Below are 57,671 nucleotides of genomic sequence, written 5' to 3' on the forward strand. Positions count from 1 at the left end.
AAGGCTGAATCCAAGCCGGAGCCAAAGAAGGAAGAGCCAAAGGCAGAGTCCAAGCCGGAGCCAAAGAAGGAAGAGCCGAAGAAGGAGACTCCGAAGGCTGAGGCTCCGAAGGCTGAATCCAAGCCTTCCGCTAACAAGGACGTTCCTTACGTCACCCCGCTGGTCCGCAAGCTGGCTGACAAGCACGGCGTTGACCTGACTAAGGTCGAGGGCTCTGGAATCGGCGGCCGCATTCGTAAGCAGGATGTTCTGCGCGCTGCCGAGGGCGGCCAGGAGACTACTGCTGAGTCCGGCTCCAACTGGTCCACCAAGGGCGTTCGCCCTGAGCTCGCTGAGCTGCGCGGCACCACCCAGCGTGTCAACCGCATCCGCGAGATCACCGCTGCCAAGACCCTCGAGTCTCTGCAGACTTCCGCACAGCTGACCCAGGTCCACGAGGCCGATATGACTGCCATCTGGGATTTGCGCGCTACTAAGAAGGCTGAGTTCGGGAAGAAGCACGGCGCAAAGCTGACCTTCCTGCCATTCTTTGCAAAGGCAATCGTTGAGGCTCTGGTCAGCCACCCGAACGTCAACGCTTCCTGGAACGAAGAGACCAAGGAGATTACCTACCACGAGCAGGTCAACCTGGGTATCGCTGTCGATACCGAGCGGGGTTTGCTCTCCCCGGTCATCCACAACGCTCAGGATATGTCCCTGCCGGAGCTGGCTGCTGCTATTGCGGACATCGCAGACCGCGCTCGCAACAACAAGCTGACCCCGAACGACCTGTCCGGCGGCACCTTCACCATTACCAACATCGGCTCCGAGGGCGCTCTGACCGACACTCCGATTCTGGTTCCGCCGCAGGCCGCAATGGTCGGCACCGGCGCGATTAAGAAGCGCGCAGTAGTCGTCACCGAGAATGAGGCAGATGCCATTGGTATTCGCGCCATGGTCTTCCTGCCAATTACCTACGATCACCGCCTGATCGACGGCGCTGATGCAGGTCGCTTTATGACGACCGTTGTTGACCGCCTCGAGGTTGCTAACTTCGAATCGGATCTGCAGCTCTAAGCAGCTTGCTCCCTTCCTGGGGTAGTAGCGCCGCGGGAATCTAGCTGGCTTGCTAGCAGGAGGTTCTGCCTCTTCCCTGCCCGCGTTAGTCGCACTTTGCGGCTGACGCGGGTATTTCTTTTGCCGCATTCGTCCCGCAGTTGAACCTAATCAGCGATTCCTTCAAATGCGCAGGCCCCCTATTCTTGGCTAGTGCTCAGATTTCACGTAGCCACACATAGCTAGCAAAGGCTCCATCGGCACAAAGAATTAACGTGCTGTTATTGCGCCGTTAAGCCATTAGCAGACAGCGGGAGGGTCGAACCGAAAGCAAAGCTGCAAGTAGCAAATGCGCATACTTTTTGTCCTGCCGAAATGCGAGAACACCACACACCCCCGCACACAGTTCCGGCTATCGCTTTCAGCTACACCGACGAGAGCTGAAGATAGCGATAATTAAATTCATTATTTGTTAACCTCGCCGTCACCTAGTTAGCAATTAGCCTTTACCAATCTAAGAAATCATTAGACAGCAGGCTTCTTTGGCGTGCCTATTTTTGCTCTCTGTACGTAACTTAGAAAGGTGGAGCATGTCCTCGGCTCCAGCGAATACTAGTTCGTCGACCGGGACCACATCATCTGAGCAATCGAGCTCCTCAGATAAGTGGTGGCACCTCTTCTTCGGCGGGCTTCTCGCAATCAACATCGTAATTTTTGTCTTCTGGGCTTATGACTTTGTGGGCCCGCAGGCAAATACGGCAATCCTTCTGATTACCATCGCGTTCGCCGTCTTCATGGCGTTCAACATCGGCGGTAACGACGTTGCTAACTCCTTCGGTACTTCAGTCGGTGCCGGCACCCTGAGCATGAAGCAGGCGCTTGTTGTCGCTTCAGTCTTTGAGGTTTCGGGCGCCGTCCTCGCTGGTGGCGAGGTTACTGACACCGTCCGTTCCGGCATTGTGGACCTGAACGCAATCCACGGTTTGGACCCGATGGAGTTCGCCTTCATCATGATGTCCGCGCTTCTCGGCGCGGCAGTGTGGCTCCTCGTTGCCACCCGCATGGGTTGGCCAGTTTCCACTACCCACTCCATCGTCGGCGGTATCGTCGGTGCCGCACTGACGGTCGGTTTTATCACCGGCAAGGGTGGCTGGAGCATGGTCCAGTGGGATCAGATCGGTCAGATCGCCGTTTCTTGGGTCCTCTCTCCGCTCCTCGGCGGTTTGGTCGCGTTCCTCCTGTTCGGCGGCATTAAGAACTCGATTCTCGTCTACAACGACAAGGCTTCCAAGCAGCTGCAGGCCATCCACCAGGAAAAGGCGGACCTCAAGGCGCAGCACCGCGACGACTTCGAAAAGCTCCCTGAGCACGATCAGATCTCGTACACCAACGCGATGCTTCGCGACGCGACGACGATGCGTGACAACGACTGGACTCCGGATGACCTGGAGTCTGAGTACTTCCGCAAGCTCGTCCACATCGAATCCAAGGTTGATGATGTCCGCGCTCACCGTGCGCTGGAAGCTTGGGTTCCGGGTCTAGCAGCCCTGGGCTCTATTGTCATCTCCGCGATGATGCTGTTCAAGGGTCTGAAGAACCTTCACCTAGGGCTTTCCAGCCTGGACAACTTCCTGATTATGGGCATGATCGCCACCGCAGTGTGGCTTGCCGTTTACATCTTCGCGCGTACTTTGAAGCGTCAGGATTTGGATCGTTCCACCTTCCTGCTGTTCAGCTGGATGCAGGTCTTCACCGCTGCTGCGTTCGCTTTCTCCCACGGCTCGAACGACATCGCTAACGCGCTTGGCCCGTTCGTGGCAATTCTGGATGTTCTCCGTACCAACGAGATCTCTTCCGAGTCCGGCGTCCCGCTGGCAGTCATGACCACCATGGGTGTCGCTCTCATCTCCGGTCTGTGGTTTATCGGCCGCTTCGTTATCAAGACCGTCGGATCCGGCCTGACTGAGATCCACCCAGCATCGGGTTTTGCCGCAGAGCTTTCCGCTGCTGTGGTCGTTATGATTGCTTCCCTGCTGGGTCTGCCGGTTTCCTCCACCCACATTCTGATTGGTGCCGTTCTCGGTGTCGGTATCGTTAACCGTGCCGCTAACTGGAACCTGATGAAGCCGATTGGTTTGGCCTGGGTTATTACCCTTCCGGCCGCTGCAGGTATCTCGGCAATCACCGTTTCCATCCTCCGCGTCGTCTTCGGCTAAGCCCACAAAAGCACGCCACTTTTACCCCGGTGGTCACTTTCTAGTGACCACCGGGGTATTTTTACGTCTGGCGCTATCCAAGTAAGTTTGGCGCTATCCAAGTAACAAGTAATCTGAGGCCTACAGAATTTCGGCGTATCCTATAGGCCACCATGACTGCCCCAAGAAAACCTTTTACTCGCGCAGATAAATCCATTCGGGAATCAAGCTCCGACATCGAGATTCAACATCTCGGCCTTGTCGACTACGAAGAGACCTGGCACCTACAGGCAGACCTTGCTGCCAAGCGTGCGAAAGACCTAATTCCAGATCAGGTTCTCGTGCTTGAGCACCCGAGTCTTTACACAGCAGGAAAGCGCACCCAGCCGGAGGACCGTCCTACCAATGGGTTGCCGGTCGTCGATGTCGACCGCGGTGGCCGCATCACCTGGCACGGCCCGGGCCAGCTTGTGATGTATCCCATCATCAAGCTCGCTCAGCCGGTCGATGTGGTGGACTACGTCCGCAGACTGGAAGAAGCCCTCATTCAAACCGTTCGCCGAGCCGGCATCGCGGCTGCTGGCCGCATCGATGGCCGCTCGGGGGTATGGGTTCCCGCATCAAACGGACTGAGCGACCGAAAGATTGCGGCACTGGGAATCCGCGTGACCCATGGTGTAACCATGCACGGACTCAGTCTGAACTGCGACAACTCTATGGAGTTCTACAACTACATCATCCCGTGTGGCATCTCCGATGCTGGAGTGACCACCCTATCCCGGGAGCTTGACCGAAATGTTAGCGTGTCAGAGATGACAGAGCCGCTTCTGGCAGATTTGCAAGATGCTTTGGAAGGCCGTTTGACCGTTGCCGACCATTCCTTCGGCTCCGCGCCCGACCCCACGAAGGACCTGCCACACCGGGTGAAGCACAACTCCACCACCGGCATATTCGAGTACTCATCAACAAAAGAGTAGGATGAAACTGTGACTGTTAAGCCAGAAGGACGTAAGTTACTGCGCGTCGAGGCACGAAATGCCGAGACCCCTATCGAGAACAAGCCCCGGTGGATTCGCAACCAGGTTCGTCCGGGCCCCAGCTACAAGGACATGAAAAACCGTGTCTCGGGTGCCTCTTTGCACACGGTCTGTCAGGAGGCTGGCTGCCCGAACATTCACGAATGTTGGGAAGACCGCGAGGCCACCTTCCTCATCGGCGGCGATAAGTGCACCCGCCGCTGCGACTTCTGCCAGATTAACTCAGCCAAGCCCGACCCATTGGATAAGGATGAGCCGCGTCGTGTTGCGGAATCCGTCCGCGAGATGGGTCTTCGTTACGCCACTATCACCGGTGTCGCCCGCGACGATCTGCCCGACGGTGCATCCTGGCTCTACGCTGAGACCTGCCGCCAGATCCACGAACTCAACCCGAATACCGGAGTCGAGCTCCTTGTCGATGACTTCCGTGGCGACGAATCTGCAGCACAGCAGGTATTCGACGCCAAGCCCGAGGTTTTCGCCCACAACGTGGAAACGGTGCCGCGTATCTTCAAGCGCATCCGCCCCGCATTCCGCTACGAGCGTTCCTTGGAACTCATCACTCGCGCTCGCGAAGCTGGGCTAGTTACCAAGTCCAACCTCATCCTGGGCATGGGCGAATCCTACGACGAGATCATCTCCGCTATGCAAGATTTGCACGATGCCGGCTGCGATATTCTGACAATCACTCAGTACCTCCGCCCCACTCCACTGCACCATCCAATTGAACGTTGGGTTAAGCCGGAGGAGTTCGTCAAGCTCTCCAAGACCGCTGAAGAGATGGGCTTTGCCGGCGTCATGTCCGGCCCGCTGGTCCGCTCTTCCTACCGCGCTGGACGGCTCTACGCCCGCGCACTGGCGCACCGCGGTCAGGAGCTGCCTGCGCATCTGTCCGCGCTTGCCGACGACAACGACAACAACCTCGCGCTTCAGGAAGCCTCGACTCTGCTTGACCGCTATGGCGCATCGGAGGATACGCCAGTCACTTCGGCTATTCCGGCTTCCTAGAGGCTGACGGCCACAGCGCCGTCGTAAAGCGAAACGGCGCTACGGCGCGGTCTATTGCCTAAAACTACATCGCATGCCCTAAAGTTGGTGATTATGGCGACCAATGATGCGAAAGAAATGAAGAAGGCGAACCGCGCCGCCAAGCGCGCTCAGCGTAAGCAGACTCGTAGCCAGATGTGGCAGGCGTTTAAGCTGCAGCGCTCGCGGGACAACAAGCTCGTGCCTTACATGGCACTGGGCTTCTTCGGTCCGATCATCCTGCTGTTACTGATTGGTCTGCTCATTGGTGGAGTCTGGCCCTGGATTCTGACGATTATTGGTATTTCGATCGGCTTTATGGTCGCGATGTACATCTTCTCTAAGCGTCTTGAGGCCTCCTTCTACACAGAGGCGGAAGGCCAGGCCGGCGCTGCAGCGTGGACGCTGGACAATATGCGTCAGGGCGTTGGCTATGTCTGGCACGTCAAGACCGGTGTTGTCGCTAATCAGCACATGGATGCTGTTCACCGTGTTATTGGTAACGCCGGTGTTGTGCTGGTCGGTGAAGGTGATCCGAACCGCGTCAAGCAGATGATTGCTCGTGAGAAGAAGTCGCTGGCACGCATTGCGGGCGAAGCGCCGATTTACGACATGATTGCTGGTAGCGACGAGGGCCAGGTCCCGCCGAAGAAGCTGCAGCGCGAACTCATGCGTTTGCCGCGCAACCTGAATAAGGATCAGGCCAACGCTCTGAATGAGCGCATCCAGTCGATGGACCGTATTCGCGATGCGCGCGCGAACATGCCCAAGGGTCCAATGCCGAAGGGCGCTAACCCACAGGCCGGCATGAACCGTCGTGCGCGCCGTGCCGCCAATCGCGGCAAGAAGCACTAGAGGTTTTAGCTAGGTTTCACCAGGGTCGGTTGCTCGGGCAACCCGCCGAGGGGCAATCTAGGTTGAAGCAGAAAAAAGGGGCTTTCGGGCCCCCTTTTTTTGTGCTTTAAAGCTTTAAAACGATGCCTAAAGCCATGTCTTCACACACAGTTATTGATGTCTTGTTGAAGTGATTGCTCTCACTTATCACGCTGTCAGCAAAGGTCGTATCCTTGCTGGAAACAATGCTTAATGAAGATTACTGCTAGTTGTGCCACCATGGGATATGTGCAACTCTTGGCTGAAAATGAACTCTTAGCGCTTCTAGTGATTTTGTTTCTTGGCCTGGCAATTGGCCAGATCAAGATCTTCGGCTTCAAGCTTGGCGTGGCTGCCGTCCTCTTCGTCGGCCTTATCCTCGCGACTATTGAGCCGGAAATTCAAATCTCCCCGTTGATTTACATCGTGGGCCTGGCATTATTCGTCTACACCATCGGGTTGGAGGCGGGCCCCGAGTTCTTCAGCTCGTTACGCTCGCGCGGTATCAAGCACAACCTGTTCGGCATTGGTGTGCTCGCAGTTGTCACTATCGAGTCTTTCTTGCTGATCAAGTTTTTGCCTATCGACCCGGTGGAGGGCGCAGGCGCCTTCACAGGCGCCCTGACCAACACCCCGGCTATGGCCGCAATCGTCGATGCTCTTCCTAGCCTCATTTCGGATAAGGGCGAGCTGGCCGCTGCCCACGATATGCCGGTGATTGGTTACTCCCTGGCCTACCCAATCGGCGTGCTGGCAGTGATTGCCTCTATCGGTATTATGTCGAAGGTCTTCCGCGTCGATCACGACCAGGAAGCTATTGACGCAGGTGTCGCCGCGCTTCCGCTACATACTCGGGACATCAAGATTCTCAAGGACGACCTGCCTTCCATCACTGACCTTCCGTCGAAGTTCGGTTTGGACATTACGGTTTCGCGCATTGAGTACAAGGGCCACCTCTACATTCCGTCTCCGGGTGACACTGTCTCCGTCGGCGATATTATTTCCGTCGTCGGTACAGAGGAAGAAATTGCTCGTGCCGCCGAGTACATTGGCGAGCTTATGCCGGGTGATCCGACACACGACGGTCGCCTGGACTTCCGTCGCATCTTCGTCTCTGCATCTGACGTGGTCGGTGTACCCATTGCGGAACTTCAGACTCGCATGGACGGCATAATCATTACGCGTATTCGCCGCGGCGACCACGACATCGTCGCAGAGCCAAACATGCGCCTAGAGCTTGGTGATCGCGTCCGCGTAGTTGCACCGCCAGAGAAAATCAAGGACGCAACAAAGTTCTTCGGCGACTCCTACAAGAAGCTTTCCGACGTCAACCTCTTGCCCCTCACCCTTGGGCTTACGCTGGGTGTCTTGGTGGGTCTCATCAAGATTCCGCTTCCGGGCGGCAGCTCGCTCGCCCTGGGATCCGCTGGTGGTCCACTGGTTGTGGCGCTGATTCTGGGTGCTGTCGGTCGCACTGGCCCGTTGGTCTGGCCTATCCCCTACTCGGCCAACCTGGCGTTCCGCACCATGGGTCTAGCACTGTTCCTGGCAGGTATCGGCACCACTGCCGGTAAGGGATTCCAGGCTGCGTTGTCTGACCCGGCATCACTGACAGTTCTGGGTCTTGCCGCCATCATCGCGTTTAGCTCCGCACTGTTGACCCTCATTGTCGGTCACCGTGTGCTGAAGATTCCATTCGGCCAAACTGCGGGTATCCTCTCGGGCTTGCAGACTCACCCGGCAGTGCTCTCATACGTCAACGACCAGGCCAAGAACGAGTTGCCGGCAATGGGATACACAACGGTGTATCCAATGGCCATGATCATGAAGATTATTCTCGCCCAGGTCCTGGTCGTGTTGGTGCTATAGCGCTAACCCAAAATGACGGCCGTGCCAGTGGCACGGTCGTGCATGCCGCGCATATCCGAGTCGGTGATTGCTGGCGGCAGCAAGAAAAGAGTAAGCAAGCTGCGGAAGAAGGCACGAACAAAGCCAACTCGCTCGCCGGGCTTGTCCACGCGAGCGACACCCATCTTCATCATCCACTGGCCCGGAGTGCGGGCGAACAGCCAAACCGACACCGTGCCAATAATGAGGAAGACAACTGGCGAATAGGTCGCAAGGAATGACTGCCAGGCGATAAACGAATCCCCGAACTGGTCAATCTGCGCCTCGCTCGGGCCGAAGAACATCGAAAAAGCGCCGGCAATCATCAAGGAAATAATCCAGTCAATGAGAATGCCGCCGACGCGACGCATCAACGTCGCTTGCGATCCTGGGCCATCGGGGGCAAGACCCAATGCCTGGCCGGGATAGTCCGAGAGCTTGTCCGGATTATCGAACTCTCCCGGAATCTGAGGGCCATCTAGCCAACTGTGCTTTTCTTCCATGTGTTCATAGTCTAATGCAGCAATCCGGCTATCAAATCACGGGCTGGGACAGCCATTCAGCGCGTGCGGGGGTAATCCGGGGGCGATGTTGCGTCGCCTTTTCCATTTTCTTATCAGCACGGGAGCTAAAGGCGCGTCGTAAAGCGTGTGTGACATGAATGCGCAGGGTATTGCCTTGTTTCCACAAATAGATAACCTGCTCCCTATTTGCGTAACCTGTTCCGTATTGGCGAATTTCTCACGCACCATGCCAGAAATTCGTGGTTCTAATTCCAGAATGAATGCGTGGTTCGTTAAGCTTGAAGGCGTCAACCGGCCAGTCCTTGACAGCGCGGCAGGTGCACGAAACATCGTGCAAGAATTCCCTACTGCGTACTAAACAAGGCCAACTAAGGAGACCGCACATGTCCTTCAAAACTCCCGAGGAAGTAGTCGCGTATATCAAGGAAGAGGGCGTCGAGTTCGTCGACGTCCGCTTCACGGATGTTCCCGGCATCGAGCAGCACTTCACCATCCCGGCATCCGCATTTGACGAGGACGCGATGGCCGAAGGCCTGGCATTCGACGGTTCCTCGATTCGTGGTTTCACTTCCATCGACGAGTCCGACATGGCACTGCTGCCCGACCTGAGCACCGCGCGCATTGACCCGTTCCGCAAGGCAAAGACCCTGAACGTCAAGTTCTTCGTCCACGATCCGTTTACCCTCGAGCCGTTCTCCCGCGACCCGCGTAACGTCGCGAAGAAGGCGGAGGAATACCTCATCTCTACCGGCATCGCCGACACCTGCTTCTTCGGCGCTGAGGCGGAGTTTTACATCTTCGACAACGTCAAGTTCGAGACCGACACCAACCGCGGCTTCTACGAAGTTGATTCCATCGAAGGCTGGTGGAACCGCGGCAAGGACCAGAACCCGGACGGCTCTGCAAACCTGGGTTACAAGACCCGTCTAAAGGGCGGCTACTTCCCTACCGCTCCGTACGACCACTACCAGGACCTGCGCGACAAGATGTGCCTGAAGCTCGCTGACGCCGGCTTCGACCTGGAGCGCGCCCACCACGAGGTCGGCACTGGTGGCCAGCAGGAGATCAACTACAAGTTCAACACGATGTTGCACGCTGCAGACGACCTGCAAACCTTCAAGTACATCATCAAGAACACCGCCTGGGAAGAGGGCAAGTCCGTCACCTTTATGCCGAAGCCGCTGGCTGGCGACAACGGCTCGGGCATGCACGCTCACCAGTCGCTGTGGAAGGACGGCAAGCCACTGTTCCACGATGAGGCCGGTTATGCAGGCCTGTCGGACATCGCTCGCTGGTACATCGGCGGCATCCTGCACCACGCAGGTGCGGTACTGGCCTTCACCAACCCGACCCTGAACTCCTACCACCGCCTGGTCAAGGGCTTCGAGGCTCCGATCAACCTGGTCTACTCGCAGCGCAATCGCTCTGCCGCTGTTCGCATTCCGATCACCGGCTCCAACCCGAAGGCAAAGCGCATCGAGTTCCGCGCCCCGGACCCGTCGGGCAACCCGTACCTTGGCTTCGCTGCCATGATGATGGCCGGACTGGACGGCGTGAAGAACCGCATCGAGCCGCACGCTCCGGTCGACAAGGATCTCTACGAGCTCCCGCCGGAGGAAGCTGCCGACATCCCGCAGGCTCCGACCTCTCTCGAGGCCGCACTCGAGGCCCTGCGCAATGACCACGAGTTCCTGCTCGAGGGCGATGTCTTCACCGAGGACCTCATCCAGACCTACATCGACTACAAGTACGAAAACGAGATCGAACCGGTTCGCCTGCGCCCGACTCCGCAGGAATACGAAATGTACTACGACTGCTAAAGTTTTCGCTTCACGACGGCCACAGCGAGCAGCCTCCATTGCTCCTCATGGCCGCCCAACGAGCTTGTTAGATGCCGCCTGACCACAGTTAATGTGGCCAGGCGGTTTTTCGTTGCGGTCATGCTGGCTGCGGGCGCCTGGGCCCGCATACGCGCGTATGTGAGCACGAATTTGTGCGCAGTTCCGGGCCCCTCCCCTGAACAGGGCCATACACCACCACAAAAGGGCCGCGACTCCTGCACGAGTAGAGTTGCACGCTCTCGGCCCCAGTCTTATCGATGCAATATTCACTTGTCGATGCGCTATAGCGTGGCCATAAGTGAACAGCGCATCGACAAGTGACAGGGTGGGGAGGATACCGTGCGCATAAGTGCCGGACAGCCGTCGATAAGTGACGAAAAATCGTCGATAAGTGAAGGAAAATCATCGATAGTGCCAGAAAACTGGCCATAAGTGCGAGGGGCGCTAGGGACAACACGAGGGACGGATGCGAGGGACACCGCAAGGGGGCGGACACCAAGAGCGGATGGGGCATGCTGCGAAGGTAGGACGCCAGGCAATCACGCCCGTTGAACCAGAAATGTGTCGCAACTTAATGACATGTGACAAAGTTCATAAACATTGATGCGTGGGAGGATAATTCACTCATCTGTAATCGTTCTCAAAAAGTATCAATTGTGCATGTCGAAGTAGTTATTACGGGCAACTTATTGACGGAAATTGGGCTCTGTCGCTGTGACCGTCGTAAAGCGGGAATGTCGTGCTGAAAACTGCGTAAACGCCCCTACGCTGTGGTTTTTCCGTATGGTGGTACGCCATACCCCTCGGAAATGGCGACTCGAGAGCCCACGCCGAGGCGATTTGATTGATTCTGGAGAGCATGCATCTGGAATTTCTTAAGCAGAGCCGCCGCATAGGGTGGCCGATGAACATTAAGAAGGATTTGAGCATTCTTGACTAACGAAAACGCTGCCAACCCAGAAAACTCAACTCGCATTGATTTTCTCTACCTCAGCGAACCGGACATGGTTGAAGCTGGTGTCACGGATTTCGCCAAGTGTGTTGAGACCATGGAAGAAACCCTGATTCTGCTGGCTGACGGCGACTACCGCATGGCCGGTGCTTCCGCTAACTCCCACGGTGCCCAGATCAACTTCCCGGATAACCCAATCCATGAGGGTATGCCGGCAAATGGCCCTGACCGTCGTTTCATGGCAATGCCCGCTTACCTCGGTGGTCGCTTCAACGGCGCAGGTGTGAAGTGGTACGGCTCCAATGCCGATAACCGCCAGAACGACCTGCCACGTTCGATCCACCTGTTCATTCTCAACGATGCAATTACGGGTGCCCCGAAGGCTGTCATGTCGGCAAACCTCCTGTCGGCATACCGCACTGGCGCTGTTCCGGGTGTCGGCGTCAAGCACCTTGCCGTCGAAGACGCCGAGGTCGTTGGCATCATTGGCCCGGGTGTTATGAGCCGCACCATTCTCGGCTCTGCCATGTCGCAGCGTCCGGGCATTAAGAAGGTCAAGGTCAAGGGCCGCTCCCAGGCCTCGACTCAGAAGGCTGTCGATTGGATTAAGAACGAGTTCCCGCAGCTGGAAGAGGTCCGTATCGTCGAGACCGAAGAAGAGGCCATCCGCGACTCCGACATCCTCATCGCCGGCACCTCGACTTCCTCCGATGGTCCGGCCGGTTTCCCGTACTTCAAGAAGGAGTATCTGAAGCCCGGCGCGCTGCTGCTCATGCCGGCCGCTGCACGCCTCGACGACGACTTCGTGCGTTCCGACGACTGCAACCTCGTCGTTGACTACACCGGCCTGTACGAAGAGTGGTTCAACGAGAACGGCCCAGACGTGACCTATGAGCGCTTGCTCGGTATTCCGGGTAACCGCTGGTGGGACATGAAGGAAGAGGGCACCCTTCCCGCCGAGAAGCTTGTCAACATTGGTGATATCGCTTCCGGTAAGGCTCCGGGTCGCCAGAACGACGAAGAAATCTTCTGCTACTCCATCGGAGGCATGCCAGTCGAGGACGTCGCCTGGGCCACCGATGTCTACGACAACGCCCTGGCAAAGGGCATCGGCACCAAGCTGAACCTGTGGGATGTTCCGCTGCTGAAGTAGTAGTGACCAGTAATTTCAACACCACGATTAGTAAGCTCAACAAGCTAGACGCGAAGTAGGCGAGTTTTACCAATGGGTAAGTTCAAACCCAGCAGTGACCAGACAACTCCGGAAGGAATCCAACGATACATCCGGGACAATGACATTCGCTGGGTAGACGTCCAGTTCACCGACGTTCCCGGCATCGAACAGCACCTAACCGTTCCGGTATCCGAGTTTGATGAGGACTCAGCCTACGAAGGCCTCGCCTTCGACGGTTCATCCATTGCGGGTTACACCTCGGTGGATAATTCCGACATGATGCTGCTGCCAGACCTGGACACGGCTTTCATCGACCCGTTCCGTAAGTCGAAGACGCTGAACATGAAGTTCTTCGTCCATGACCCGCACACCCGCGAGCCGTTTAGTCGCGACCCGCGCAATATTGCCCGTAAGGCCGAGAACTACCTGAACGAACTGGGCTTCGCCGATACCTGTAATTTTGGCGCTGAGGCAGAGTTCTACATCTTCGACTCCGTCCGCTACGACTCCAGTTCAAACAAGTCATTCCACGAGGTGGATTCGGTTGAGGGCTGGTGGAACTCCGGGGTGAAGGTAAACCCGGACGGATCGCGCAACCTCGGCCACAAGGTGCGCACCAAAGGCGGCTACTTCCCTACTGCTCCGTATGACCACATGCAGGATCTTCGTGACGAAATCGGCGAGCACCTGCAGGATGTTGGCTTCCATGTTGAGCGCTCCCACCACGAGATGGGTTCGGGCGGTCAGCAGGAGATTAACTATCGTTTCAATACTCTGCTGCACGCCGCCGATGACATGCAGACTTTCAAGTACGTGGTGAAGAACACCGCCAAGTTCAACCAGAAGTCCGCTACCTTCATGCCGAAGCCGTTGGCCGGCGATGGCGGCTCTGGTATGCACATCCACCAGTCACTGTGGAAGGATGGCAAGCCACTATTCCACGATGAGAACGGCTACGGTGGCCTGTCCGACATGGCGCGCTACTACATTGGCGGCATCCTGAAGCACGCCGGTGCAGTCCTGGCTTTCACCAACCCGACGATGAACAGCTACCACCGCCTGGTTCCGGGATTCGAGGCTCCCGTCAACTTGGTCTACAGCCAGGAGAACCGCTCGGCCGCCATCCGAATCCCGATTACCGGCGCAAACCCGAAGGCCAAGCGCATCGAGTTCCGCGCTCCGGACCCGTCGGGCAACCCGTACTTGGCTTTCACCGCCGCAATGATGGCTGGTCTCGACGGCATCAAGAACCGTATCGAGCCTGGCAAGCCGATTGACAAGGATCTCTACGAGCTGCCACCAGAGGAACTCAAGGACGTCCCTACCGTCCCGCATTCGCTGGAGGGTGCGCTGAAGGCGCTGGAGGAGGACCACGAGTTCCTGCTCGCCGGCGATGTCTTCACACAGGATCTCATCGACGCGCATATCCGCTACAAGTTCGATCAGGAGATTATGCCGGCACGTCTGCGCCCGACGACGCAGGAGTTCGAGCTCTACTACGACTGCTAGCATTCGCCCCGTAAAGCTCGCTTAACGACGCCCACACCGCTACCCCACCTAACCGTATTGGGGTAGCGGTGTTTTTAGCTGGGACACGCTGTTTTTAGTCGGCACATTTAGTAGAGCTAGCACCACTGCGAACTAAACGGATTGGGGCTACCCTTGATTGTTATGAACAACAAGTCACTGACCCGTTCCACCAATAACAAAATGGTTGCCGGTGTGCTCGGTGGGTTCGCTGAGTATTTCAACTGGGATGCGACTTTGCTGCGCGTTATATTTGTCGCGTCTTTCCTGATGCCTGGTCCGCAGTTTCTTCTCTACCTCGCAGCATGGATTATCATGCCGAAGGAAACTTACGTATAAGCGCGGTCGACCGAAAAATGCCTAAATAGCCATACCTTGGAGTTTTTATCTGATGAGCGACGCCGCTCCCGAAAAGTCCACCAAGAAAACTTACCGCTCGCGTAATGACCGCCTCCTCGGTGGCGTCCTCGCAGGAATCGCGGAAAGCCAAGGCTGGGATATCACTTTCACACGAATGGTCTACATCATCCTTCCCTGCGTTGGATCGATGATTGGCTGGAAGATTGGCGCTGGATTCCTAGCTCTTTACCTCTTAGCCTGGTTCGTCCTGCCAGATGGCGAGTACACGCTTGACGACGATGCCCGCGGCTCCAACCACGCAGAGAAAGAAAATAAGCAATAAACGTCAAGCTTAATAAGATTGATACCTTTCCGTTACTCGCAACGCCCTCACCAGCACTATTCCAATTTCGCAATCACGCAAATTCGGTAACAAATAGAGCATAGAGTGCACAGACTCGCGCCATTTGACTTGCACAGGCCCCAGAATTACCTAGTGTTCTTTCTGTACGGCTTTGAAGCCACACCATCTTCGAATGTCCGATATTCAAAAGAATTGTCAATTTCTCTTTGAATTTAATTCGGACAAATAGTGGAAGATGCCAATAATTGAATAGGTAACTTAGTTAGCTCTCAAGAAAGTGGTTTTGAAATGCAGAACAAGAAGATGACCCGTATCGCTACCGCAATCGTTGGCTCCGCCGCCCTACTCGGCGGCCTGGCTGCATGTTCTTCCGATGATGCAAAGGATGCTGCTAACAACGCCAAGGATCAGGCTGGCCAGGTAGCAACCGACGCCACTGATAAGGCTGGCGACGCTATGGACGGCGCTAAGGACAAGGCCGGCGACGCAGCTGATGGCGCTAAGGACAAGGCTGGCGAGGCTGCTGATGGCGCTAAGGACAAGGCCGGCGAGGCTATGAACGGTCTGGGTCTGGGCGACGCTGCTGGCGAGGATGTGGCAGAGGCTGACCTGCCTGAGTCCATCACCGAGGCAGCTTCTTCCTTCACCTCCCCGTACGATGCTGAGGCTGGCGAGTTCAAGTCCGCTAAGAAGGTCGGCGACGCAGTTGCCGCTGAATACGAGAACGTCACCTTCGTTGAGTCCCCGGAGACCAACGGTGCACAGCCGCTGATCGGTAAGATTCGCGAGACCTGGGTTGCCAACGGTGCACTGGAAAACGAGATTGGTCTGCCGACCGCACCGGAGTCGGAGATTGAAAACGGCTGGGAGCAGCCGTTCACTAAGGACACCATGAAGTGGACCTCTGAGGACGGCCAGAACTACTCCGACTCCTACGAGAACAAGTAGTTCTACACGAACCGAAAGATTTTGAGCGTGCCGGGTGGCACGCTCTTTTTCTTTCCCCCTAGCTAGTTAAATCCCCCTTTCCCCTAGCCAAAAACGCCAGAGGCACCGCGCCGATGTGCGCCAACAATGTTGATATCGACAATCCCCACGGCAGCCATTGATGCAAAGACCGTGGTGGGGCCTACGAACTTAAAACCAGCTTTCTTCAATGCCTTGGCAAGCGCCTTGGACTCCTCGGAGTAGCTGGGCACCTCTTCGATTGAACGTGGCTCGGGAGACTTCTCCGGTTTAAACGACCACATCAACTCGGCTAAGCCGCCGTTTTCACGCAGAGCAATCGTCGCCGCGGCGTTATTGATTACCGCGGTAATCTTCCTGTGATTCCGAATGATTCGTTCATCATTCATCAATCTTTCGACATCTTCGTCATCGAAATCAGCAACCGCATCGGGGTCGAAGTTCGCGAAGGCTTCCTGAAACGCGGGCCGCTTCTTCAGCACTGTCTCCCACGACAACCCCGCCTGAAATACCTCCAGGCTGAGCCGTTCGAATAGTCCTTGCTCATCGCGCACCGGCATCCCCCACTCGGTGTCGTAGTACTCTCTCAGCAGCTCACTGTGAGCAGCCCATGCCGGTCGAGCCAATCCATCCTCACCGATGATGAGCCCATTGTTTTCCGTGTAGTCCGATCCAATTTTCATCAGTCTTTCCAATCCCCCAATTCCGGTTTGACTTAGCTGAGCACCGCAGCTCTTAATTCTTATGCTTGTGTTGACGCCCAACCAGAGCGCCATACACCAGATCCAGCGTCGGCGTTTCCACTTTCGCCTTCTGCCCCATCCGGCGGATTGCGCCAATCTGGGCATCGAGCTCATTGGTAAGTCCCGCGGTGTAGTCGCGCTGCATCGACGAGGTGTTGTCGTACCCTTGAGCATCAGTAAAGGCCAAGGTCCGCGACACGATGTCCTCTGGCAGCGCAACGCCGCAGGCTCGACCGACTGCCTCGGTTTCTTCAAACATCCGCGTCAAGCTGTCGCGCATTTCCGAACGCAAGTAACCAATCGGACTATCAGCCAGGGCACCTAGGGCACCGAGGTTAGCCACGAACATCGCTTTTGCCCAGATATCGACCCAGATATCCGGGAGCTGTTCGCCACCGAGCCCAGCCATGTGCAATGCCTCGATAACTGCCCCGACCAGGTCATTAGTGGAGTCATCGAATGTGCCGATGTTCAGGCTCATCGGTCCTGGTCGGAAGGTGACTTCTGCCGGGCCAGTGTGGATAAAGAAACCGCGGATAACACCCGGGAACACCTTGTCCTCACCGAACCGCCCCGCTGCCAAATAAGGGATTTCCACCGAGTTATGGGTGGTCACCACTGCTGCACCAGCCGGAACTTGCGGGAAAGGATCGTTGCCCGGCAGCGCCTTGGTTGCCGCAATCACAACATCGACGTCGACGCCATCGGCAGTGAGTTCACCCCAATTGTCGGCTGCTTTGACGGGGATAATGCTGCGTTCCCCGTGCTCGTCGATAAGCGTGAGCCCCACCTCACGAAGACGTGTCAGGGTCTCGCCGCGGGCGAGAAAGACGACATCATAACCCGCTTGCACGAGGCGACCGCCAAACCAGCCGCCGACAGCTCCTACACCTAAAACTCCAATCCTCATAGCTGCCACCTTACGACTTCCGCACTGAGCGCGAAATAGGTTGCATGCGGTTGTCCACAGGCAATCCAGGCTATCCCCAAATGTGAAATTTGAGCTTGAATTACTACCTTGTCAAAACTATGTAAAGCGGAGTAGGGTCGAAGTTAATAGATATCAACCCAGGGTTGTTACTCTTTTGAGGCAAGACCTGAGGCCCACAGTTTGTGGTGCCTCGGGTCTTTTTGCGTTTAACGGCCCTGCTTACTGTGAAGGAAGGTCACGATGGGGTCGTCAAAAGATTCCAGCGCGAGGGCAATAGTTGAAAACCTCGGTGGACCCGGAAACATCACAAGCATGACGCACTGTGCGACGCGTCTGCGTTTTGAACTCGGTGATGTCTCCAAGATCAACGAGGACAAGATTGACAAGGTGCCGGGCGTACTCGGTGTCGTTCACCAGGGCGATAACCGCTACCAGGTCATCTGTGGCGGTGGCGTCGAATCGATGTACACGGCAATTAAGCATCTACCGGAAATGAAGGGCGCCGGCGCAGTCGCCACTAAGTCCGACGCAGACGTTAAGGCAGAAGCTCGCTCGAAGGCACGCGGCAAGTACTCCTGGTTGGACAACTTCTTCGAGTACCTCTCCGATTCGTTCCGCCCAATCCTGGGCGTGCTGTTGGGCGCATCGCTGATTATCGCTATTGCCGCGGTTCTCGACGGTCTGAACATCGTCGACTTCCGCGCTGAGGATAAGTCCGCTACTTGGATCTTTGTTGACGCCATGTGGCGCAGCGTCTTCTACTTCCTGCCAATCATGGTCGCCTACAACGCAGCGAAGAAGCTGCGGGTAGATCCATGGCTGGGCGCAGCCATCATGGCTGCCCTAATGACGCCGGAGTTTATGAGTCTGCAGGATACCGATCGCTTCTCGGACACCATCAAGACAGTCAACGAGGAACTCGGTACCGAAACTTTCACCGCCAACATCTTCGGCCTGCCAATGCAGCTCAATGACTACGGCGGACAGGTCTTTGTACCGCTGATCATGGTCGCCATCCTGGCAGTGGTCTACCACGGTTTGAAGAAGATCTTCCCGGAGAATGTGCAGATGGTCTTCGTGCCGTTTATCTCCATGTTGATTATGATTCCGCTGACCGCTTTCCTCATCGGCCCACTGGGAATCTGGCTGGGTAACGGCATCGGCTCCGGCCTGGCATGGATGAACTCGAACGCACCGTTTGTGTTCGCAATTCTCATCCCGATGCTCTACCCGTTCCTGGTGCCACTGGGTCTGCACTGGCCACTGAATGCGCTGATGCTGGTCAATATCCAGACTCTCGGCTACGACTTCATCCAAGGCCCGATGGGTGCCTGGAACTTCGCCTGCTTCGGAGCAACTGCCGGTGTGCTGGTTCTTTCCATGCGCGACCACGACACTCAGATGCGCCAAACTGCAACGGGTGCACTCGCTGCCGGTCTCTTCGGTGGTATCTCCGAGCCGTCCCTCTACGGTATTCACCTGCGCTTCAAGCGGATTTACCCGCGCATGCTGCTCGGCTGTTTCGCCGGCGGTCTGACTATCGCCATCCTGTCGGCTCCGTTCGGTGGTGTGACAACCAACGCCTTCGTCTTCACCTCCCTCATCACCACTGTCGTGTTCAAACCGATGTGGGTCTACCTGATTTCCGTCGCCGTGGCATTCTTCGTCGCCATGTTCGCCATCATTCTCACCGACTACCGCACGCCGGAAGAGAAGGCTGAGGCCGAGGCCGCACGCGCCGCAGAGCTTGACGACGAACCCAGCGACGCCACCCCACACGCTGCCACCAGTGGCTCCGATTCGGCTCCAGCTGAGGCTTCCGGTGACGCTGGTACCAACGCCGAGGCTGCCGCACCGGCTGCTGCGGCAGCTGGCGCCGGTGGTGTCGCAACTGCCGTTGATACCAAGCCTGTACAGGTGCAGGCCCCGGTTGCCGGTGAGGTTGTCAGCCTTGCTGAGGCCGGCGACGCGGTCTTTGCCTCCGGTGCTCTCGGTGACGGTGTCGGTATCAAGCCGACCAGTTCTACCGTGGTCGCACCCGTATCGGGCACGTTGATGACTGTGGCAAAGACCGGTCACGCCTTCGGTATTAAGACCGATGACGGTGTAGAGGTACTCGTCCACGTCGGTATCGACACGGTCAAGATGGCCGGTGAAGGCTTCGATGTCCAGGTTTCCAAGAAGCAGCACGTCGAGGCCGGCGATGTTCTTGCCGAGGTCGATTTCGACAAGGTCAAGGAAGCTGGCTACCCAACCACGACACTGATGACCATCACCAATACCAAGAAGCTGACCAAGGTTTCCCCGGTCACCGGCATCTCCGTCCAAGCCGGCGACACGGTCATCGAAGTTCAGCCATAATTGATTTCTAGAAGGCATACCGGCCTGAAATCCCTCAACTTATGGAGGAGTTCACGGTTACCGACATGGAAATCCTGAGAGTATTCAATAACAACGTGGTTCTGGCCAAGGACGCGACCGGCGAGAAAATCATCACCGGCCGCGGCATTGGCTTCAAGGCCCTCCCGGGGCAGCCGGTTGATTCGAGCAAAGTTGTTCGCATCTTTGTCCCAGCGGAAGGCCGTGATCCGGACCATATTGCCACGATGCTCACAGAAATTCCGCTGGCTCACATGACTCTTGTGACCGATGCGGTAACCGCAGCCGGCCTGCCGGAATCAATGACGAAGAACGCTTCCCTCCTTGTGGCGTTAGCCGATCACATTGGTTTCGCCATCATGAGGGCAGCTAACGGGCAGCGAGCAGATTACCCGCTGCTCGCGGAAGTCAGCCAACTTTATAGTGAAGAATACGCGCAGGCGCAGGCGATTTTGTCGCATATCAATCGCGCTCTCAATGACCGTCGTATAGCACCATTGCCCCGTTCCGAAGCAGTGGCTATTACGTTGCACCTGGTCAACGCCGGGTTTGCCACGGGTGATTTGAGCTTCACCTACACCATGACGGGCGTCCTGCAGCAGCTGCTCACAATCATTGAAAGTGATTTTGGCATCACGCTGGAGCCAGAGACTGTCAATGTGGGGCGCTTCATCACACACCTGCGCTACCTGTTCGTCCGGATTGCCAAGCATGAGCAGTTGAAAGATCACTCCTCCGCTATTGGCCAGGCCATCCGTGACTCCGCCCCAGAGGCGTTTCGCTGCGCACAGCGTATCTCCGCAGTCATTGAACTGCGTCTGGGGTCGGGGTTGACGGAAGACGAAGTTTCCTACCTCACCCTGCACATTGCACGCATTGTGCAGGCAGCGGCTGTATCTCCCACCGCCTCCAGGGTTTCCCGGAGCGTTCGCGACGTTGATGCTAAGCAAGCACCAGCGGGCGGCGCACCCGCGGTGGGATGTACAGGCACTGTGCCTGAGTCAGAAAATTTCACATATTCGACCCGAAAGGATTCAACCATGATTACTCGTACCGCTACCATCGGTTCCTCCGTAGGCCTGCACGCTCGCCCGGCTTCCCTGTTCACTCAGGCTGCTGCTGAGTACGACTACGACATTGTCATTTCCCTTGACGACGAAGAGGCCGATGCCGCCTCGATCCTGGAGGTCATGACCCTCGGCGCTAAGCACGGCGACGAAGTCACGCTGAGCTGCGAGGACGACTCCGCAGCTGCAGCTCTGGACGAGCTTGCAGCCATGCTCGAGCGCGACCTTGATGCCGAGTAAGCCCAGCTAGAACGCTCCTGGATAACACCACGGCACACCACGACCGACGAGTATCCCCGCAGAGGTCCCGAAAAGGAGATCGGAAGCAATGAACGAGCAGCACACTGTCATCTATGGCATCGGTGTCTCGACCGGTACGGCCAGCGCTGAAGTAGTAAAGGTACTCCCCGCCCCGGGAGTTGATACTCAAGAGCCGTCGTCGACCGATCCCGTCGCCGATGGTGAGCGCGTCCGCGCGGCGATGGCCAACGTCGCAGAGTCGCTGAAGAAGCAGGCTGAGCACTCCAGCCCGCAGGCACGCCCGATTCTGGAGGCCACTGCGCAACTGGCTTCCGACAGGGCGCTCGCCAAGGCCGTGGTGAAGAAACTCAAGGCGGGCTCCGGCATCACCCAGGCCGTTCACGATGCCGTTGAAGACTACGCGCAGCTCCTAACCAGTCTCGGTGGCTACATGGCTGAACGTGTCACCGACCTCTACGATGTTCGCGACCGCACAATTTGCGAGCTGCGTGGCCTGCCAAAACCGGGCGTCCCGGATGTCTCCACCCCAACTATTCTGCTTGCCGACGATCTCGCGCCCGCCGAAACCGTGGGTCTTGACCCCGGGTTGGTCGTAGGCATTGCCACCGCCGGTGGCGGGCCGACCAGTCACACGGCTATCCTCGCAGCACAGCTGGGCATTCCAGCCGTCGTTAAGGCGAAGGGCGTCATGGAACTCGAGGCCGGTACCTTCGTCGCCATTGACGGCGGCGCCGGTGAGGTAATTGCGAATCCGACCGCCGATGAGGTCGCCGCGTTGGAAGAGCGCGCTCGACGCCGGGAAGCAGCCCTGGCGCAGTCTGTGGGCGCAGGCAAGACCGCTGATGGGTACCCCGTGAATCTGCTGGCCAACATTGGTACGGCGGAGGATGGTGAGTCTGCAGCAGCGCAGGACAATGAGGGCACCGGCCTGTTCCGTACTGAGTTCCTTTTCCTCGACCGCGACAAGGCTCCGAGTTTGGAGGAACAAACGGAAACCTACACTCGTGTGCTGAAGGCATTCGGTGAGCGACGCGTGGTTGTGCGCACGCTGGATGCGGGTGCGGATAAGCCGCTGAGCTTTGCCGACCTAGGCGAGGAAGAAAACCCGGCGCTGGGTCGCCGCGGACTGCGCCTGTCGCAGGCTCGGGAAGATTTGCTGGATACGCAGCTGGATGCACTCGCCGCTGCGTTTGACGCCACCGGCCGTAAGGCTGACCTGCGGGTTATGGCTCCGATGATCGCAACGGTCGAAGAAACAAAGTGGTTTGCAGACAAGGCACGGGAGCGTGGCCTGCCGAAGGTCGGCATCATGATTGAGGTCCCCGCAGCAGCAATTCGCGCGAAGCAGCTGCTGTCCATTGTGGACTTTGCCTCCATTGGTACTAACGACTTGTCGCAGTACACTATGGCGGCCGACCGTATGCAGGGGGCTCTGGCGGATCTCCTATCGCCATGGCAGCCGGCTGTGCTGCAAATGATTAAGTCCGCATGCAAGGGCGGCAATGCTACCGGCAAGCCCATTAGTGTCTGCGGTGAAGCCGGCGGTGACCCGCTGCTGGCACTGGTCCTGGTGGGACTCGGCGTGAGCTCGCTGTCCATGGCTTCCAAGAAGGTGCCGGCCGTCCGCGCCGCTCTCCGCCTCCACGACCGCGCTACCTGCCAGCAGATGGCAGCATACGCTGTCGATGCCGAAACTGCAGCCGATGCGAAGGCCGCAGTGACCGCGCTGGTGGATCCGAAAGTGAAGGATCTGCTGTAGAGCAGACGGAATTAGTACTAAGCCTGGCGTACACACGCTGTCAGCGTAAACGTGTGCGCCAGGCTCTTTCTCTTTTGTTCGCTGCCCCATCACAGGCAGCAAACTTTCTGGGAAATTTCTTGATTTTCCCTCTCTCGAACGCCCCATTAGGATAAATAGAGTGCCTTCGTCGGCACCACCAACGCCGTCGAAGCCCCTTAATAATTCAAATAAAGACGGCTCATACAAGCCGCAACTTAATTCACGCATCAGGCTCCACCCAGCCCGTGAAAATTCACAATTTCACATTAAGAGTGTCAGTTTTCGACATCGTGGCCTTTCATCTACATGGGCACACGAACTGCAATTGCGCTGCTGTAACGGGCGTTTGCGCCACCGCAGCACAGGCAACAACGGCGTCGCCACAGCAGCTTGCAGCATCGCCCTTGACCTTACGGGCGACACTAATTTAGAAAGAACACAATTCTCATGACCAAGTCGAGCGGAGTGGAGTCCCTGAAGTCTTTCGCTTCCATTATCGTTGTTACAGCTCTCATGCTGTTTTCGATGTTCTTCGGCGCGGGCAACCTCATCTTCCCGCCGAAGCTCGGAGTGGATTCCGGTACCAATTTTGGCCCCTCAATCACCGGCTTCCTGCTCACCGGTGTGGCGTTGCCAGTTCTGGCCATCATCGCCATCGCCATTTCAGGCAACAACCTGCGTGACCTAGCGTTTCGCGCAGGCCGCATCTTTTCCTTGGGCTTCCCGGTAATCGCATACCTTTCCATCGGTGCTTTCTACGCTCTGCCGCGTACCGGTGCCGTGTCGTACGAAACCGGTGTCCAGCCGATTTTCGGCAGTGATTCACTGGCCGTCGCTGCGGCCTTCTACTTTGTTTTCTTCGGTATCGCCTTAGCATTGGCGTGGAATCCGAATGAGATTGTGTCCAAACTGGGCAAGATTCTCACTCCGGCTCTGCTGATTCTCTTGGTTGTATTGGTTGGAATGTCGGCATTCAAATTCGATGCCGCTCCAGCTGCGCCAATTGAGAAGTACTCCTCTACCCCATTTGCCTCCGGCCTAGTCGAGGGCTACCTCACCATGGACTCCATCGCCGGCCTGGCATTCGGCATTATTGTCATTTCTGCCCTCCGCGTCAGCGGTGTCCCAGAGGGCAAGCGTATGGTTCGCGGCACAATGATCTCAGGCCTGTTCGCCGGCATTTTGCTGGCCATCATCTACTTGGGTCTGGGCTATGTCGGCCAGGTGCTGCCGAATGCCGCCTCCTTCGATAACGGCTCGGGCATTCTCGCAGAGGCTTCCAAGCTGGCCATGGGCCAGGTCGGACAGATTGTCTTCGGCCTCATCGTTCTGCTCGCATGTATGACCACCGCTGTCGGCCTGATTGCCGCCACCAGCGAGTTCTTCAACCTGCTACTTCCGGGCATCAGTTACAAGGCCTGGGCGATTATCTTCACGGTCATGTCCTTCGTAATGGCAACACAGGGGCTGTCTCAGGTACTGGCGATTGCCGCGCCAATCATCACCTTTATTTACCCGCCGGCTATCACGCTGATTGCACTGACTCTTCTCGACCCGGTCATTTCCTACTCCTTCAAGCTGCATTACACCTACCGCCTGGGCGTCTGGGTTGCCACCATCTGGTCGGGTATCTCGGTGCTCTCCGGTTTGGGTGTCGGTGGTTCTGCTTTGGCGGACTTCCTCAGTCTCGTACCTGGTCAGACCATCGAGTTCGGATGGTTCCTGCCAACTCTGGCAGCGACGGTAATTGGTTACGCAATTGACGTCGTCACGCGAAAGCAGCGCGCAAATCGCCCGGCGAGTGTGCTTGCCGACGAGACCGTTGCAGAAGAGGTAGCCGAAAAGGCGTAAAACCACACCCGGTTATTTGCGTTGCATAACGTAAATACCGCACGCTAGAGAAGTAAATTCCATCCGAACAAGGATTGACTATGAGTACCCGAATGCGTTTTACGCAAACGCTCCTATTCCGCGTTATTGTCGCGATTATTCTGGGCATTGTCTGCAGCTTTTTCTTCCCGGAATGGCTGGCTCGAATTTTTGTCACTTTCAATGGCCTCTTTGGTAACTTCCTGGGCTTCTTTATCCCGGTGCTGATTTTTGCCCTCATCACGCCGGCGATTGCCAGCCTGGGCCGCGGCGCCGGAAAGTGGCTGGGTATTACCACTGCTATCGCCTACGGCTCGACGGTGTTTTCAGGCTTGCTGGCCTACGCCGCCACCCAGGGGCTCTACCCTTGGCTGCTCGGCGCTGACCAAGCCGGCGCATCGGTGGATATTGATGAGGGCGCGCTGGAGAGCTTCTTCAATGTGGAGATGCCACCGCCGTTTGACGTCATGACCGCCCTGTTGCTGGCTTTCACGGTCGGTGTGGCGATGACCACCGTGAAGTCGGACTCGCTCTACCGCGGTGCGACGCAGCTGCGCGACGTGATTATGAAGATCATCTCGGCGTTTATCATCCCGCTGCTGCCGATTTACATCTTTGGCATGTTCCTGTCTATGGGCATGAACGGCAACCTGACCACGACGCTGTCGATGTTCTTCAAGGTGCTGCTTCTGGCAGTCATCGGCACCGTGCTCCTGTTGGCAATCCAGTTCTCCATCGCTGGCGCCATCGCTGGCCGTAGCCCGTGGACGTCCCTGAAGAACATGCTGCCGGCTTACGTCACCGCACTCGGCACCTCCTCCTCGGCCGCTACCATTCCGGTGACGTACAAGGCCGCGCTGAAGAATGGTGTCTCGGAGAAGGTCGCTGGCTTTACCGTGCCGCTGTGCGCAACCATCCACCTGGCCGGTTCGATGATGAAGATCACGCTGTTCGCGTTTGCGGTGATGTTCATGGCGGACAAGCCGCTTTCGCCGGGCATGGCCATCGGCTTCATTCTCACTTTGGGTATCACCATGATTGCGGCTCCGGGCGTTCCGGGTGGCGCAATTATGGCCGCGGTCGGTGTGCTGCAGTCCATGCTGGGCTTCGATCAGGAGCAGGTCGCTTTGATGATTGCCGCCTACATCGCCATCGACTCCTTCGGTACCGCATGTAATGTCACTGGTGACGGTGCAATTGCCATGATTGTTAACCGCTTTGCCAAGGATGATGTCATCGACCGTTCCGAAGAGCTCAGCTTCGACGCTGAAGAGGCCAATTCCGCATCTTCCACAACCGAGGCCTAACTGGCTTCGGTGCATATGTAAAAATTAAAGAAAACATCCACCGGTCAACCCCGTCGCAATCTTTCAAAAGGCCTTCTTATGGGCCGATGCGGCGGGTGTTGGCATACATGTAAGGGGCCCGCCTTGGACTTCATTTCGACTCGCGACCCAGAGCGCACGCCGCACAAGTTCTCAGACATTCTCCTGGGAGGTCTCGCTAACGACGGTGGCCTCTACCTGCCGGTCGAGTACCCACAGGTTGACGATGCCACTTTGACGCGTTGGCGCTCCGTGCTTGTCGACGACGGTTACGCAGCCTTGGCTGCAGAGGTCGTCAGCCTTTTTGTGGACGACATTCCACTGGAGGATTTGCGCGGTATCTGTGCACGGGCGTACACCTACCCGAAGTTCTCCGATCCGGATATTGTGCCGGTGACGAAGCTGGAAGATCAGCTCTACATCGGTCACTTGTCCATGGGCCCCACAGCGGCATTCAAGGATATGGCGATGCAGCTGCTCGGTGAGTTCTTCGAGTATGAACTGGCTCGTCGTGGCGAGACCCTGAACATCCTCGGCGCCACCTCTGGTGACACGGGTTCCTCGGCCGAGTATGCAATGCGCGGCCGTGAGGGAATCAGCGTGTTCATGCTAACTCCGGCTGGTCGAATGACCGCGTTCCAGCAGGCTCAGATGTTTGGTCTGCAGGATGCCAACATTCACAACGTCGCCCTCGACGGTGTCTTCGACGATTGCCAGGACATCGTTAAGGCGGTCTCCGGTGACTTGGAGTACAAGGCCAGCCGCCACATTGGCGCAGTCAACTCCATCAACTGGGCTCGCCTGATGGCTCAGATCGTGTACTACGTCTCCTCGTGGATTCGTGTCACTGGCGGCAACGGTGCTGAGGCGAACAACGCGCAGAAGGTCAGCTTCAGTGTGCCGACCGGCAACTTCGGTGATATTTGCGCCGGCCATATTGCGCGCCAGATGGGTGTGCCAATTGACCGCCTGATTGTGGCTACCAATGAAAACGATGTCTTGGATGAGTTCTTCCGCACGGGTGCCTACCGCGTGCGCAGCGCTGCGGAGACTCAGGCTACCTCTTCCCCATCGATGGATATCTCCCGCGCGTCTAACTTCGAGCGTTTCATCTTCGATCTGCTGGGGCGCGATGCTGAGCGCACTGCAGACCTCTTTGGTGTCAAGGTCAAGGAGGGCGGCTTCTCTCTTACTGCTGATCCGATCTTCCCGGAGGCTTCTGCCCAGTACGGTTTCCTCTCCGGTCGCTCGACTCACGCTGACCGCGTCGAGACCATCAAGGACTGCTGGGAGCGCCTAGAGGTCATGGTCGATCCGCACACCGCTGACGGCATCCACGTCGCCCGCGGCCTGGTAGACCAGGTATCCACCCCAATTGTCTGCCTGGAGACCGCTCTGCCGGTAAAGTTCTCCGAGACCATCCTGGAGGCCACCGGACGCGAGCCGGACTGCCCGGAGCGTTTCGCGGACATCATGAATGCCCCGCGCCGCGTTACCGAGCTGCCGAATGATGTCGATGTGGTGAAGAAGTTCATCGACGACAACGTGGCTTAAAACCGGGCATAGCCCAACCTCCCCCCCCCATCCGCGCAGCAGCGATGTGGAATAGTGCCCTCTTTTTTAAGGGCAAACGGCATTATCTTGGGCTATAGGGCTGTTATTACCCCCGTGATTACCTCACAATTGTTCACATGAGTTTCACTCGAGTTAATAGCCGTCCTATGCCCCACGCGCCCGCATCTTCCCCGCAGGAAGGTTCCCAAAAGACAACCACGGTCTCGCGGGCGCTGGCCGACACACTGGCCCAGCACTGCGACCACTGCTTCGGTCTCATCGGCAACGCGAACTCCCACTTCACGTCAGCCCTTACTGAATCGGGATTCGGCTACTCCTCCGTCCGACACGAATCGGCTGCTGTCGGGGCCGCCGATGCATTCCACCGTGCAGGTGGAGGGCTTGCCATCGCGACCGCCACTTGCGGCGCAGGATTTACCAATGCGCTAACCACTCTGGCCGAGGCTCGAGTAGCCCGTATTCCGCTAATTTTTGTCGTCGGCACGCACCCGGAACGCCCACGTCCCTTTGACCTTAATCAGGCGGCGCTCCTCGACGCCCTCGACGTCTGTCATCGCACCGTTACTCCCGAGTCCGCGCTTGACGACGCAAACTTTGCGGTCCAGCACGCACTGAGTTCTCGGCAGCCTGTCGTGCTGCTGCTCCCCTATGACATCCAAGAAGCACCGATTACGGCATCTGCGTCTGAAACACAGTCGACTAATCAGGAGCATCTGCACACCGGCCGACCAGAATGGTTGGAGTCAACTGTCGCGTCGCTGGCCGAGGAACTGCAAACTGCCCGTCGCCCACTCATTATTGCTGGTAGAGGTGTGTTGCTCTCTGGTACCGCAGATCTAGTTCGCCGCATCGGGGACGGTGCGGGGGCACTGTTTATGCACTCAGCGATGGCTCGTCATGTGCTTTCCAGTCCGTGGCAGATTGGCACCGTGGGCGGTTTTGCGCACGCGTGGCAGGTGGAGCTAGCTCGACAGGCCGATGTGGTGCTGTTCCTGGGAGCAAGCTTCAACGCTTTCCAAAACCGTGGCGGCAGCATGTTTGCACCGGACGCGAAGATTATCCAGGTTGTCGACGAGCCCCATCCCGCTGCTCAGCCGTCGGTGACACCGCTATTGGCTAAGTTGGAGGAACTTCTGCCCGTACTGGCAGAGCAGCTGGAGAAGTCCCGGGGGTCGTCGTCAAGCACATGGCGTGCGGAGTTGAAGACACTGCCGACGACAGCGGAGGTCGAGTCGCTGACGTGCGCGGATGGCCGGTTGGATCCGCGGGCGTGCCTGCAGTATCTGAATCGTATCCTGCCCAATCAGCGCGCTGTGTGTACTGACGGTGGCCATTTCCTGGGGTGGGTTCCGAAATATCTTGATGTGCCTGGTCCGCAGCAGCAAGTGATTGTGGGCACGGCGATTCAGTCAATTGGTTTGGGCATGGGGTCACTTGTCGGCCTCGCGGCGGCACGCCCCAAGGACTATTGCGTGCTAGTCGCCGGTGACGGTGGCGGCACGATGGGTATTGCGGATTTACCTGCGGCGATTGAGCAGCTGCGGCGTGGTCGTGGCGGTTGCGTGGTGTTCATTAACGATGCTGCCTATGGCGCGGAGCTGCACCAGTTTGGCGATGTCGGGTTGGACACCTCGTCCATGGAGATTGCCGACTACGACTTCGCCGCAGTCGGACGTGCCTATGGCGCTCACGGTTTCAGTGTCGGCGAACCTGAGGACTTTGCCCAACTCGACGCCTACTTCCATGACGTTTCCAACTCCGATGAGGCTTCCGTTGCCGTAATTGATTTCAAGGTCTCACGGCTGGTGGTCGCGGACTTCGTGAAGGAAGTTCTGGCTAAGGCACAAAGGTAGTTTGCCGCAGGCATGATCGGGGCCATCTAGGCCCCGGTGCGACCCCTCTTCAGGCCGGTTGGTTGATGGGGTCTACAATGTGGCGAGTGGTAAAGCAGCGTAACGGTAAAGATCAGATTTCATCAACAGATCAGCCCGCCACCGCAGTGGCAAAGGACCCGCGCGAGCATGTCACTGGTCGCGCGATTGCCGTCTGGCTGGCGGCGCTGATTACCTACATCGTTGCCATCGTCGGCCGCACCTCCATGGGTGTCGCTGGCGTCGAGGCGCTCGATCGCTTCCATATCAACGCCTCCCAACTCGCGCTGTTCACCGCCGTGCAGGTTGGCGTCTACGCCCTGGCGCAGATTCCGACGGGCATCATCATTGACCGCGTCGGCGCCAAGAAAACGATGGTCGTGGGCGCACTGATCATGGCACTGGGCCAGGTCATCATTGCGTTCACGACATCGTATCCGCTGGCTGTCATTGCTCGTGTGTTCATCGGCGCCGGCGATGCCACCGCATTCCTCGGTGCTATGCGGCTGCTTCCCGCGTGGTTCCCACTGCGCGTCACTCCGCTGTTCACGCAGCTCACGGCTGGTCTTGGCCAGCTCGGCCAGTTCATCTCTGCGGTCCCGTTCCTCGCGATTCTGCACGCCGCGGGGTGGGTGCCCGCGTTCTTGTCGCTGAGCACCGCGGGTCTTCTCATCGCTATCGTAGGCATGATCGCGCTTGCCGACGTCCCGGAGAACTCCTCCACAGCCAAGATGTCACTTCGTAAACGCCGCGCCGCCGAGAAGGCCGCGAAAACGGCTGCCGATGGCGGAGCCTCTGCCGCAGCCGATGAGAAACTAACTATCGGCCAGACTCTGAAGATTGTGACCACTCACCCGGTGTGCTGGCAGGGTTTCTTCACTCACTGGACTGGTTTGATGCATCAGTGCATCTTCACATTGCTGTGGGGCATGCCTCTGATGATGCTAGGTATGGGTCTTAAGCCCTCCGAGGCCAGTGTGGTGCTGGTCGTTAACACGCTGTCAGTAATTATCGCCGGGCCGTTGATGGGCATGGTCTCGGCACGCACCGGCCGCGACCGTATCAAGGTTGTTGTCGCAATCGCGTTTATCAACATGGCCGTCTGGCTTGTGTTCCTGGCACCGAGCAACCCACCAGCGTACTGGGCAATTATCGTAGTCAACATCCTAATGGCCGGTCTTGGTGCAATGTCCAACTTCGGCTTTGACTCAGTGCGCGAAGAGGTCGATCGCAAGGTACTCGCCACCGGCACTGGGTTGGCGAATATGGGCGGTTTTGTGGCCACCATGCTCGCTGCACAAGGTGTCGGCTTCCTGCTGGATATTGCAGCTCCCGATGGAAATTACACCTGGGAGACCTTCCGCATTGGCTGGTTGGCTGTCGTCGGTGTGTGGGTGATTGGTTTCGTTGGCCTGCTGGTTGCAAAGCGTGCGGCGGCACGCTTTGTCGCCCAGCAGAGCCGTTTTGAGCTGGAACCTACGGAGTAGGAACTACAGGAAGTCGAGAGACGGAGCGGCTAGAACAGCGAAAGCTGCTCTGGTCCTTCCAGTCCCTCCGAGTCATCCGAGTCCTCCGATCGCCCAGAGGAGTCTGCGCGGCCGCTATCCGCCGTGCGTTCGCTGCCATCGGTCTGAGCACCATGGGAAGCGCGCTCACCGGTGTCAGTTTCGGAGGCTGCGTTCTCCGGGACGTCGTCAAGCGAAGGCGTTGATGCTACGGCCTCACGCTCATACATTTCCTGCAGCTTCTCGGTCTTGGTAATGCGGACTAGCTCGGCGTAGATGACCAGCTTCATAGAACTATTGACCAGTGGCCCCAGCTGGGAAAACAGGACATCGACGTCGCCGTCAACCGCGAGGCAAGCGCGACGCAGGCTCTCCTCGGAAATAATCCAGCGAGAAGTTTCCGCGCAGGTTTCGCGGTCGCCGATGAAGTCCAACGCGAGGGCAACCTGGTTGCTGGCGACGCCATCCAATGTGGCAGCCAGGCGCTCGTTAGGTGCGGCATCCTTGAACAGGCGGGCAATCTGGACTGCCTCCGCCGTCGGCACCTGGCCAGCGGCATACTCAGCGATGAGTTCGGCCATGCGCTGAGCACCGACGTGCTGATCAGTCAGCCAGATGTCGTGCAAGGCATACATGATGGCCATGGCTTGCCAGGAGGCGTGCCCATGATAGAGAATACCCAAGATGCCGGCCTGCTCCAGCAGCCAACCGACCATCGCTTCCCCATCGGCGCCATTGCGAGCGCAGAGGTTGTCGACATTCCAAGCCATATGCCCTTCGACGCAGCAGCCATAGAACTTCTGATCTTCCTCCAGCTGCGCGGCCAGTGACACTACTTCACGCGCGGCATACGGGTAGCCGTAGGCAAGGGTGGCATGCGACAGATCATCGACGCCCATGGTCACCCACGGAAACTCGCCGTGCCACGGACCGCGACCAACGAGGAAGCCCGCCGCGAGATACGCCCATCGGGTCGAGGCATCAGCGTTGTACCAGTACTGCAGTGCGCGCGGCGTCGGATGCCCGCTGTCAGCGTGAATCAATCCCGCGTTGACCAGCATCTCCACAATCCAGGGCGCCGCGAAAGCACTCGCCCCTATTGACGCTGCGAAGTCCTGAATCCACAGCAGGCTCGATTCCTCATACATGTGCAACGGGTCCTTCAGACGTCCGTCGCCGCTGCCCGCAGCATCCATAAACGCCGAAGCAAACGCCACCGCAGCCACCGAAGCTTCGGTCAATTCCTTTGACTCCAGCGTTGCCGGGAAAGACTCCGTCGGATGCGGCTTACGAATCGACCACATGTCGCCCTTGAGCGCCAACGCGACTGCGCCCACCAGGCGGGCAACCACTGTCGATTCGTTGCGTGCTTCCGATTCTTGCTCAAATGTCGGCATCGCCGGTTCTTCTAGCACAGTCAGCAGCAGACGCTCTTCGGCCCAGCGCACCGCGTCGGCACGTAGTTCAGACCACATATAGGAGGGCAAGTACTTCTCGTCGGTTGCCATCCAGCGCAGCTCATTGCGAATATCCACCGGAGCTGTCATCACCAGAGCCCGCACCTTCACCGGATCGCAGAGGAAGCCTGCAATGAGCTCCACCTGGCGAGCCTGCACATTCCGCACCGTTAAATCGCTGGCGTTCAGGGCTCGCGGTGTGCCCTCTCCCGGCGCGTTATCCGGCTCCAGCCCCATGCGCTCCATACGGCGACTCAGCACATCCGCTGGCATATTCGCCACTAAGTCGGCGACGCGGAAGCTAAGGCTCGGTTCCGCCGGGAACACCTCCGAAATATGTGGCGGCACATGCCACACGCCCGCCGGTTCCTCCCACACGAGCCCCTGGCGCTGGCCACGGCGTAGCACATGCTCAAGCTGCTGCTTGCCGACGCGACGACGCTTGCGGTCAACGCCCTTCGGCGTATCGTGCGCCATCACGTCCGCATCCGATGCCCAATAGGCCACTTCTGTGAGGGTATCCAGCGATGCGGAATCCTCCAGAATATGAACCAAGTGGGCCACATCGAGAACATCGGGATCACAAAAAGACAGCGCCGTATGCGCTGAATCCTGTGACATCAGCAATTCCACCGCCTCTTGCCCAGCAGCTGAGGTATCAGCGGCTGGGCACGTGCGGCTCAATAAAAAACGCAGGTCAGTGCCATCGAGGTTGAGAATGAAATCCTCATACCTAGGGCGTACCGAGTAATCGACGTTGCGTTCCATAGCCCACCATTATGCCCGGTCGCCGTGCTAAGACAAAGGCTGCACCCCGCTGCCACATATTGAGCCTCGCAGCGAGGTGCGGCAGACCTCTGCCCGGCCTACTCGTGGTCGGGGTTCTCCTCACCCCAAAACACACGATTGACGACACGGCTGGAGTGACGAGTCAGACGCAAATAGTGCTCAATAAAACCGTTGGAATCCGATGCCTCCCACCCCGCCGCACCGGCGACCTGAGTCAGCTGACGCCCCGGCTGGGGCAGCTGATCCGTGCGCTTACCACGGGTGAGCACCAGCGCATTGCGAGCATTCGTCGCCATCAGCCAGGCATCCCGAAGTGCGTCGGTATCCTCCGCATCTAGAATTCCGCGGTCTTTCAGCACTTCCAGACACTCCAGCGTCGACGTGTTGTGCAACTCCGGCACCTCGTGGGCATGCAGCATGATTAGCAGCTGCACAGTCCATTCGATATCGGTCAGTGCACCGGAACCGAGTTTGGTGTGGGTACGGCGATCGGCTCCGCGAGGCAGTCGCTCGGAATCAACACGCGCTTTCATACGACGGACATCGCGGACCATCTTGGCATCAGCTCCGCCCTGTGGGTACCTCAGCGGATCGATGGCCTTAAGGAAGCGGGTGCCCAGGTCTTTGTCGCCGGCAATCCAGGTAGCCCGTAGCAGTGCCTGAATCTCCCAGGTTTCACCCCAGCGCTCGTAGTAGGTCACATAGGAATCCAGGGTCCTGACAATCGGGCCCGAGCGTCCTTCTGGGCGCAGGTCCACGTCGACCTCCAATGGCGGGTCCTGGCTTGGCTTTGCCAGCCGACGACGCAACGAGTCACAAATCCTGGTTGCCCACTTGACCGCCTCGGAATCGTCGACAAGCGGCGCTCCATCGGCGTCCTTGCGGGGTTCACAGATGAACATCACGTCGGCATCGGAGCCGTAGCCCAGTTCAGCACCGCCGAGTCGCCCCATACCGATTACGGAGATAATGCCCGGGACCTCCGAGTCAGGATGCTCCAGCGACCACGCACGGATTTCGGCGGCGAGGGCAGCTTCGAGTACGTTGTCCCACACCATCGACAGAGAATGACAGACCTCTTGCACATCCATCAGTCCGAAGAGATCTGCGGAGGCAATGCGCGCGAGCTCTGCACGGCGCAACGCACGTGCCACACCAATGGCCTTAGCTGGACTGTTGTGACGAGCAGCCGCTGCGACCAGCGCACGCCCGACTGCATCGGAGTCGGTATTCAGTAGCTTCGGCCCGGACGCGCCGTCGCCGAACCGTTTAATTACGTCCGGCGCACTCATAATCAGATCAGACGCGTACGGCGAAGAACCGAGCACCCGCATCAACCGCTGGCCGACGACGCCCTCATCGCGCAGCGTACGCAGGAACCACGTTTCGTCGTGGAGCTTCTCAGAGAGCTTGCGATAATTGAGCAGACCCGCGTCGGGGTCTGGCGTCGACGATAGCCACTCCATCAGCGTCGGTAGCAGCATCGCCTGAATACGCGACTTGCGCGAGGTGCCCGCCGCCAGCGCAGAAAGATGCTCGTAGGCGCGATCCGGGTACTGATAGCCCAGCGCGGCCAGCTGGCGCTTTGCCGCATCGGCCGATAGCTGCAGGGTTCCAATGTCCTGCTCCACCACGGAGTTCAGCAGTGGACGGTAGAAAAGCTTGTTGTGCAGGGAGCGGATCTGTGAGCTGGCCAGTCGAACCTGCTTGGCCAGCGGTTTGCTGGCATCGGTGCCGCCCTCACCGACGATGCCAGAGGCGCGACCGAGCCACTGAAGAGCTTCGGTGTCGTCGTCGGCAGGCAACAAATGCGTCCGCCGCATCTTTTGCAGCTGCAGGCGGTGCTCCAGCAGACGGACGAACTCGTAGGCGTTAATCAGCGCGGCACCGTCTTCGCGACCGATATAGCCAGCCTCGACAAGTGCGTCGAGTGCCATCACAGTTGGCAGCACGCGGAGGCTATCGTCATAGCGACCATGGACCAGCTGCAGCAGCTGCACCGCGAACTCGACATCACGCAGACCACCGCGACCGAGCTTGAGCTCTCGGTAGCGAAGCTCTTCGGGGACGTTTTGGACCACACGGGCGCGCATGCGTTGAACATCATCGACGAAGGATTCCCGCTGAGAGGCGGTCCACACCATCGGAGCTAGAGCATCGATGTATTCGCGGCCCAGCTCGATATCGCCTGTCATCGGCCGCGCCTTCAGTAACGCCTGGAACTCCCAGGTTTCAGCCCACCGCTTGTAGTAGGCGACGTGGGAATCCACGGTGCGTACGAGTGCACCCGACTTACCCTCCGGTCGGAGATTCGCGTCGACCTCAAAGAAGCAGTGGCAAGAAATCCGGATAAATTCGCTGGCCAAACGGGTGGCTCGGGCATCCGCCGGCTCTGCGACGAAAATGACATCCACATCGGAGATGTAGTTCAGCTCTTCCGCACCGCACTTGCCCATGGCGATTACGGCCAGGCGTGTTGAGACCGGCGACGAAGGAAAGACCTGTTGCACCGCGACAGAGAGTGCAGCCGTCAACGCCGCATCAGCCAGATCACTGAGTGCCTCCGAGACCTGACGGAATGGGACTTGTGGCTGTCCCGGACGGCGAGGGCCCCGTGGGTACGTGCCAGCCAAGTCGTAGCACGCAATACGCATAATCAAGTCGCGGTAGGCGCACTGCATCGCAACTTCGGCCTCACGGCCGGTTAGCTTCGCACGGTACAAACCGGGGCCTTCAAGCGTGGCGGGCGCAACGACGGGGTTGCGATACTCGGGATCCTCCTGCTTTTCCAGACTGGCCTCATCAGTGAGTTCGATGACCTCGGGCACAGCCCCGACGCTGGAGAGCATCTCGCGGAACATGTCTGCCTCAGTTGGAAACTCAGCTTGGAGCAGAACCCACTTTTCTGGGTGTGCAACCAGGTGATCGCCCAGTGCACTCGAGCCGCCGAGCAGCGCAAACATACGCGTACGTAGCGGCACCTGCTCGCGCATGGCTTCATCGAGACCGGACCAGGTGGCCCAGTTCTCCAGCTTTCCCTGCTGCTCCAGCTCGTCGAGAGCGCCTTTCAGCCGCACTAGCGCCATAAGCGCCAGCTTGGGGTCGCTGGCTCCGGCAAGACCCCACAACAGATGTAGGGACTCCTCGTTGTACCACCCCAAATCTTCCAGGTCAGCCCGCGTCCGATCGTCATTACGCAAGCCCAGCGCTGCGGGCCGCGGCACTGATTGGCGAGATGTGCGAGGTCGATTCATCACCATTGAAACTGGTCACCCAAAAAACAAATTAAAGACGAAAAAGGAAGGGGGCGGTACGGGGAAACTAGTAATCCAGAGTTGTGCGCAGCTCCCACTGCGTCACCTGACGCTGGAACTCGCGCCACTCGCGCCACTTATTGAGCAGGAAGAACTCGTAGACATGGTCACCGAGAGCATCGGCCACCAGATCGGAGCGTTCCATCTCCTGCAGCGCCACCTCCAGGGATGTCGGCAAATCGCGGTAGCCCATCGCACGTCGTTCCCGCTTGGTCAACTCGGAGATGTTGTCCTCTGCCTGCTCCGGAAGCTGGTAGCCCTCCTTAATTCCCTTCAAACCGGCGGCCAAAATCACCGAGTAAGCAAGATACGGGTTACAGGCCGAGTCCAAGGAACGAATTTCCACCCGGCGCGAATGTGCCTTACCCGGTGAGTACATGGGCACACGCACGAGAGCCGAGCGGTTGGCCATGCCCCATGTCGCGGACGTCGGAGCCTCATCGCCAAATGCCGTGCGCTTGTAGGAGTTGACCCACTGATTGGTCACAGCGGAAATTTCGCTGGCGTGAGTCAGAATGCCGGCAATGAAACCCTTTGCGGTGTCGGAGAGCTGGTTTTCATCATCCGGGTCGTGGAATGCATTAGTGTCCCCTTCAAAGAGGGAAATATGAGTGTGCATGCCATTGCCCGGCAAATCCTGGAAAGGTTTCGGCATGAATGTCGCCTGCACACCGTTTTTCATTGCGATCTGCTTAATGATGTAGCGGAAAGACATCACGTTATCCGCCATAGTCAGCGGATCGGCGTAGCGCAGATCGATTTCCTGCTGACCCGGCGCATTTTCGTGATGGGAGAACTCCACAGGGATTCCCATGTCTTCCAACACCGTGATCGCTTCTTGGCGAAAGCGGGGTGCGCGGTCGTAGACCGCCTGGTCAAAGTAACCGCCATTGTCCGTTGGCACCGGCGGCTTTCCATCAGTAGCCAGGCTCTCTACTAGGAAAAACTCAATCTCCGGGTGGATGAACGCGTGGAAGCCCTCGTCGGCAAGCGCCTTAATTTGGCGGCGCAGCACCTGGCGTGGATCTGCCCACGACGGCTGACCATCGGGCATGACGATGTCGCAGAACATGCGCGCGGACGTGATTGTGTCTTCTTTATGCAGACGCGGCATGACCTGGAACGTCGAAGGATCCGGTTGCGCGATAGTGTCAGCCTCGGAAACGCGGGAAAAGCCCTCCACCGCGGAGCCATCGAAACCAATGCCCTCTTCAAAGGAGCCCTCGAGCTCAGCCGGTGCGACGGCAACGGACTTCAGATACCCCAAAATATCGGTAAACCAGAGGCGGATATAACGGATATCTTGCTCTTCGATTGCGCGGAGGACGAATTCCTGCTGACTGTTCATACTTTCCAACGTTACCCAGGTGCCCGGATTCGCGGTACACATTTTGACCATCCGGCGTGGCTAGCCAACTGCCGCGCCCGTGTCATAACCGCTGCCCTCGTGGCCTCGAATTGCGGGTGACTATGGCATGCTCTATTGACATGAGCGGAAAAAAGATTCGTCTGAATAATCTGGCCGAATGGAAGGCTGAGTCTCGCCCCTGGGCAATGCTGACTTGCTACGACTACTCCACCGCGCGCGCTTTTTCCGCCGCCGGTGTCGAGCTGCTGTTGGTCGGCGACTCTGCAGCAAACGTTGTCTACGGCTACGACACCACCACCGAGATCTCGCTGGAAGAAATGATCCCGCTTGCTCGCGGTGTCGTCCGGGGCGCTGGCAACGCACTTGTGGTTGCCGATTTACCCTTCGGCACTTACGAGGCCTCCGATGAGCAGGCCGTGCTGTCCGCCGCGAAGATGATGCGCGAAACCGGCGCACACATGATCAAGATCGAAGGTGGCGTGCGTATCGCCCCGCGCATCCGTGCGCTGGTCAACGCCGGCATTCCGGTCATGGCGCACATCGGTTTCACCCCGCAGTCCGTCAACGCGCTGTCCGGTTTCAAGGTCCAGGGGCGCGGTGCGGGGGCGGACCAGCTGCGTGCCGACGCCCATGCGGTAGCCGATGCTGGTGCCGCGGCCGTGGTCCTTGAGATGGTGCCTGCGGATCTGGCCACCGAGATTACCCGCGAGCTATCCATCCCAACCTGTGGCATTGGCGCTGGTAACCAGTGCGATGGCCAGGTTCTCGTCTGGCAGGATGCCTTTGCAGTTCCGGCCGATGGCCGCAGGCCGTCGTTTAGTTCGGTGTTCGAAGAGGTCGGCGAGATGCTGACCAAGGGAGCGAAGCAGTATGTCGACCAGGTGCACTCCCGCGAGTTCCCTACTGAGGCGCAGAACTTCTCGGGTTAGCTCTTCGATTCGGGGGTAGGATTAGTGGTTATGGCATCTAAGTCTGGTTCTAAGTCCAAAACTCCAACTGCGGCGTTGGAGGTGGAATCTAAGTTCTCAGCTACCCCAGAAGTGGTAGCCCCATCGTTCGATTTCGTTCCACAGGTTGGCTCCACCACCACTGAGGTGCGAAATCTCTCCGCGATTTACCTGGACACGGCGGACCTGCGTCTGACCCGGTCCAAGCACACTCTGCGTCGCCGCACGGGCGGCCCCGATGAGGGGTGGCATCTGAAGGCGCCGGGTACCGGCGGTCGCCTCGAATATGGCGTTGGCCTGGAAGAGGGCTCTGTTAACGGTGAAGGCCGCGATGCTGACTACATCGTGCCTACCGAGTTGCTTGCCCCCGTGCGCGCAATTGTGCGCAATCACCCGCTGCAACCAATCGCGCAGGTAGACAATGAGCGCCACGTCACCACGGTGTTTGCCCTCGATGGCACGCCCATGGCGGAGTTTGCGGATGATCACGTCACGGCGACTTCCTTCCTCGATGGCGGCGAAACCACTACTTGGCGTGAGTGGGAGATTGAGCTGCTCGGGGATTGGGCAAATCACCCGGACGGTAAGGCCGTAATGGCAGCGATGTCCAAGGTCGCTGAGGTGGCTGGCGCCGTGCCGTCGGAAAGCCCTTCGAAGTTGGCGACGGCGTTGGGTGACTCCATCGACTCCGCTCCCCTGCCGCCGGTTCCAGCGAAGCTGCCGAAGGGTACTCCGGGGCGCACTGTGGTCGATGCGCTGGCCGCTAACGTGGCCAAGATGGTCGAGTACGACCCGAAGGTACGCCGCGATGAGTTTGACTCGGTGCATCAGATGCGCGTCGCCACTCGTGAGCTGCGCAGTCATATGCAGACCTTCCACGGCATTGTTGTGGGCGATAAGGTCGCTGAACTGGAGGGCAACCTCAAGCAGCTGGCGGGTGTTCTCGGCGTGGCTCGTGACGCTGAGGTCGTCGCTATGCGCTGGGAGGAGCTGCTGGCCAATCGCGAAAGCGCCGCTTTGGGCGAGGAGCTGCGTGCGAATCTCGTCGAGGATGTCCAGAAGGACTACGACCGCGCTCATCAGCGCGTCATTTTCGCACTCAATTCAAGCGAGTACCTGCAACTTCTCGACGATCTCGATGAGTTCCTCGCCAATCCGCCAATTGCCGCAAATGCGGACGAGGCCGAGGCTGGGGAAAAGAAGTCTAAGAAGAAGGACGAATCGCTTGTCGACGGCGCGGAGAACGCAGACTCCGAGGATACGTCGGCAGCTGGTTCCGAGGTCGCGGCTGAGGCTGATACTGCCGCCGATGCAGCAGCTTCCACGACCTCAGACAAGGCCGAGCCGGAGAAGGTAGCGGCACCGAAGGAACTCGACACCACTGCGGTGCTGCTTGATCACCTGCGCAGCGCGTTTTCGAAGTTCCGTCGTCGCCACAACCTGGTACTCGATGGCCGCGAGGATGCTGACCTGCCAGAGGCAGATTTGGACGAGCGTTACCACGATGTCCGCAAGGCTGCGAAGAAGCTCCGCTACAGCGCGGAAGCTGCTCAGAACGCGGACCTGCCGACCGAGAAGCTCTACGCTGCTTGCAAGAACCTGCAGTCGGTTCTCGGTGACTTCCAGGACACCTGTACTGCGCGCGACTTCGTGCTGGCTCGCGCTAAGCGTGCCTCCCGTGCGGGCAGGGACACCTTCGGCTACGGCGTGCTTTACCAGATGGAGTACTACGACGGCCTGAAGGCCCTGGCTGAGTACGACGATGCCGTGGCAAAGGTTTTCAAGGCCTTCCGCAAGATGGAGAAGAAGATTAAGAAGGGCAAGAAGGCCTAAAGGCGTAGAGCCTTATTTTTCAGCTACTCCCCAGTCGTCATCTTCTTCATCCCAGTCGTCGGCCGCCTTGTTGCGCTCGGCGACTTTTTCCATGGCAGCGCGGGCTTCCTCTTCGGAATCGTAGGGGCCCATTCGGTCGTCCCAACCGGTTTTCTTTCCCTGAAACACCGTGCCCGTCGACGGCTGGTAGTACCACTTACTGCTGTTGTCGCTCACGATTTTTCTCCTCTTCCACATCGAGAACTTGTCGAGTTATCAAGCGGTTCTGTCACCGCCAACTCCACACATAAGCAAACTTGCAGAGAGGCAACCATTTGCCTGCCATGTGCGCTGCGGCGACATAAAATCCCAGTATATAGGTTTGTCACTGTCCCCCGACCCGGGTATTATCGACGGAATTGTTCACCTTAGAACACAAGCGTTGAACGCGAACACTGCACACCAGCACTATGAGTCCGATCTCTGGAGAGGTTTCACCCATGCCCGCCGCACCCGCTGTCGTAAACGACGTCTTCGATGCCGTCGGTTCTAATGCTTCAGTTGCATACGCCCCGGGTTCCATCAACCTGTTGGGTGAGGACTGCGCGTCCTCCGGCGGCATGCTCCTAGCCACCGCCATTCCGGCCTATGCTGCGGTCGGCATCGAGGAAATTGACGAGCAGCAGCTCGTTGTCGTGTACAAGCGCGAAACTACCAAGATGGATTTCCCGGATAGCGTCCCCGCCGCTTTTTCTCAGGTGCCGACCGCTGTCGCGGCTGCCATTGTCGCATTGCAACACTCGCTGCATCTCGTTCCGCGCAACAGCAACGGCCTGAAGGTCACCATTGCCTCCACCATCGCGCCAGGTCGCGGTTTTGGAGAGATTCCGGCAATTCAGTGTGCTCTCGCGCTGGCTCTCAATGCGCGTTTTGGCGACCGCGATGATGTGCCCACCCGCACGCGTATTGCCACCGCTATCCACGAGACCATGGTGCAGATTAAGGGACAGTCGTGGCCGCTGTACCCCTACACCACGGCGCTGCGCAGCCGCCCGGACAGCCTACTGTGCATCAACCACTCCGATGAGGCAGTCACGCAGACGGCGTTCCCGCAGTCGTTGGCGCTGACTGTCGCTTACTCCCCCGATGTCACCGGCGGTTCGCCCGACGAGGAGCGCTACGAGTTCTTCCAGCAAGCCTGCGCCGCTTTTGGCGTGCCGACTCTCGCTAGCCTCCCCGACTCACAAGAGCGGGTCGCGGACTGGGTGCGTGCTCGTCACGAGGTGCACCCGGACGACGAAGACATCCCGACCATCGGCCGTGCCATTCAGTGGCTTGACGAAGCCGACGCATCCTCCGACCGTGCCCGCGCAGTCATCGGCCACATCCGTCACAGCGATATTCAAGCAGCCATCGCAGGGGTTTCGCGCGATGTCAGTGAGCGTGGCTCCGCGCCGTCGGCAAGCTCTGTGCTGGGGCAGATTGCCGAGCTGACCGACACCATTGACTGCGAGAAGATTGCCCGTTGTGCGCCATGCCCGGGTGCGTCGCTGGTGATGTGGTCCCACGTCGACGACGCCGATCGGATTGCCTCCGCGCTTAACGACGGCGGTTCCGAGACCATCCGTGTGGAGAACACTGCAGCCGGCGCGGTGGTCGAGTAATAGAGCTTGTGTGAACGAGTCGGCCTATGAGCCGGATTCTGTCCCTCGGCGCTCCTTTCGGAAAGCGCCGGGTGGCGATCATCCATCTCGGTCTGCCATTGCTGACAGCCTGAAGCAGCACACCCGCGAGTATCGGACGGGCAGCCCTCAAACACTCGCGCACGCGCACGACGAAGCATGCGCGATTTTGCCTTGCTCCTGGTGGGGTTTACCTAGCCGGTGCAATCACTTGCCCCGCTGGTGCGCTCTTACCGCACCTTTTCACCCTCACCGGATCTCCACAGCTTTACGTCAAAGACATCGGCTGTGCGCCCGGCGGTCTATTTTCTGTGGCACTATTCCCGCAGGTCACCCTGGGTTGCTGTTAGCAACCACCATGCCCAGTGGAGTCCGGACTTTCCTCGACAGCGGCCTGGACACACTCTGTAAAAGAGGCGTCCGGTTCCGTTAACTGCCGCGATCACCCGGCCGGCTCGCTCGAATGGTTAGTGTACCCGCCACAACCGCAATTCAAATAACCCGCCGTGCTCGGCTGCTAACCACGCAGGTAGCTGGTGTCGTTAATCAGCCGCACCGATGTCGGCCCATCTGCGTAAAACTCCGCGATGGAGAGGCTGGCCAGGTCCAAGTGCAGGCGAGTGAAGATTTCAAAGCCGCAGCCGAGCCCCTGGCGCAGCAGCGACTTGATTGGCGTGACATGGCTGACTACCAGCACATCCGAGGCACCGAATTGTTGAGCGATGCGCTCACGCGCGGCGCTCACTCGGCTATCGACGGTAGGGAAATCCTCCCCCTCCGGTGGCGCCACGGCCGGATCCGCAAGCCAGGAACTGTGCAGCTCAGGGGTGGCGTTGTGAGCCTCGGAGAAAGTCATGCCCTCCCACTGCCCAAAGTCGGTCTCGCGCAGATCCTCTTCAACGTGGATGTCCAGCCCGAGCGCTTTGGCTGCCGCCTCTGCTGTCTGCTGTGCACGACGCTGTGGAGAGGCCACAATCGCCGAGAAACTCATGTTGCCGCTATCGACCAGCGCCGCCAGGTGACGTGCTGCCGCTTTCGCTTGCTGTCTGCCCACCTCTGTCAGGTCGGGGTTCGAACGGCTTCCCGAGTACTCCCGGCGAATCGACATTGGCGACTGCCCATGGCGCAGCAGCACCAACCGCGTGGGATCCGTAGTCGCCCCCGTCCAGCCCGGCGCGCTATCGCGCTTGTCTGCAGCCTGGCTCATCTACTTGCCTTTCACCGCTCCCAGCGTTTCCGCACGCACAATCATCGCGCCGCATTCAGGACAGAACGTCACTTCTTCCGGCGCGAGCGTGGTGAATTCATGCACGGTTCCGACATCGAGCTCCATGAAGCAGGATCCGCAGGTGCGTCCGTTCAGGCGTGCAACGGGGATGCCGTTAGCAAGCGCTAGACGACGGTAAAGCTTGGCTGCCGAACCATCAATAAGCTTGTCAGCCTCTTCGATTCGGGTCTCAGCGATGGAAATGCGCGCAATGAGGTCAACCTCGGCGTCGTTAAGCCTTTGCTTGGCAGCGACGATGTCATCGTGCGCCTCATCGGCGTCGTATTCGTGCTCAGCGTCGACCTGATAGGCCTCCTGCATGCGCTCATACTGCTGGAGTTCCTGTTCAGCGCGTTCGCGGCGCCGCTTGGTGGAGCGCAGGTCGTGTTCGAGGTCACGGCGCGTGGATGCGTCTTCTGCGGCACCGAGCGACAGACGGTCTGCCTTTTCGCGGGCCTTCAGCTTGTTGATGTCCGATTCCAGCTTGGCAATATCGCGGCCGATATCGGAGGCGCTGAGCTTGGAGCGCGCTGCCTCACTGGCCTGACGGCTGTGCTTTTTGCGCAGCTCCTGCAACTCGGCACGCTCGGGCAGAACGTTCTGGCGGGCGGTGAGCCCATCCAACAGAGTTTGGTTTTCCGCCTTTTCCAACATCGCAACTTGGATTTGTGGACTAAGCCTCATGGTCTTCACTTCCTTGCCTGTGTCGACGATTCTGCCACTGTCCAGGGATCGGTGCGCACCTCAAGGACCTCGGTCGCGACCCCGAGCCTCTCGGCCAGCATGTCTGCGGCCTGGTAGCACCAGGGGAACTCGCTGGCCCAGTGAGCCGTGTCCACCACGCAGAAGTCCGCGGTCCGCAGTGTCTCATCGACAGGATGATGCCGCAGGTCAGAGGTAACGAACGCATCGACGCCCATCTTTGCCACAGTGTCCAGGAAAGAGTCACCTGAACCAGATGCGACGGCAACCGTGCGAATCATCCGCTCCGGATCGCCTGCGCCACGCACGCCCCATGCCGTTGCGGGCAGGCGCTCAGCCACACGGGCGACGAAGTCCTTAAATGGCATCGGCGTATCCAGCGTGCCCACTCGCCCAATGCCCACAGCCTGCTGCGGATCCAAGCCGGTAGCCTGATTGTCCACGATGTCGAAGGCAGGCTCCTCATACGTATGCGCCGCAACGAGAGCCTTGACAATCGCCGCGCGCACGGACCGTGGCGCGACCATCTCCAGGCGTACTTCCTCGACATACTCAATCTGCCCCTCGGCACCGATGAAGGGATTCGCCCCGCTCAGCGGGCGGAACTGGCCGCGGCCGTTAATGCGAAACGCACAGCTGTCGTAGTCGCCGATAGTGCCCGCGCCCGCCTCAAACATGGCTTGCGCGACCTTATCGACGTGATCTGCCGGAACCTTCACTGTCCAGGTATCCAAGCCGGGAGCCGGCTGCGGAGCTAGCGGCGCACCCGGTTCAACTCCGAGCACCGTGGCCAACTGGTCGTTGACACCCGGTCGGGCGCTGTCAGCGTTGGTGTGCGCTGCAAAAAGAGCTACACCTGCCCGAATCAGCTTATGAATAATCCGACCCTTCGGTGTATCCGCCGCCACGGAATTCACACCACGCAGAAGCAGCGGATGGTGCACAACGAGCATCTGAGCACCGGAGGCAATCGCGCGATCTGCAACCTCGTCAGTGCAGTCCAGCGCCAACGCGATGCGACGCACCTCATCCTGCGGGTCACCGCAGATCAGGCCAACTTTATCCCAGTTCTCCGCCAGTGCCGGCGGGTAGGCCGCGTCCATCGCCGCACGCACGTCGGCAACGGTCACCACTGCGTTATTGCCCTCGGCACGGGTCTGCGCAGAGTCCGTCATACATCCATCCCTTCAACATGCATTTCTCTCCAGCTTCTCTTCCAGCGTAGTGAACTCTGCCCCGCCCCATCAGTTCTGCGACAGCAAATCCGCTACTTCCGCAATAAGCCGCCGCACACTCGTCTCGTCCCGCACAGCCAGCCGCCACCACGAACCGTCCAAACCGGCGAAGGTGTCGCAACGCCGCACGGCTACTCCGCGCGCAGCGAGCCGCTGTCTCAGGCGCTCGTGCTTGACGACGTCAACCTCCGCAGCGCCCGGACCATCATGCGTGCTCAGGGCAACCCCCGGGCGTGCCAGCACAAAGGGAGCCTTGGAATCCAACACCTGCCAGCCGGCGGCTACTAACAGCTGTGTCATAGCCTCGCGCTGCTGACCAATCTCAGCGCGGATTTGTGGCAACAGCTCTGCCTCGCGACGCGCGATTGCCGCCATAGCGGTAAGTTGCAGCGTGCCCAGTGGCCAGTGCGGACGCAGTCGCCCCAACTGCGCCAGGAGCTCAGGGGTTCCCAGCGCGTAACCACAGCGCAGGCCTGCGATTGCCCAGGTCTTAGTCATGCTGCGGAAAACGATGACATTATCGGGGATACTGTTCGCTTCCCCCGGCCTGCAATCAGCTAGCGAGCACCGCCGAATAATCTCACCATCGGCGATGTCCATAAATGCCTCATCCACGACCAAGATCCCACAACGGCTGGCGAGCCCCCGCAGGTCATCCGCTGAATGAGCAACACCGGTGGGGTTAGTCGGATTGCCGATGATGACCATCCGACCGTCAAGCTGCTGGGAATGCGGGGAGGAGGCGTTCTCGTGGACGTCGGCAAGCGTAGGCGTGAGCGTGTACGGCGACGGTAGTACCAGCGAATCCACCCCGACTCCCGCGGCGCGGAACGCGGCTTCAGGTTCGGTGAACTGCGGCTGGACGATGGTGGCGGGCAAGCCCAGGTGCGGCAAGAGCGAAAAGCCCTCGGCGACGCCGTGAAGAAGCAGAACCTCGTCGGCGCTGCGATTGTGATTGGCGGCGATGGCGGCGCGGACGTCGGCATCGAGCTGCGCAGACGGATACGCGGCAAGTTCTCCAAGGGACGTGGCAAGCGAGTCCTGCAGCCACTGCGGTGTGGTGCCGTGAACATTGACGGCAAAGTCCAGGTCAGCGCCATGGGCGGCCTGATCGCCGTGATAGCGCAGCGGGTCGTTTAACATGCCATCCAGCCTAATGACCTTTTAGGATGAACAATATGTCCACTGGCCATCGCCCCACTGTCCTTATTGATGTCGACGGCACCATCGCCGATTCTCTCCCCGCAATCGCACATGGGTTCCGCCTTGCATTGAAGGCAATTGACCACCCACTTCCGCCCGAGAGCTTTATCAACACGATCCCCGGCCCGCCAATGGTGGAGACACTCGCATCCCTCGGACTTTCCGACGAACAAGTCGACCGAGCCTTCGCTGTGTACATGGAGCATCAACACGCCGGTGCTTGGCAGCGTGCCGAGATGTTCCCCGGCTGGCCGGAGCTCCTGCGCGATTGGCGGGCAGCTGGTGTCCAACTAGCCACTGCGACGTCCAAGGGCGACTACTTCGCCCGCAAGACCCTGGACAATTTCGGGCTTCTCGACGCCTTTGACTTCATCGGCGCCGCCAGCGACGACGGCTCACGACAGACTAAGACTGAGGTCATTGAGTACACGCTCAAGGAGTTGGGCATTGAAACCGATGAAGCAGTGCGTCCGCACGGTTCGGTCGTAATGGTTGGCGATCGCATCCATGATTTTGAGGGCGCCGCACAGTTCGGCATCCCCGCCATCGCTGTTAAATGGGGCTACGGCTCGGAATCTGAGTGGGCATCGGCAGCGGCGGTGGCGTCCTCGCCTGAGGACCTGAATCGTGTTGTGCGGGAAATGTTGTATCTTTAAGACTCGTCAACGATTAGTGACAATCCTATTTTTATTTTCCGAGAAGTTTGGTTTTGCCTATTATGCTTATGAACTCGTCGCATCGTACTGAGTCCGTGTACGTCGTGTTTGTCTGCTCCGGAAATATCTGCCGCTCCCCCATGGCTGAAATCATCGTCCGTGACGCGGTTGAAGCCAATGCGCTTGCCGACGATGTCCTGCTCGCCTCCTGCGGAATCGGCGGCTGGCATGTCGGAGAACCCGCCGACGAGCGAGCACAAGCCGAGCTGGAAAATGCTGGCTACGATCCGAACCACACCGCGGCACAGCTGGGCGATGAGCACATGGATGCAACGCTTTTCATCGCCATGGATGAATCGCACATCAATGGTCTACTCCACGCTGGCGTGCCAAAAGAGAAGATTCGCCTGATGCGCTCCTTCGACCCGGCATCCCCGAAGGGGGCCGTCGTGGCCGATCCTTACTACGGAGGTCCGGAGGGATTCGTCCGCACTCGAAACGAAATTGAGGCCGCGACGCCGGGAATCATCGCATGGTTGCGTGAGACTCTGGCGCTGGCCTCTGAGCGCTAAGGTTTCAAAACAACCTTTTCTTTTGTTTTGCTGGCATTGCCCCGGTTTCGAAACGCCCAAATCTTATTCAAGATGAAGTTAGCGGGCGTGCCCAAAATAACGCCGATAAGGTTTGCCCAGTAGAGGCGGTTTCTAAAGCCGGTGGAGTCGTCGAAAATATCCACCGGCAGTGCCAGCGGCGAGGTGGGGTTAGTCAGCAGCGTGATGACTACCAGGTTCACAATCAGCGCTGAGATACCTGCAAATAAAAATGGGAAGAACTGCCTAAACCAGTTCGGGCGATTGTCAGTTCGGAAAGTCCAGGACCGGTTGAGCTGGAAGTTCCAGATGTTAGCCACGACAAACGCCAGAGTTGCATAGACGTGGGAGTAACGGATATTCCACCGCGTTCCGAACAAGTTCATAAACACGTCGTGCTCATTGGTGCCCAGACTGAGACCCAACTTGCGGGCAATAATCACGACAATCAGGTTGACAACCACACCTGTGCCGCCGACCAGACCGAACTTGATGAACTGGCGCGAGACTGTGCTGAAGCGGCGTGAAGGCGAAGATTTCGCTGTTTGCGTGCCCACCACGACACCTCTCTTTCCATCTATCCCGGGTAGATTCCCCGTCAAATACGCTCAAACAACTTTACCCGAAGTTCACTCAATCTCCGCGCAGGTGAATCGTTGTGAAAGCGAGATTTCCCTCACGGCAATCAGCCTTTTCCTCCCCCTCATCGCCTCATCAGCACTGTGCTCATTTGGTATGCACTTTTAAAACAGGTGCCACTGCCCACCCGCCGCAACAGTGCCATCCGCTCTAGTGCCAGCCACAGCACCGGGTAAGCTCAATGAATGTGTTTAAGAATGTGCGCCAGTTTCTGACCCCTGGATGGGTTCTCACTGCGATTGTCGCCATTGCGTTTTCCTATCTCGCATTTACTGTTCTGGCTCCGTGGCAGTTGGGTAAGAACACCGCGACGCAGCATCGCAATCAGCAGCTTGAGCACTCATTCGAGCTCGACCCCGTAGATGTCAATGAGCTAATGCCCAAGGGCAAAGGCTTCGTCGAGGGCAACGAATGGCGTCGCGTTACCGCCACCGGGTCCTTCCTGCCGGATACCCGCGTACTATTGCGTAACCGCCCAGTAAATGGCGCACCCGCTGTCCAGGTACTCGATGTCTTCGTCGCTAACAATGGCGAAAACTACCTGGTCAACCGTGGCTTTGTACGCCCTACAGACTCCAGCACCCCCAATGTTGAGCCAGCCCCGAAGGGCACCTTGACTATCTCGGCCTTTACCCGCCGAAACGAGATTCCCGCCGAGACCGCTCCAATCGCCGGCACCCCGCCGCAGGTCTACGGAATCAATACCAAGGAAGTGTCCGAGCTAGTCGACACCGAACTCAACCCCGATTGGCTTCAGCTCTCGGACAAATCCGATGCCGTCATCGAGGCCATTCCGCTGCCCACTCTGGAGTCCGGCCCCTACCTCTCCTACGGCATTCAATGGATTTTCTTCGGCGCTCTCGTGCCGCTTGCCGTCGTCTGGTTCATTCGCGCTGAAATCGTCGAGCGCAGACGAGACCGCGCGGAGCAGGAGGAGATGGCCAAGAACCTCCGCGACGCCGAAGCCGCGGAACCAGTAGATGACGCTGATGCCACCGAGGCCGCAACACCCGAATCGGACGACGACGCCACTCCGACGCCTCCGCCGGCTAAGTCCGACGAGGATCGCGCCGCCGAGCTGCACCGTCAGCGCATGGCGCAACGCTACGGCAACACTGGCCACCGCGCCGCAGGTTATCGCGATAACCGATACGACGAGCGTTTCTAACTCTCAGCTCGCGCTTTCACGCGTCGGATACATCCGGCAATTACTGCTGCTCCGGCGCAGCTGAGCGCAACAATGTTTTGCACTCGCTTGCTCAGCCCTGCGGCACGCCGCACATCGGCCACCGCAGGCCTCCGACCACTGCCAAGCACCGGGCGCATCTCCACTCCGCTGGGATACACCGTCGCGCCGCCCAGCTGCAGCCCCAGCGCGCCTGCAGCGCTTGCCTCCACGACGCCCGCGTTTGGACTTGGGTGGTTGCCGGCGTCTCGTCGCCACGCTACCAATGCTTGACGACGGTCCGGACCTGCAACCACAGTTGCGACAGCTGTAAGTCTCGCGGGGAAGAACCCGGCGACGTCGTCAAGCCGTGCACTGGCCCACCCGAACTGTCGATAGCGAGCGTTGCGGTACCCCACCATCGCGTCGAGGGTATTAGCCGCTCGATGAGCGACCACACCAGGAGCGCCTGCAATGGCACCCCACATGAGAGTGCCGGTGACTGCGTCGGAGGTATTTTCAGCGAGCGATTCGACGGTCGCTCGGGCGATGCCATCAGCGTCGAGAGCTTCCGGATCACGCGAACACAACCACGGCACAAGTTCGCGGGCGGCATCGATGTCGCCGGAGGTGAGTCGGTCAGTCATGCGCTCGCCAGTACGGCGGAGAGTGGTGCCGCCGAGCGAAGCCCACGTGGCGGCAGCCAGCGTGAGACTCGGTGCGACTGTGCTGACTGCGGCGGTAAGCGCTACCGGTGTGGCCACGGCGATTGCGGTGAACGCCACTCCGCGCGCTTTGGAGTCGGCGTAGATTCGGCGCTCAAGTTTGCTGACGGCCTGCCCGTAGAGGGCCACCGGATGGTGATTGGTGGGGTCTGCGAAAATGCGGTCAAGTGCATACCCCACTGCGATAGCCGCACCACGCCGCCAGAGGTGTCGACTTCTGGCATGTGTACGCAATCTAATCAAACTGTCCCTGCAGAACGGCTGCGACATCGAGCGGAGTGACATGCGCTGCCGGATGGCGGTGCTGCGATGCAGCCATCAAGGTGTAATCACAAGTGTGCCGGATACCGAGCAAGTGCCCAAACTCGTGGGCAAGAGTGCTGCGAATTGCATCGGGATAGAGAGTGGAAGTAACGAAAACCGTCATCTCCTTACTAATTTCCGATGCAGAAGCTAAGACTCGCGAGTCCGGCCTTGGCACATAGCGAACGTTCACAGTATCCGAATCAGCCTTGTCCTTGGTCACTTCCCGAAGCACTACCTTGCCACCGAGCTTTTCATTCCACTCTTGAGTAGCAGCATCTAGCTGTGCGCGGTACGGAAAATCCGGGGCAACAACGTAATCCAAAGTGCCGTCGGCAATGTAGGAAGGCATCTGATCCGAGAGATGGAGAATCGACGGATTATCCACCGGCTCTCCCGCATCTGCAGCCTTGACCATTGCTTTACAGGTGGCCGAATCGATTATCGGTTTACCATCCCCGCCGATTGCGTAGGCGGGAGCGCCCGCGAGCAGAGATCCGACAAAAACAATGGTGGCAAGCGATTTTGTAAAACGCACAGACCGGAAGTTTAGCACAAACAAAATCCGCCCGGATTCTCCATTACAAGAATCCGGGCGGATTATGTCTGTGCGGCGAGAGGGTTTCGAACCCCCGACCGCTGGTGTGTAAAACCAGAGCTCTACCGCTGAGCTATCGCCGCGCTGCTGCGAAACTCTAACACACGGCAAACATAGATTGCCAATTGCGCACTACAAACAGCGTTTATGTAGATTGTTTCAACAGCTCAGCTAGTAGCCGATTCAAACGAGACAGCTAAAGCCGGCTAACTAGAGCGCTGCACCAGGCAATTGCCCTGCCAATCCCCCAGCCGGAGCGCCGAGGTGTTGGAGAAACCTGCCAGCTGTGCGGACTCGTCAATCACGCCAGGATCAATGGCACCCGGCTGACCAGCGCCCGGCGTGAGTAGCCAAACGCGACCTTCATCCTCCAAAGGGCGGGAAGCATCCACAAGACCATCGACCAAGTCGCCGTCTTCTTCACGCCACCACAGCAATACGACGTCGACAACTTCATCCGTGTCTTCGTCGAGCAGGTCTGCATCCAGGAAATTCTCGACCGACTCACTGATTGCTGAGTCACAGTCTGTATCCCAGCCAACCTCCTGGACTAGCTGACCTTCCTTGATGCCGAGCCTGCTCGCATATTCATGAGCAGCGCCTGTGGCGTTGACCACTTCCCTTTTCCTCCTCTAGAAAAACTATTCAGCTCGATTTTTCGAACTATGTGCAGGAATTTTACCGCTCAAATACATTTTTCACAGCTGCAAAATAAGAATTTCCCCAAAAAGGTGCAGTTTTCGCAGTGTTCTTCGCAATGCTCGTCGTAAAGCCAAGCGGATTATTCAGTGAAAGCGTGTGTAAGAAACGGCTGGGGGCACAACAAACGATTCAGAAGTAGAGTGGAGAAAAATAACCTTTGCCTTTCCTTCAGGGACTGAAAGGAGCTCACAATGTCCGATACATCGTCAGGTACGCCACAAGCCCACTCTGATGAGTCAAATTTTGCCCTTATCCGTGATGGGGTCGCCTCCTATCTCACGGATGCAGATCCTGAAGAGACCAAGGAGTGGCTTGAGTCTCTCGACGGCCTGCTGGAAGAGGCAGGTCCGGAACGCGCACGCTTCCTCATGCTGCGGCTGCTGGAACGTGCCACGGCAAAGCGCGTGGCCCTACCGCCGCTGACCTCGACAGACCTCGTCAACACCATCCCGACTGAGATGGAGCCAGAATTCCCAGGCGATGAGGACATTGAGCGCCGCTACCGCAAGTGGATCCGCTGGAATGCGGCAATTATGGTCCATCGCGCACAGCGTCCAGGTATCGGCGTGGGCGGACATATCTCCACCTATGCGGGTGCCGCACCGCTTTACGAGGTCGGCTTTAACCACTTCTTCCGCGGCAAGGACCACCCAGGCGGCGGTGACCACGTCTTCTTCCAGGGCCACGCTTCGCCGGGCATGTACGCCCGTGCATTCCTAGAGGGGCGCCTGACCGAAGAGGACCTCGACGGTTTCCGTCAGGAAGTCTCCCTCGGTGAGGGCAATGGCCTTCCCTCCTACCCGCACCCGCATGGCATGCCGGAGTTCTGGGAGTTCCCGACGGTGTCTATGGGGCTGGGACCAATTAACGCTATCTACCAGGCCCGTTTTAACCGCTATCTCCACGACCGCGGCATCAAGGACACTTCCCAGCAGCACGTTTGGGCCTTCCTCGGTGACGGCGAAATGGACGAGCCGGAATCCCGTGGTGCCATTCAGCATGCGGCGCTGAACAACCTGGACAACCTGACATTCGTCATTAACTGCAACCTGCAACGTCTCGACGGTCCGGTGCGCGGTAACACCAGCATCATCCAAGAGTTGGAGTCGTTCTTCCGCGGCGCTGGTTGGAATGTCATCAAGGTCGTTTGGGGCCGCGAATGGGACGAGCTCTTCGCCAAGGACAAGGACGGCGCACTAGTCGACCTGATGAATAAGTTCTGCGATGGCGATTACCAGACGCTGAAGGCTAACAACGGCGCTTGGGTGCGAGAGCACTTCTTCGGCCGTGACCCGCGCACTGCCAAGCTGGTCGAGGACATGACCGACGAGGAGATTTGGAACCTCCGTCGCGGTGGCCACGACTACCGCAAGATTTACGCTGCCTACAAGAAGGCCTTGGAGACCAAGGATCAGCCGACTGTCATCCTGGCGCACACGGTTAAGGGCTATGGCCTTGGCCACAACTTCGAGGGCCGCAACGCGACCCACCAGATGAAGAAGCTAGCACTCGACGACCTGAAGCTTTTCCGCGATAACCAGCGCATTCCAATCTCCGACGAGGAGCTGGAGAAGGATCCCTACCTGCCGCCGTACTACAACCCGGGCCCGGAGTCCGAGGAAGTGCAGTACATGCTGGAGCGGCGTAAGGAGCTCGGCGGTTTCGTGCCGGAGCGCCGCACTAGCTACGAGCCTCTGACAGTGCCAAAGCCTGAGAGCCTGAAGAACCTGCTCAAGGGATCAGGTAAGCAGAAGGTTGCCACCACTATGGCGACGGTGCGTGTTTTCAGGGACCTGATGCGCGATAAAGAACTCAAGGACCGCTTCGTGCCCATCATCCCTGATGAGGCCCGTACTTTCGGCATGGACTCCTGGTTCCCGACGCTGAAGATTTACAACCCGCACGGCCAGAATTACACTCCGGTCGACCATGAGCTGATGCTGTCCTACAAGGAAGCGAAGGACGGCCAGATTCTGCACGAGGGCATCTCCGAGGCGGGCTCTGTGGGCTCGTTTACCGCTGTCGGCTCAGCGTACGCCACCCATGGCGTGGCCATGATTCCGCTCTACATCTTCTACTCGATGTTCGGTTTCCAGCGCACGGCTGACTCCATTTGGGCCGCTGGTGACCAGATGTCCCGTGGCTTCCTGCTCGGCGCTACAGCTGGTCGCACGACGCTGACCGGTGAAGGCCTGCAGCACATGGACGGTCACTCCCAGCTGCTGGCGGCTACGAACCCGTCTGTGGTCTCCTACGACCCGGCGTTTGCCTACGAGATTGCCTACATCGTCTGCGACGGTATCGACCGCATGTACGGGCCAGAGCGCGGCGAAGATATCATCTACTACCTGACTATCTACAATGAGCCGACTTCGCAGCCGGCCGTCCCGGAAGACCTCGATGTCGAGGGGCTGCTTGGCGGTATCTACCGCTTCCGCAAGGCTGAGGGCGACAAGCATGTCAACCTGCTGGCTTCCGGCATTGGCATGCAGGAGGCGCTGCGCGCCGCGGACATCCTGGAAGACTACGGCGTGGCTTCCTCGATTTACTCGGTGACATCGTGGAATGAGCTGGCCCGCGATGGGCACGAGCGTGACACTGAGCGTCTACACAACCCGACTGAAGAGGTCGACGACGCCTTCGTTACCCGCCAGCTGTCCGACACCGATGGGCCGTTCATCGCAGTGACCGACTTCCAGCGTGCGGTCCCGGAGCAGATTCGCAAGTGGGTTCCGGGTGACTACACCGTCCTCGGCACCGACGGCTACGGCTTCTCGGATACCCGTCCGGCCGCTCGCCGCTACTTCAACTCCGACGGCGAGTCAGTCGCTGTTGCGGCCCTGTCCGCGCTGGCACGCGCTGGCAAGCTCGACATGGATGTCGCCCAGGAAGCCGCTGAAGAGCTGCAGATTACCGACCCAACTGCAACCATCCAGGACGCTGAATAATGACCTCAAGCCTTGGAGATCAGCTCAGCGCCCTACTGGGCACACAGGTCACCGGCGCCGGTGACGCTGGCGATGCCTCACCTAATGCAGCGAACGGGGGCCCGAAGAAGAGTTCCGCCGACGCTGACCTGCCCGCAGGTCTTCACGGCGAGGTCGCGGCAATCGTCAAAAAGATGGCTAACGACGAGGTGGAGTCCTTAGAGCTCTCCACCCCGCTGACCGACTACGGTTTTGACCGCCTAAGCGTCGTAGAGTTGGCCGTCCGTTGCGAAGAAGAGCTGGGAGCCCGCGTTGAGGACGAGGACATTTCCTCGTTTAAGACCCTCGGCGATGTAGTTGACTACATCGCCGCCCGGCGCGGGTAGAGCTGCAGCACGTTAGCTGCCTCTACCCCACCAAGGTCTGCGTTGCCAGCGGTCGAGTTGCCGCTGGCACTGTCGGTCCCGGCAGGGGTGGACGTCGTAAAGCAGTCTTCGGGGGCGTAGCCTGCCGTCATCATGCGCATCGGCTCTAACACGCGGTCCCACGGCCCACCGATGGCCGCGTCGAGGGCACCTTTGATATCGCCGCCGCGCGCCATGATGGAACGCAGTGCGTCTTCGTTGACCACGATGTTTCCGGCGGCATCGGTCTGTCCGGCGAAAGTCCCCAGCTGCGGGGTATGGCAGTAGCGCATACCGTCGATGGCGTAGCCGTCATCATCCACGGCTGGGTCTTGCGCCAGCTCGAAATAGAGGCGCGGCCACCTAGCCAGGTTGTCCACCAGTGTGGCGATGGTGTCAGCACTTGCAGTGAAAGGCACCTCGGCGCACAAAGTGGCATCCTGGTCGGTCGCACGCCAAATATCCCGGCCTGGCTTAGTGCCATCGGGCATGCTGAGTCGGGCCAGCGCCCACGTGATGTGTGGTTGCAGCGGCCCTGGCATGCTGTGAATCCACAGAACGCCTGAAAGTTGGGTGCGCATAGACGAAGGTCCTCGGAAAAGTTGCGGTCAATTGGTGTAAGACGAGATTCGTCTTCCCCTACGAACTCATCCAACGACACTTGCCACACTGCAGAAAAAGCACTGCGGTAAAACAACACTTCTGAGGTTTACGTTGCACGTGTTTATGATTGTTATTTCCGAGACGGCTGCTGGCAACCCTCAAGTTGTCCTTAATCCCCCAGATGTGATTTAACGCTGAGACGAAAAATCGGCGCCGCAAGCGACGCCGGCTTACTCCACATCCCCTTAATCCTCAGCGTGTTCTTCCAGCTCACTCCAGAGTTCGTCGTTGAAGTCGGCCCATAGAGGCTTTGCCCACTCGCCGAAATCTCGGTCGGTCAGCGCGATTGCCGCCCGTCCGGTTGGACGATGCAGCCACAGGAATGTGCCCGCTTGCCCAAAATGGCCTGCGACATCCTTGGGCATCGAGGCACCAAACCACAGCCCCTGCTTGGAATCGGGGTGCCCGAAGATTTCAAAGCCCAGGCCCCAATCGGCCGGACGTTGCATACCATAGCCAGGCACAACACCATTCAGCCCCGGGAACTGCACCGTCAACGCCTCAGTCACGGTATCGGGATGCAGAAGAGTCGGGGCGAGAATCTCATCGACGAAGGCCATGAGATTAGCGACGCTGCTACGCGCGCCATGCCCTGCCGATCCATCCAGCACGGAATCTGACATCCCCAGCGGCTCAAACACGGCCTGGCGCAGGTATTCACTAAACGGCATGTCTGCCTCCGCAGCGATGGCATCGGCGATGATTTCAAAGCCCGCGGAGGAGTAAATGCGCCGCTCCCCTGGTTCTTTTTCCAGCTCACGGCTGGCAAACCTCACCCCGCCGGCGTGCGCCAGAAGGTGACGCACAGTCGCGCCGTGACCGGGTGGCGTGAGCTCTTGGTCGAGCTCCACCGCGCCCTCCTCGACGGCCACAAGCATGCCCACAGCGGCCAGTAACTTGGTCACGCTAGCGAGCTCAAAAACGCGACCGCTATCACCGTGGGTATGCCAACTGCCATCGTCGGCACGCACGGCAGCCGCGACCGTGTCAACTGGCCACTGATCAACTTGCGCAAGAACAGAGGGCTTCCAAGAAGTCATGTCCTCAAGACTACGCAAGCGTGGCGGACTCGGATTTTTCGGCGGACTCGGACTTCTCAGCAGGCGCGTCTGCAGACTCGTCGTCCGACTCGTCGGCTGGCGACAGGTCGGCGTTGGCGCTGGCGTCCCACTCGTCCTTGTCCCAGATTCCCGCACGCTTTGCGACGACCAACGGGACCACAGCCTGACCGGTGACGTTCACCGCAGTGCGGCCCATATCCACGATCGGCTCGACAGCCAGCAGGAGACCGACGCCGGCGAGTGGCAGGCCAAGGGTCGACAGAGTCAGGGTCAGCATGACAGTAGCGCCGGTGGTGCCAGCAGTTGCTGCCGAACCGATGACGGAGACGAAGATGATGAGCAGGTAGTCCGTGAAGTCCAACGGCACACCGTAGAACTGCGAGACGAAGATAGCCGCGATAGCCGGGTAAATGGC

Annotated in this window: 45 protein-coding genes, 1 tRNA gene, 1 other RNA gene and 2 pseudogenes (1 of these 49 running past the window's edge); 29 read left to right on the top strand and 20 right to left on the bottom strand. The window is 58.7% G+C overall.

Annotated features, from left to right (window positions below):
- From sucB to ADB02_RS02580, 6 genes are all read left to right on the top strand, one after another.
- Nucleotides 1–1,056 (top strand): 2-oxoglutarate dehydrogenase, E2 component, dihydrolipoamide succinyltransferase (gene sucB / locus ADB02_RS02555; RefSeq protein WP_049189577.1); only part of this gene is annotated, 1,056 nt, incomplete at its 5' end.
- Nucleotides 1,057–1,625: 569 nt separating this feature from the next.
- Nucleotides 1,626–3,251 (top strand): inorganic phosphate transporter, encoded by a 1,626-nt coding sequence (locus ADB02_RS02560; protein WP_016423042.1) that lies wholly within the window; start codon nucleotides 1,626–1,628, stop codon nucleotides 3,249–3,251.
- 152 nt (nucleotides 3,252–3,403) lie between these two features.
- The gene (gene lipB / locus ADB02_RS02565; protein ID WP_049170215.1) at nucleotides 3,404–4,207 is read left to right on the top strand and encodes a lipoyl(octanoyl) transferase LipB; all 804 of its coding nucleotides are present in this window, start codon (nucleotides 3,404–3,406) and stop codon (nucleotides 4,205–4,207) included.
- A 9-nt stretch (nucleotides 4,208–4,216) separates the two neighbouring features.
- Nucleotides 4,217–5,275, top strand: a complete 1,059-nt coding sequence (gene lipA / locus ADB02_RS02570) for a lipoyl synthase (RefSeq protein ID WP_049189578.1) — start codon at nucleotides 4,217–4,219, stop codon at nucleotides 5,273–5,275.
- Nucleotides 5,276–5,368: 93 nt separating this feature from the next.
- Nucleotides 5,369–6,148 (top strand): DUF4191 domain-containing protein, encoded by a 780-nt coding sequence (locus tag ADB02_RS02575; RefSeq protein WP_049170211.1) that lies wholly within the window; start codon nucleotides 5,369–5,371, stop codon nucleotides 6,146–6,148.
- Nucleotides 6,149–6,415: 267 nt separating this feature from the next.
- Complete coding sequence (locus ADB02_RS02580) at nucleotides 6,416–8,035, top strand: aspartate:alanine exchanger family transporter (RefSeq protein WP_172954657.1); 1,620 nt, start codon at nucleotides 6,416–6,418, stop codon at nucleotides 8,033–8,035.
- Between the two features lie 2 nt (nucleotides 8,036–8,037).
- Here ADB02_RS02580 and ADB02_RS02585 read toward each other — a convergent pair whose 3' ends face one another.
- Nucleotides 8,038–8,556 (bottom strand): RDD family protein, encoded by a 519-nt coding sequence (locus ADB02_RS02585; RefSeq protein WP_016423046.1) that lies wholly within the window; start codon nucleotides 8,554–8,556, stop codon nucleotides 8,038–8,040.
- A gap of 404 nt (nucleotides 8,557–8,960) precedes the next feature.
- Here ADB02_RS02585 and glnA (ADB02_RS02590) point away from each other — a divergent pair, with 404 nt between their 5' ends.
- The 6 genes from glnA (ADB02_RS02590) to ADB02_RS02615 all read left to right on the top strand — a co-directional run bounded on the left by glnA (ADB02_RS02590) (nucleotide 8,961) and on the right by ADB02_RS02615 (nucleotide 15,722).
- On the top strand, nucleotides 8,961–10,397 hold the full coding sequence (gene glnA, locus ADB02_RS02590; protein WP_048732575.1) for a type I glutamate--ammonia ligase: 1,437 nt from the start codon (nucleotides 8,961–8,963) through the stop codon (nucleotides 10,395–10,397).
- Nucleotides 10,398–11,350: 953 nt separating this feature from the next.
- The gene (locus ADB02_RS02595; protein WP_048732577.1) at nucleotides 11,351–12,523 is read left to right on the top strand and encodes a tyramine oxidase subunit B; all 1,173 of its coding nucleotides are present in this window, start codon (nucleotides 11,351–11,353) and stop codon (nucleotides 12,521–12,523) included.
- A gap of 72 nt (nucleotides 12,524–12,595) precedes the next feature.
- Entirely contained in the window at nucleotides 12,596–14,053 is a 1,458-nt protein-coding gene (gene glnA / locus ADB02_RS02600; protein WP_049170204.1) for a type I glutamate--ammonia ligase, read from the top strand.
- Between the two features lie 162 nt (nucleotides 14,054–14,215).
- A complete protein-coding gene (locus ADB02_RS02605) occupies nucleotides 14,216–14,410 on the top strand; it encodes a PspC domain-containing protein (protein ID WP_048732581.1) in 195 nt (64 codons plus the stop codon).
- Nucleotides 14,411–14,462: 52 nt separating this feature from the next.
- Nucleotides 14,463–14,753, top strand: coding sequence for a PspC domain-containing protein (locus ADB02_RS02610; RefSeq protein WP_049189580.1), 291 nt, complete (start codon nucleotides 14,463–14,465; stop codon nucleotides 14,751–14,753).
- 309 nt (nucleotides 14,754–15,062) lie between these two features.
- Nucleotides 15,063–15,722 (top strand): hypothetical protein, encoded by a 660-nt coding sequence (locus ADB02_RS02615; RefSeq protein WP_049189581.1) that lies wholly within the window; start codon nucleotides 15,063–15,065, stop codon nucleotides 15,720–15,722.
- Between the two features lie 83 nt (nucleotides 15,723–15,805).
- Here ADB02_RS02615 and ADB02_RS02620 read toward each other — a convergent pair whose 3' ends face one another.
- Together ADB02_RS02620 and ADB02_RS02625 are read right to left on the bottom strand one after the other, a co-directional pair.
- Nucleotides 15,806–16,423 carry a DNA-3-methyladenine glycosylase I gene (locus tag ADB02_RS02620; RefSeq protein ID WP_049189582.1) on the bottom strand — a complete coding sequence of 206 codons (618 nt, stop codon included), beginning with the start codon at nucleotides 16,421–16,423 and terminating at the stop codon, nucleotides 15,806–15,808.
- A gap of 52 nt (nucleotides 16,424–16,475) precedes the next feature.
- Nucleotides 16,476–17,393, bottom strand: coding sequence for a 2-dehydropantoate 2-reductase (locus ADB02_RS02625; protein WP_049189583.1), 918 nt, complete (start codon nucleotides 17,391–17,393; stop codon nucleotides 16,476–16,478).
- A gap of 261 nt (nucleotides 17,394–17,654) precedes the next feature.
- Between ADB02_RS02625 and ADB02_RS02630 the strand changes: the two genes are divergently transcribed.
- From ADB02_RS02630 to ADB02_RS02665, 9 genes and pseudogenes are all read left to right on the top strand, one after another.
- Entirely contained in the window at nucleotides 17,655–19,775 is a 2,121-nt protein-coding gene (locus tag ADB02_RS02630; protein WP_049189584.1) for a glucose PTS transporter subunit IIA, read from the top strand.
- Between the two features lie 65 nt (nucleotides 19,776–19,840).
- Nucleotides 19,841–20,656, top strand: a pseudogene (locus tag ADB02_RS11720) (PRD domain-containing protein); the annotation flags it as partial.
- A gap of 177 nt (nucleotides 20,657–20,833) precedes the next feature.
- A complete protein-coding gene (locus ADB02_RS11725) occupies nucleotides 20,834–21,100 on the top strand; it encodes an HPr family phosphocarrier protein (RefSeq protein ID WP_224433282.1) in 267 nt (88 codons plus the stop codon).
- 88 nt (nucleotides 21,101–21,188) lie between these two features.
- Nucleotides 21,189–22,880 carry a phosphoenolpyruvate--protein phosphotransferase gene (gene ptsP / locus ADB02_RS02640; RefSeq protein ID WP_049189586.1) on the top strand — a complete coding sequence of 564 codons (1,692 nt, stop codon included), beginning with the start codon at nucleotides 21,189–21,191 and terminating at the stop codon, nucleotides 22,878–22,880.
- A 468-nt stretch (nucleotides 22,881–23,348) separates the two neighbouring features.
- Nucleotides 23,349–24,752 (top strand): branched-chain amino acid transport system II carrier protein, encoded by a 1,404-nt coding sequence (brnQ, locus tag ADB02_RS02645; protein ID WP_049189587.1) that lies wholly within the window; start codon nucleotides 23,349–23,351, stop codon nucleotides 24,750–24,752.
- Nucleotides 24,753–24,832: 80 nt separating this feature from the next.
- Nucleotides 24,833–26,077, top strand: a complete 1,245-nt coding sequence (locus ADB02_RS02650) for a dicarboxylate/amino acid:cation symporter (RefSeq protein WP_049189588.1) — start codon at nucleotides 24,833–24,835, stop codon at nucleotides 26,075–26,077.
- A 123-nt stretch (nucleotides 26,078–26,200) separates the two neighbouring features.
- Nucleotides 26,201–27,649 (top strand): threonine synthase, encoded by a 1,449-nt coding sequence (thrC, locus tag ADB02_RS02655; protein ID WP_049189589.1) that lies wholly within the window; start codon nucleotides 26,201–26,203, stop codon nucleotides 27,647–27,649.
- A 137-nt stretch (nucleotides 27,650–27,786) separates the two neighbouring features.
- The gene (locus tag ADB02_RS02660) at nucleotides 27,787–29,523 is read left to right on the top strand and encodes a thiamine pyrophosphate-binding protein (protein ID WP_241482387.1); all 1,737 of its coding nucleotides are present in this window, start codon (nucleotides 27,787–27,789) and stop codon (nucleotides 29,521–29,523) included.
- Nucleotides 29,524–29,600: 77 nt separating this feature from the next.
- Nucleotides 29,601–31,028: an MFS transporter gene (locus tag ADB02_RS02665; RefSeq protein ID WP_049189591.1), complete on the top strand. Its 1,428-nt coding sequence runs from the start codon at nucleotides 29,601–29,603 to the stop codon at nucleotides 31,026–31,028.
- A 29-nt stretch (nucleotides 31,029–31,057) separates the two neighbouring features.
- Here ADB02_RS02665 and ADB02_RS02670 read toward each other — a convergent pair whose 3' ends face one another.
- The 3 genes from ADB02_RS02670 to ADB02_RS02680 form a co-directional block, all read right to left on the bottom strand.
- Nucleotides 31,058–33,271 (bottom strand): hypothetical protein, encoded by a 2,214-nt coding sequence (locus ADB02_RS02670; protein ID WP_049189592.1) that lies wholly within the window; start codon nucleotides 33,269–33,271, stop codon nucleotides 31,058–31,060.
- A gap of 98 nt (nucleotides 33,272–33,369) precedes the next feature.
- Nucleotides 33,370–36,552: a bifunctional [glutamine synthetase] adenylyltransferase/[glutamine synthetase]-adenylyl-L-tyrosine phosphorylase gene (locus ADB02_RS02675; protein WP_049189593.1), complete on the bottom strand. Its 3,183-nt coding sequence runs from the start codon at nucleotides 36,550–36,552 to the stop codon at nucleotides 33,370–33,372.
- 61 nt (nucleotides 36,553–36,613) lie between these two features.
- Nucleotides 36,614–37,954, bottom strand: coding sequence for a glutamine synthetase family protein (locus tag ADB02_RS02680; protein WP_005511085.1), 1,341 nt, complete (start codon nucleotides 37,952–37,954; stop codon nucleotides 36,614–36,616).
- A gap of 140 nt (nucleotides 37,955–38,094) precedes the next feature.
- On the opposite strand from ADB02_RS02680, the gene panB reads away from it, so the two are divergent.
- Nucleotides 38,095–38,904: a 3-methyl-2-oxobutanoate hydroxymethyltransferase gene (gene panB, locus ADB02_RS02685; RefSeq protein WP_224783789.1), complete on the top strand. Its 810-nt coding sequence runs from the start codon at nucleotides 38,095–38,097 to the stop codon at nucleotides 38,902–38,904.
- Between the two features lie 30 nt (nucleotides 38,905–38,934).
- Nucleotides 38,935–40,755 (top strand): CYTH and CHAD domain-containing protein, encoded by a 1,821-nt coding sequence (locus ADB02_RS02690; protein WP_049189595.1) that lies wholly within the window; start codon nucleotides 38,935–38,937, stop codon nucleotides 40,753–40,755.
- A 12-nt stretch (nucleotides 40,756–40,767) separates the two neighbouring features.
- Here ADB02_RS02690 and ADB02_RS02695 read toward each other — a convergent pair whose 3' ends face one another.
- Nucleotides 40,768–40,971 (bottom strand): SPOR domain-containing protein, encoded by a 204-nt coding sequence (locus ADB02_RS02695; protein ID WP_016423068.1) that lies wholly within the window; start codon nucleotides 40,969–40,971, stop codon nucleotides 40,768–40,770.
- Between the two features lie 263 nt (nucleotides 40,972–41,234).
- Here ADB02_RS02695 and ADB02_RS02700 point away from each other — a divergent pair, with 263 nt between their 5' ends.
- Complete coding sequence (locus ADB02_RS02700; RefSeq protein ID WP_049170173.1) at nucleotides 41,235–42,398, top strand: galactokinase family protein; 1,164 nt, start codon at nucleotides 41,235–41,237, stop codon at nucleotides 42,396–42,398.
- An 11-nt stretch (nucleotides 42,399–42,409) separates the two neighbouring features.
- Here ADB02_RS02700 and rnpB read toward each other — a convergent pair.
- The 5 genes and pseudogenes from rnpB to cobC all read right to left on the bottom strand — a co-directional run bounded on the left by rnpB (nucleotide 42,410) and on the right by cobC (nucleotide 46,763).
- Nucleotides 42,410–42,874: RNase P RNA component class A (gene rnpB / locus ADB02_RS11100), an RNA gene on the bottom strand.
- A gap of 59 nt (nucleotides 42,875–42,933) precedes the next feature.
- Nucleotides 42,934–43,599, bottom strand: a pseudogene (locus tag ADB02_RS02705) (histidine phosphatase family protein); the annotation flags it as partial.
- Between the two features lie 24 nt (nucleotides 43,600–43,623).
- The gene (locus tag ADB02_RS02710; protein ID WP_049189597.1) at nucleotides 43,624–44,367 is read right to left on the bottom strand and encodes a zinc ribbon domain-containing protein; all 744 of its coding nucleotides are present in this window, start codon (nucleotides 44,365–44,367) and stop codon (nucleotides 43,624–43,626) included.
- 5 nt (nucleotides 44,368–44,372) lie between these two features.
- Nucleotides 44,373–45,560, bottom strand: a complete 1,188-nt coding sequence (locus ADB02_RS02715; RefSeq protein WP_049189598.1) for a Nif3-like dinuclear metal center hexameric protein — start codon at nucleotides 45,558–45,560, stop codon at nucleotides 44,373–44,375.
- Nucleotides 45,561–45,629: 69 nt separating this feature from the next.
- A complete protein-coding gene (gene cobC / locus ADB02_RS02720; protein ID WP_049189599.1) occupies nucleotides 45,630–46,763 on the bottom strand; it encodes an Rv2231c family pyridoxal phosphate-dependent protein CobC in 1,134 nt (377 codons plus the stop codon).
- 35 nt (nucleotides 46,764–46,798) lie between these two features.
- Between cobC and ADB02_RS02725 the strand changes: the two genes are divergently transcribed.
- Both ADB02_RS02725 and ADB02_RS02730 read left to right on the top strand, forming a co-directional pair.
- Nucleotides 46,799–47,479, top strand: coding sequence for an HAD hydrolase-like protein (locus tag ADB02_RS02725; protein WP_049170165.1), 681 nt, complete (start codon nucleotides 46,799–46,801; stop codon nucleotides 47,477–47,479).
- A gap of 68 nt (nucleotides 47,480–47,547) precedes the next feature.
- On the top strand, nucleotides 47,548–48,051 hold the full coding sequence (locus tag ADB02_RS02730) for a low molecular weight protein-tyrosine-phosphatase (protein WP_369707166.1): 504 nt from the start codon (nucleotides 47,548–47,550) through the stop codon (nucleotides 48,049–48,051).
- Here the strand turns inward: ADB02_RS02730 and ADB02_RS02735 are convergent.
- Entirely contained in the window at nucleotides 48,048–48,629 is a 582-nt protein-coding gene (locus ADB02_RS02735) for a GtrA family protein (RefSeq protein ID WP_042388795.1), read from the bottom strand. The two genes, ADB02_RS02730 and ADB02_RS02735, sit on opposite strands and share 4 nt — an antisense overlap.
- 260 nt (nucleotides 48,630–48,889) lie before the next feature.
- Here ADB02_RS02735 and ADB02_RS02740 point away from each other — a divergent pair, with 260 nt between their 5' ends.
- Nucleotides 48,890–49,876: an SURF1 family protein gene (locus ADB02_RS02740; protein ID WP_049189600.1), complete on the top strand. Its 987-nt coding sequence runs from the start codon at nucleotides 48,890–48,892 to the stop codon at nucleotides 49,874–49,876.
- Here the strand turns inward: ADB02_RS02740 and ADB02_RS02745 are convergent.
- The 4 genes from ADB02_RS02745 to ADB02_RS02760 all read right to left on the bottom strand — a co-directional run bounded on the left by ADB02_RS02745 (nucleotide 49,873) and on the right by ADB02_RS02760 (nucleotide 52,116).
- Nucleotides 49,873–50,868, bottom strand: a complete 996-nt coding sequence (locus tag ADB02_RS02745) for a cobalamin biosynthesis protein (RefSeq protein WP_370449428.1) — start codon at nucleotides 50,866–50,868, stop codon at nucleotides 49,873–49,875. The two genes, ADB02_RS02740 and ADB02_RS02745, sit on opposite strands and share 4 nt — an antisense overlap.
- Nucleotides 50,834–51,439, bottom strand: coding sequence for a hypothetical protein (locus ADB02_RS02750; RefSeq protein WP_126108112.1), 606 nt, complete (start codon nucleotides 51,437–51,439; stop codon nucleotides 50,834–50,836). The genes ADB02_RS02745 and ADB02_RS02750 overlap by 35 nt, the downstream gene beginning before the upstream one ends.
- A 71-nt stretch (nucleotides 51,440–51,510) precedes the next feature.
- Nucleotides 51,511–51,582: transfer RNA gene (locus ADB02_RS02755), tRNA-Val, on the bottom strand.
- 123 nt (nucleotides 51,583–51,705) lie between these two features.
- On the bottom strand, nucleotides 51,706–52,116 hold the full coding sequence (locus tag ADB02_RS02760) for a DUF3052 domain-containing protein (RefSeq protein WP_005511050.1): 411 nt from the start codon (nucleotides 52,114–52,116) through the stop codon (nucleotides 51,706–51,708).
- A 276-nt stretch (nucleotides 52,117–52,392) separates the two neighbouring features.
- Here ADB02_RS02760 and aceE point away from each other — a divergent pair, with 276 nt between their 5' ends.
- Both aceE and ADB02_RS11235 read left to right on the top strand, forming a co-directional pair.
- On the top strand, nucleotides 52,393–55,149 hold the full coding sequence (gene aceE, locus ADB02_RS02765) for a pyruvate dehydrogenase (acetyl-transferring), homodimeric type (RefSeq protein ID WP_049170155.1): 2,757 nt from the start codon (nucleotides 52,393–52,395) through the stop codon (nucleotides 55,147–55,149).
- Complete coding sequence (locus ADB02_RS11235) at nucleotides 55,149–55,514, top strand: acyl carrier protein (protein ID WP_049170153.1); 366 nt, start codon at nucleotides 55,149–55,151, stop codon at nucleotides 55,512–55,514. The genes aceE and ADB02_RS11235 overlap by 1 nt, the downstream gene beginning before the upstream one ends.
- Here the strand turns inward: ADB02_RS11235 and ADB02_RS02775 are convergent.
- The 3 genes from ADB02_RS02775 to ADB02_RS02785 form a co-directional block, all read right to left on the bottom strand.
- Nucleotides 55,490–56,113 (bottom strand): DUF3145 family protein, encoded by a 624-nt coding sequence (locus ADB02_RS02775; protein ID WP_049170151.1) that lies wholly within the window; start codon nucleotides 56,111–56,113, stop codon nucleotides 55,490–55,492. The genes ADB02_RS11235 and ADB02_RS02775 overlap by 25 nt on opposite strands.
- A 267-nt stretch (nucleotides 56,114–56,380) precedes the next feature.
- Nucleotides 56,381–57,235 carry a serine hydrolase domain-containing protein gene (locus tag ADB02_RS02780; RefSeq protein WP_049189602.1) on the bottom strand — a complete coding sequence of 285 codons (855 nt, stop codon included), beginning with the start codon at nucleotides 57,233–57,235 and terminating at the stop codon, nucleotides 56,381–56,383.
- A gap of 10 nt (nucleotides 57,236–57,245) precedes the next feature.
- Nucleotides 57,246–57,671, bottom strand: the 3' portion of a protein-coding gene (locus tag ADB02_RS02785; protein WP_016423084.1) for a dicarboxylate/amino acid:cation symporter. Its footprint extends 957 nt past the window's final position; 426 of the gene's 1,383 nt are visible here — the last part of the coding sequence; its start codon lies beyond the right edge, outside the window — the gene reads right to left on this strand; the stop codon is at nucleotides 57,246–57,248.

This window comes from Corynebacterium sp. 212_CJEI (genome assembly GCF_001055915.1).
Classification (GTDB): domain Bacteria; phylum Actinomycetota; class Actinomycetes; order Mycobacteriales; family Mycobacteriaceae; genus Corynebacterium; species Corynebacterium jeikeium_D.

Coding starts and splice junctions, on each gene's coding strand:
- ADB02_RS02650 (WP_049189588.1), top strand. CDS start 24,833: ATGAGTACCCGAATGCGTTTTACGCAAACGCTCCTATTCCGCGTTATT.
- ADB02_RS02670 (WP_049189592.1), bottom strand. CDS start 33,271: ATGGAACGCAACGTCGATTACTCGGTACGCCCTAGGTATGAGGATTTC.
- ADB02_RS02715 (WP_049189598.1), bottom strand. CDS start 45,560: ATGACGGACTCTGCGCAGACCCGTGCCGAGGGCAATAACGCAGTGGTG.
- ADB02_RS02675 (WP_049189593.1), bottom strand. CDS start 36,552: ATGGTGATGAATCGACCTCGCACATCTCGCCAATCAGTGCCGCGGCCC.
- ADB02_RS02665 (WP_049189591.1), top strand. CDS start 29,601: ATGTGGCGAGTGGTAAAGCAGCGTAACGGTAAAGATCAGATTTCATCA.
- ADB02_RS02740 (WP_049189600.1), top strand. CDS start 48,890: ATGAATGTGTTTAAGAATGTGCGCCAGTTTCTGACCCCTGGATGGGTT.
- ADB02_RS02680 (WP_005511085.1), bottom strand. CDS start 37,954: ATGAACAGTCAGCAGGAATTCGTCCTCCGCGCAATCGAAGAGCAAGAT.
- brnQ (WP_049189587.1), top strand. CDS start 23,349: ATGACCAAGTCGAGCGGAGTGGAGTCCCTGAAGTCTTTCGCTTCCATT.
- ADB02_RS02620 (WP_049189582.1), bottom strand. CDS start 16,423: ATGAAAATTGGATCGGACTACACGGAAAACAATGGGCTCATCATCGGT.
- panB (WP_224783789.1), top strand. CDS start 38,095: ATGAGCGGAAAAAAGATTCGTCTGAATAATCTGGCCGAATGGAAGGCT.
- ADB02_RS02690 (WP_049189595.1), top strand. CDS start 38,935: ATGGCATCTAAGTCTGGTTCTAAGTCCAAAACTCCAACTGCGGCGTTG.
- ADB02_RS02585 (WP_016423046.1), bottom strand. CDS start 8,556: ATGGAAGAAAAGCACAGTTGGCTAGATGGCCCTCAGATTCCGGGAGAG.
- glnA (WP_049170204.1), top strand. CDS start 12,596: ATGGGTAAGTTCAAACCCAGCAGTGACCAGACAACTCCGGAAGGAATC.
- cobC (WP_049189599.1), bottom strand. CDS start 46,763: ATGTTAAACGACCCGCTGCGCTATCACGGCGATCAGGCCGCCCATGGC.
- ADB02_RS02730 (WP_369707166.1), top strand. CDS start 47,548: ATGAACTCGTCGCATCGTACTGAGTCCGTGTACGTCGTGTTTGTCTGC.
- aceE (WP_049170155.1), top strand. CDS start 52,393: ATGTCCGATACATCGTCAGGTACGCCACAAGCCCACTCTGATGAGTCA.
- ADB02_RS02605 (WP_048732581.1), top strand. CDS start 14,216: ATGAACAACAAGTCACTGACCCGTTCCACCAATAACAAAATGGTTGCC.
- ADB02_RS02560 (WP_016423042.1), top strand. CDS start 1,626: ATGTCCTCGGCTCCAGCGAATACTAGTTCGTCGACCGGGACCACATCA.
- ADB02_RS02630 (WP_049189584.1), top strand. CDS start 17,655: ATGGGGTCGTCAAAAGATTCCAGCGCGAGGGCAATAGTTGAAAACCTC.
- ADB02_RS02780 (WP_049189602.1), bottom strand. CDS start 57,235: ATGACTTCTTGGAAGCCCTCTGTTCTTGCGCAAGTTGATCAGTGGCCA.
- ADB02_RS02775 (WP_049170151.1), bottom strand. CDS start 56,113: ATGCGCACCCAACTTTCAGGCGTTCTGTGGATTCACAGCATGCCAGGG.
- ADB02_RS02725 (WP_049170165.1), top strand. CDS start 46,799: ATGTCCACTGGCCATCGCCCCACTGTCCTTATTGATGTCGACGGCACC.
- ADB02_RS02660 (WP_241482387.1), top strand. CDS start 27,787: ATGAGTTTCACTCGAGTTAATAGCCGTCCTATGCCCCACGCGCCCGCA.
- glnA (WP_048732575.1), top strand. CDS start 8,961: ATGTCCTTCAAAACTCCCGAGGAAGTAGTCGCGTATATCAAGGAAGAG.
- ADB02_RS11725 (WP_224433282.1), top strand. CDS start 20,834: ATGATTACTCGTACCGCTACCATCGGTTCCTCCGTAGGCCTGCACGCT.
- ptsP (WP_049189586.1), top strand. CDS start 21,189: ATGAACGAGCAGCACACTGTCATCTATGGCATCGGTGTCTCGACCGGT.
- ADB02_RS11235 (WP_049170153.1), top strand. CDS start 55,149: ATGACCTCAAGCCTTGGAGATCAGCTCAGCGCCCTACTGGGCACACAG.
- ADB02_RS02615 (WP_049189581.1), top strand. CDS start 15,063: ATGCAGAACAAGAAGATGACCCGTATCGCTACCGCAATCGTTGGCTCC.
- ADB02_RS02575 (WP_049170211.1), top strand. CDS start 5,369: ATGGCGACCAATGATGCGAAAGAAATGAAGAAGGCGAACCGCGCCGCC.
- ADB02_RS02710 (WP_049189597.1), bottom strand. CDS start 44,367: ATGAGGCTTAGTCCACAAATCCAAGTTGCGATGTTGGAAAAGGCGGAA.
- ADB02_RS02625 (WP_049189583.1), bottom strand. CDS start 17,393: ATGAGGATTGGAGTTTTAGGTGTAGGAGCTGTCGGCGGCTGGTTTGGC.
- ADB02_RS02745 (WP_370449428.1), bottom strand. CDS start 50,868: ATGTCGCAGCCGTTCTGCAGGGACAGTTTGATTAGATTGCGTACACAT.
- lipB (WP_049170215.1), top strand. CDS start 3,404: ATGACTGCCCCAAGAAAACCTTTTACTCGCGCAGATAAATCCATTCGG.
- ADB02_RS02610 (WP_049189580.1), top strand. CDS start 14,463: ATGAGCGACGCCGCTCCCGAAAAGTCCACCAAGAAAACTTACCGCTCG.
- ADB02_RS02700 (WP_049170173.1), top strand. CDS start 41,235: ATGCCCGCCGCACCCGCTGTCGTAAACGACGTCTTCGATGCCGTCGGT.